Genomic DNA, 56,820 nt, shown 5'->3' with positions numbered 1-56,820 from the left:
GTGCACGCGGCAGGGCGCGGCTGGCAAGTTCGACCTCAAGCAGCGCACGAAGCGCAGCCAACTCTTCGATCCGGTCATTAGTCAGCTCAGGCGTCGAAACCCGGCCCGATGTGGATAGAAACAGCGCTCCCTCGGCTGCCAAGCGGCGCACGGCCTCGCGCGCGGGGGTCATCGAGACGCCAAATTCCTTACCGATCCCGCGCAGGGTCAGCGCCTGCCCCGGCGCCATTTCACCGTGCATGATACGTGCGCGAAGGATGCGATAGACCCGATCATGGGTGGCAGTATGGGATTCAGTGGGACGCGCTGACAACATATCCCCATGTGATCACAAATGAGCCCAGGGTCAACTCGCGGACGCATCAAATCTGTATTGATGCAGTTGCGCCCCGTTGTCGCGCAGCCAACGCCGCTGATCGCGATAGTCGCCGAAAATCTGCTCGACCTGCGCCCAAAAATCGGCCGAATGGTTCATCTCTACCAGATGCGCCACCTCATGCGCGGCGACATAATGCAGGATCTCAGGCGGCGCTAGGATCAACCGCCAGGAAAACATCAGACCGCCAGCGGAACTGCACGACCCCCAACGCGACCGTGTATCGCGCATGGTCAGGCTGGAATAGGACCGTCCCAGCATCGCCGCGTAATCATCGCAGGCGCCGGTCAGGCGATCACGCGCCAATTCCTTGAGAAATCGCGCCAGACGCCGTGCCTCGGCACCCTCGGGCACTGCAACCTCATCGCCCTGTAACAGAACGCGCCGCCCGCTGGCAGGCACGATTCGCCGCTCTGTGCCTTCGATCGGGATGGTTTGCCCGAACTGAACCACCGCAGGGTCAGGACGGTCCAGCAGGTGCTGACGTATCCACTCTTCCTTGGTGCGCGCAAAACTCAAGGCTTCGGCTTCTGGCACGCCTTGTGGATAGGTCAGCGTAACCCGGCCATCCAATTGGGAAATCCGCAAACTGATCCGCCGCGCTCGCGCCGATTTGCGCAACGTCAGTGGCACCGGTGGCGTCCCGGGCAGTGCGTGATCTCCCATATACCTGTTTCTCCTGCGCAAAGGCTTTGACAGTGCCCGCTGCATGTGGCACGTGACCTGAATCGTTGATACGACTCACCTGATATCAAGGGGATTTCACATGCCCAAGGAAGAATGGGGCGTAAAGCGCGTTTGCCCGACAACCGGTAAGCGGTTTTATGACCTGAACAAGGACCCGATCGTCAGCCCCTATACCGGCGAGATCGTGGAGCTTGAGACCGGCAAAAGCCGGATGATCGCCGCAGATGCGGAGGATGCCGCCTCGGCCAAAGCGCGTGAGAACGCGTCGGATGAAGATATCGTTCTGGATGATGACGACAATGTCGACGTCGAACTGGACGACGATCTGCTAGACGATGATGACGACGACAACGATAACGTCTCGTTGGACGATATCACCGACATGTCGTCGGAAGACGAAAACTAAAACCGGTCAGAGGCGGCCCCGCGTCGCCTCATGCCCACCCCGGACGCGGGTCGGAAACTTTTTGGCAAATTCCATTTTTGGTCTTGCGCTCACCGTCGCCGTCTCATAAACGTCCGTCCACTGCTTCGGCAGTACCTTGATGGGGCCTTAGCTCAGTTGGGAGAGCGCTTGCATGGCATGCAAGAGGTCAGGGGTTCGACTCCCCTAGGCTCCACCAAAACCTAACAAATGATCCGCAACGCATAGTTCTTCCTTTTTGGCAGCAGGATTTTCCTTTGGGGCCGAAGCGGAACTCAGAGCCCGAAGCCGCAATCGATCAAGCCGCGCGCATATGCAAGCGCGGCACGCCGCCAACCGCGCAAACCGGACATTTAATAGGAAGGTCCCAAAATCCTTGCTGCGCAAAAAGGCACACGGTCTAAAGCGATGGCCTGCTCTGGGTGCGCCCAACCCAATTCGCGATTACGCCCGCTTCTAGCGCGTGGTCGAACTGAGCCGCCTCATTTAAGTGGTCCAAATTGAAAGTTAGTGCTTGGTTGGCCTTTGATCTATCAGGACGAAGACATCCGGGGCTGGATTTGCACACGACGAAGTTTTTGACAAATAAATGAATCGCAATAACATAATGTGAGTTGTTGGTTCTCTGCCGTTTTCCACTGACAACCTTCGATGAAAATGAGGCGGCCATACTTTTTGCGGGGAAAGCAAGTCTTGTTCGTGGGTTAGGTCGATCAAAAAGGTGGAGTGTTGGTCTGGACTTTCAAACGCCGCAAAAGGTTCCTGAAAACGATCTCCAGGATTACCTAAAAGTTGTCGACGCATCATTGTGATTTTCAGGGTGATGAAACGGTGCCCCTAAAGTCTGAGCTACCCATAAGAATAGGAAGCTATTCGGAATAGCCCAAGGCGCGTTGTGTCCTGCACGGTATATAGACCGTTAAAAGGGCGCAATTTCTTAACTTTGATGCTTTTCCTGAGAAGGAGACTAACATGATCAAACCTCACCAAGTTGCCACGCCTTTGGCTGCTTTCTTTTGTACTTTTGCGAACTCCGCGACGGCTCAGGATTTCGATCCGACATCGCTATCGACATACGGGAGCAAACCCAACATCATTCTGATCGTTTCTGACGATACTGGTTATTGGGACCTTGGTGCCTATCATGGTGGCGCAGCGCGTGGCATGGACACCCCCAACCTTGATCAAATGGCCAAGCAGGGGATGATGTTCACGGATTTCTACGCTCAATCTTCCTGCACACCCGGACGTGCAGCAATGCAGACCGGGCGTTACCCGAACCGTTCAGGCATGACGACGGTTGCTTTTCAGGGTCAAGGTGGTGGACTGCCGGCGGCAGAATGGACGATTGCGTCTGTTTTGAAACAGGCTGACTACAACACTTACTTCATGGGTAAGTGGCATCTCGGTGAAGCGGATTATGCCATGCCAATTGCCCATGGCTATGACAAGATGGAGAATACATTCCTCTATCACCTGAACGCGTATACTTATGCTCTGGACGACTGGAATGTGCAGATGTCCGACGATCAGAGGGCATTTTACAAAGAGAACACCACTGGCGTATTTGAAGGTGTAGCTGGTGAACCTGCCAAAGAAGTGCTGACCATTGAAGACATGACAACCGCAGATCTAGCTGCGTTGGACAAGGTTGGTGCAGAAAAGGCAGTGGCGGAACTGGAGCGTCTTGCTGGTCTGGACAAACCGTTCTTCATGTCGATCAACTGGGCTGCAAACCACCAGCCTAACCTGCCGTCGCCTGATTTCGTGGGTAAGTCAGCGGTAAAGAACAAGTACGGCGACAAGGTGGTCGAGCTTGATTTCCACACTGGTCAAATCCTCGACAAGGTGGAAGATCTTGGAATTGGGGAAAGTACCCTGATCATTTACACTGTTGATAATGGCGCGTGGCAGGATGTTCATCCTGATGCCGGCATGACACCGTTTCGCGGAACTAAGGGAACCGACCGGGAAGGAGCGTACCGCGTACCGTTCTTCGCCAAATGGACAGGTAAAATTGCGCCGGATTCGAAGTCGAGCGACATTACCGGTGGTACTGACTTGATGGCCACCTTTGCGAGCCTTGCAGGAGTGCCGTTGCCGACCGAAGACCGGGAAGGTCAACCGACGATCTTTGACAGCATCGATATGGCTCCAGTCCTGTTTGGAGAGGCTGATCCGCAGCGCAACTCCTGGGCATATTTTACAGAAAATGAACTTTCGCCGGGCGCGGTGCGCGTTAACGAATGGAAAGCTGTCTTCAACATGCGTGGCGACAATGGTGCACGGGCCGGTTCTGAAGCCCCGGCAGCCGAATTGGGTTGGCGCGGTGCTGAAAAGTACGTTGCCACCGTTCCGCAGGTGTTCAACCTGTGGGAAGATCCCATGGAGCGGTATGACATCTTCATGACAACCGGGCGTGAGAACACTTGGACAGTTCCGACGCTGATGGGCGAACTTGAACGTGTGGTAAAAACCTACATTGAGTATCCGCCGCGTCCAGTTCAGAGCGAGTCATATTCTGGTCCGATTACTCTAACCGAGTATCACCGGTTCAAGACTGTGCGAGACCAGCTGGAAAAAGACGGGTTCTCGCTAAGCCTTCCAACCGGGAATTGATGCAAATGGTTGAGGCGTCGTTATGCGGCGCCTCGACACTTCGATGACACAGTCGAGTGGGGCAAGGAGTAGCAAGGTGCAGACCAATCTGAAGGCTTCAGGTACAAATGTAACTTCGACCCGGAATTTCCTTGCCAGGTTCTTCTTTAGCCTTTTCGTCTTTCTGGGAGTATCTACGGCAACAGGCAATCCTGTGGTTGCACAGGAGAGCGACGCGGCCTCAGCAGCAGCTCAGGCGAATAATCCGCTGGCAAATTTCAAAGCGGTCAACGTTCAGAACTATTATATTGGCGATATTTCCGGAACGGACCAAACTGGCAATCAGTTTTGGCTCAGGTATGCGCAACCTTTGAGCTTGGGGAACACAAATTGGGTTCTAAGGGCTTCTTTGCCTTTAAATTCATTCCCGGCACAAAGTGGGAAAACGACGGGCGTTGGTGACCTCAACGTTTTTGCCGCTTACCTTATAGATATTGGAAATCCGGCTGTTAGCTTTGGTCTCGGTCCTCAATTAACCGCGCCAACAGGTTCGACGGATGGGTCTGGATCTAAAAAATGGTCAGCCGGTATCGCGAACGTTTTGTTCAATGCGTCGTCACCGATATTCCAATACGGTTACCTTCTGACTTGGCAAGCCAGTTTTGCCGGAGACAGTGATGCAAAGGATGTAAATATCGGAGCTTTTCAACCTTTTCTGTTCTACCAACTCGGTGGAGGGACATACCTAAGGTCAGCGCCAATAATGACCTACGATTTTGAATCGGACGGCTATAATGTGCCAATCGGCTTGGGTATCGGGCAAGTGTTCAAAAAGAAGGACATCACCTACAACGTTTTTGTCGAACCGCAGTACTCAGTTGCGAGCAAAGGGCCAGGGCAGGCAAAATGGCAGATCTTTGCTGGCTTCAATACTCAATTTTGACGCTGAACTTTGATTGCAAACAACCGTGTAGGTGCGTGAAATGCAATCGCATTGAGACTGATGTTTCAAGTGTCGACTGAACGACAAGAAGTATGACAATAGCAGTTTTCCTTATTTTAGCTCCAGCCTGTCTCTTGGTTCTTTTGGCAGCACCTTTCACGAAAACGGCGCTTTGGCGAGCCACCGTCACACCATTAACAGTATTAGGAGCGCTATGGCGATTGCGGCGGCTCTCCCAAATTCTCTTGCCTACAACGATGCTGAAACTAGAAAACCGCTCCCCATGATCGACGCCAACTCGGCTAAGTCGAGTGCTTTGCAGCGATGGTGTCAAAAATACAAAGCCTGGCTGAGGCGGTTTGACGAACTTTGCATAGCCCGCTTTCTGCGCAATGCGGCCGTTTTTGAGCGACGAAGCATTCGCCACTAAGGGCTCGCTGCCGCCTTCGCTACTTTTTGCATCAATGACCGGTCGCAGCCCAAACCGGACCTTCATTACGAGCTCTACATCCTCCGAGGTGCGGAGCAAACCGCCGTTCGCTTTCATCAGCGCAATGCCTGCATCCGGTAAGCGGTATTCTCTCAGGAAAGGCTCAACTACTTGGGAAACAGCAAGGTGGCTACAAATCTCATGCCCCAACCGTCGGGCCCACTATCGGGGCCGTCGGCCCAGTAGCGTACCCCCCCGCCCACGCTGATAAGTTGATCCCCGAGTTGGGTACTTTGGTGACAACACCGTTGATTGGCACAGACCATTGATCGGTTTCCCAGCTGTAGGTGGACTCAGTGTTTAAAGTGAACGTCCACGCGTTCGAATTTGTGTAGGAAATAAATGGCTGTAAGAACGTCTGGTTGATGTCGGTATCACTATCAATGTCCCAGATGTGATTTGTCAGGCCACCATATGTCCACGGACCCTGCTGTTTGAGTGCCACGCCGGTAACTCCAGCACCCCACTCTCCGAGACCTAAGCTGTTATCTGTCGACGTTGGCAGCAGAAAAACGGGGCCAGCCCCCCAGATCCAACCGCCCGCACTTGGTTTTTTGGGCGAAAGAAATAAGTTTTGAACAGTATCTCCTAGCCCAGTCTCGGATCCAGAACCCGGTAGGCCACCATCTATGGAGGCAATTGGAAGAATTGTTCGGGATATGAGGTTCTAATCATCCGTAAGATCAAAGGGAACAACCGGTTGTACGTTTAATATCCAACGCGAACCATTTCTGTCGGCACCCAAATTCTGATCATAGTTCAGCTGGAATGGTACACTAATGAGAGCGGCCACGGGGTTAGCAAGTTGCTTTGCTAGTTCTTCTTCCTGGGACTCTGCCCACGCAGTACCAGAAAGGGCACCAATCCCAGCAAATATGGAGCAGCGTAGCAACCTGAGGTTCATAGGCGGTCTCCTCTTAGCAGGCCGTTTTTTCATGGGTAGCTTGCACTTGAGATCGCCAGGTTGGCAATGACGTCAATGGCCCACTCACAGTCCGCCGCCGCCGAACTGGATGAAATTATCCAGCACGGTTGACTTATAGCCAAAATACTTGATCGAACATGGCTTTCAGACTGTCTCCATAAGCGTATCCGAAAGCACATCCTCGGAGAGGGCCCCCGGTGCGCCTATTGCGACAAGCCTTGTTTCGGGTTTGCGGTCACCCCAAGCGCCATCACGTGCGATGTCCATACGTTTTCCAACGACCTGAACGAGAATGCGATGATCTGGATCCTCCTCGCTAAAAACAAAGCCCTTGAGGCGATACACATCGCCCGGAAGCTTTCGAATTGCGCTCCGGAGAGAAGATAAGCTTATCGGGCGTTCAGCCTTCATCATGGTTGTTGAGAAGCTGTCTGAGTGATCAGAGGCTTGGCAACCACAATCCGGTCCATGTTCGTGATGATCGGGTATTTCTGTTTGTAGCTGTTCGGCGGCAAAGCGACCGACTGAAAGAAGTATATCCAGTGGGACGTCCGCATTGACAGCTTCGACCAAACGATAGCGACGGAAGCGAGACCCGAGCCAATCGTGCACCCTTTGAACAGCGGCCCTGTCGACAAGATCGACTTTGTTCAAAATAACCATATCTGAGAACGCGATTTGACGGAGCTTCAGTTCCATTTGTTCCGGCGCAGCAAAAAGCTGTTCCGCATCGACCAGACACATAAGGCTGTCCAAGCGGATCATGTCCCGAAACTTCTGATCGGTAAATGTCATCGCGATTGAAGACGGGTCCGACACGCCACTCGCTTCAAGGACGATGTATTCCGGTTTCTCAGGCCGGGCGAGAACGGCTTCCACAGTCTCGATCAGGTCATCTCGTATCGAGCAGCAAACGCATCCATTCGCCAAGCTCATAACGTCATCTTCGAGGCCAACTACCAGGTCGGCGTCTACGTTTATTGATCCAAAGTCATTCACAAGGACTGCCACTCGTAATCCGTGATTGCCGGTGAGGATGCGGTTCAGAAGCGTTGTTTTACCGGCTCCTAGAAAGCCGGTAAGGATCGTTACGGGGATCGCAGAAGTCAAACCAAATTCAATCATTGTTCGATCTCCTCTCAGTCTTCATCACGCGGGCCGATTACATCCGAAACTTTGATGGTAAAGTCCTGCGGCCAGTCTCCGCCGGGTGCTCGGAAAACGTCAGTTGGGTAGTATTCGCGTGGATCGATCTCCATATCACGGTACTTCTGGTCTTGCTGATCTGCTCGGGTGAGCCTCGGATTCGGTAATGTGATTTCATCCGGAAGCTCAATACGCCCGGCCTCGGCTGCCGCAGCCAGTTCACGAAATGGTGGCACAGTACCGGATTTTCCGGGCAGTGCAGCTTTCCTGTACCAGATTGCATCCTTGGTCACGTTCACAACGGCTACATCGAGACCCCATTGGAACAGACCGTCGTAGTGGGCGCGAATACCAGCCAGCATTTCAGCGTCGATGTCTTCGTCCTGGGTATAGTGTGTCACCATTCCCAAACGCGGCCTTGTGTCAGCAAAGAGCTTACCCACGGCATAGTGGGAGGTGTGATGCGTATCGATAGTGTAGTTAAAGAGATCCTGTGGGATACCGTATTTGTAGGTCATCAACTGACCAATATCCTGTCCCGACATTTCGGTTACAAAGACATCAACACCTTCGCCGTATTTCCGTGAAAGCTCATCCGGGCGTCCATCGCCGGTCCATACAAAGCTCAGACCGTTCCAATCGAGCCGATAACCAACTGCGCCGTCCTTGGCATGACTGCGCGGCCAGGACCGAACAGTCACACCGTCTTGGTCATAAACGATGCCACCTTCTTGGCGGAAATCGAACTCGTTGACCTCGATCTCATAGCCGTCACCAATTGGGAACACGTCGAAAGCTTCAAGATGCCATTTGAGCATCTGTTGCATGCCTTTAACCATTCCGGCTGTGCCAAGTTCGGGCGTCCGACCAGAGGGACCATGGATGCGCAATGGTGTATACCCTCCAGACCAGGCCCGGAACGGATAGATATAAGGAATGTCGGCGTAGTGGTCGACATGCAAATGAGAGATGAAGATATCGTTGATCAGTTGCCCCGGCACTTGCATGGCAATGATGTTGCGGACACAACCGGATCCAAAGTCAAAGAAGAACCGTTTTCCATTCCCCAACTCCACCATGATGCAAGTACCCGCCTGATCTTCACGCGGCGGATATGGTGTTGAGCCACAGAATGAGATGCGCATCTCATCTGGCCCCAACTCCTCACTAAGTGGAAAATAGTTCGCATTTGAACCAGTCATGTACTTCGTCGGACGGAAGTACTCCGGCAACGAGATGCCGCCTGCGGGCCGACCACCGTATGGGTTCTTGAGTGTTTCTCCCAAGGGGCCGTCTCCTTGGTGAGCCTCAGCACTCCCTGCCGCTAACCCAGCCGCCCCTGTCGCAGCCGCTCCAGTGGCCAAGCCCTTAAGAACACTCCGTCGCGACGGGTCTTCAATTTGATCTGACGCCTGAACCTGTTTGTCGTCTTGGTCTTTTCTATTGTCTTCCTTGGTCATGGATTGGTCCTCAGTTAGAAGTGTCTTACATATTGCGCTTCAACATGCGGCGAAGTTCATTGATGAGTTCAGATTTGATGTGGGCCCATTCGGCGCGCTCTGAGGCCGTGATCGATGCGTCTTTCGAAAATGCAGATGCTTTCTTCAGGTCTTCGATGACCTCGCCGAGTAGCGCATCCGTTTCCATGCGCCTCAACAGCACATCGGAAAGTTCTGGAATTTCTTCAATCAGGTCCAACGTCACTGGAAAAATCCCGACGCCCACTATCCATTCTCAAATCAAGATGAGTGCGGTTGACCGCAGAGGCCAAGTGAGTCACCGTGAGCTGGGGGTGAGTTGACATTGAACAAATCCAACGATTTGCTAGTAAATCAACATGTTGAACAGCCTTCTCCGGAACTCATCCGGGAAGCTCTGAGTCGAATCGTATCAAGCGACGGGTTTCAAGCTTCACCCCGACTCACGCAATTTCTCACCTATATAGTCGAGGAATCTCTATCTGGTCGAAGCACTCAGATTAGAGGCAAAGCTATCGCTGTTGAGGTCTATGGGCGGCGCATAGATGGTACTGGTGGTCAAAACCTGGTTCGCGTTGAGGCAAGGCGGCTGCGTCGCCTTTTGCATCAGTTCTACGAAGATCACTGGGACGGCAATGGAGTTCGCATTTTTGTTGACCCCGGCGGATACAAGCCGCGGTTTTCATTCGAACCTACAATCGAAGACCGCACATCAAGTGAACTGAAGAGCGACAATCCAGTTGGCCGTTGGCGTTCGCGGCAACTGCTGCATGCTGGACTGGGTGTTCTTGCATTGGTCGCTGTGCTTGGCATCTGGATGAGCCAGGATAACAGGGAGGTTGTGCCAACAACTCGATCCATCGAACAAGCAGAACGTGTGGCGCTTGGTGAACAATCATTGACACGACTCCAGGCGGTCAACCTTGCGGATCAAGCCCGCGGCATGTTTTTCCCCGTTTTTGATGTCAAGCGTCAGCAAATAGCGCTGGGAATGTTCCAGCACGCTAGGGAACTCGACCCGGCTCTGTCCGACGGCTATGCCGGATCAGCGCAGGTCTTGGCGATCCTGGCAGTGTTGTCGCCGGATGAAGCACAAAGGGATGATCTCTTCAATCAAGCCTCGGAAATGTCTGGAAAAGCGCTTGAATTATCCCCCTCTGATGCGTGGGCAAACGGCGCAAATGGTTGGGTGCTGGCTGTCAAAAACCAGCCAAACGAGGCATTGAAATACGCTAGAATGTCCGTCGAACTGGCGCCGAAGGATGGCCATATTCTCGACGTTGCAGGTATGACCGCCATCTTGGCTAACGCCCCGGAACTTGCTGCCGAGGTTAGCAACCCGGAGAGACCCAAATCAGGATCTGGTAGGTTTGGTGCGAGAAACATCTGGGGCGTTTCACAACTTATGCTCGGGAACTACGAAAGTGTTGTTGAAGCCTTTCAGGGAGCGCCAGCTGCCGGAGCGCCAGTCAGTGCGCCTTCGCTCTTATTCCAAGCCGTTGCGTATGATCAGTTGGGAAATTCAGAAGAAGCACGACGGCTCGTCGCTGAAATGCGCAGGACATGGCCTGAGTTTCCGTCCGAGTTTCTCGCCGGCAGGATTTTCCACAACGACGTCAATACACGGAATATGATACTGGAGACGCTGAGTAGATACTGACGAAACGTATCTCGCCTATTGCCTAGAAACGAGCGTCAAAATCTATTCATATAATTTCGCTTTGAAAGCACACGGGGTTGATAAAATCGGCGATGGAGCCGGACCACGCCGTCTGTGGATTGAGCGTGGGCTTTGCAGATTTGCAAAGTCTGCTTATGCGCTATAGCCGCCGCTCGTGAGGTGCAGTGCTGCTGCCGCGGCGAACGGCAGCTTGGTGGCCTTTTGCATGTCCGTCATCGAATGATTTGGAACACGAGCGTTTCATTGGCTTAGGAAGATCATGCTCGCTGTAGTTTCAATCTAGGCCGCGTTCTGATATGGAACTCAGTGAATTCGAACGCCTGTTAAAACTGGCGTAGGTGCAATGTGGCGGCGACATTTACAGGTAAGACAACTGAAGAAAGGCAGCAGTTAAGCCACGGGATGGATCATTTGTCCAAGAATGTTACCACGGTTTCCCTTAAAGCGTCCCAATCGGTGAACTCCCGAGCACCGTCCCTTGGATCGATCTTTTGATCCTTTAAGACAACATGCTGAACGATCTCTTCTTCAAAATACCCATAGTTGTCAGGCTGCACAGCGCCCGCAACCAAAGCCGTTAGGTCAGGTTCAAAATGCGTACGCATCAGCATTTCGGTAAGATAGTCCCAGGCGTCTTCCTGGCCTCTTGCAAAAGCCGCCTTTAGGCCTATCGAAAGCACTAGCGACTTCCGGGACGCAAGCGCGTCTCTATGCGTTTCAACAAACGCTTCGAATAGCTTGGGGTGCCGGCGTTCATGGACAGGAGCCGCAAGAATGACCCTGTCCACACCTGTCAGGGACACGTGTCGTATCTGGTCTCCGGTGTTGATCAGTATTGTATCGTAGCCGGCTTTTCTTGTTACATCGTTGATAAAGCGAGCAATCTTGGCAGTCTGACCTTCAACGGTGCCGTAGGCAATCAGCACTGTCATTTCGATCCTCCCGTAAATCGATCCGAAAAGCGCGCCAACTATGCCGAAACCGTTCGCTTCAGCCCTTGATCTCAATCAAAAGTGACTGTCTTGCCAAGTTTTTTGGACGCGGGTGCGGCGTCGTTTTGTCGGCTCATGCGGTTCTGGAAAGCGCGACAGCTATCGCCAGCCAAAATCCAGTGCGTATGGTCATTGCACCGACGGTTCGCCATTCAAACGGCGTTCCAAACAGTGCCACTAATATCAGAACAGCGAACACAAATAATGTTGATAAGCCTATCACCCAGGCAATTCGAGTTGCCCAGGTTTTTGATTTAAAGAGCGCGATTGCACCAAGCAAATAGACAAATCCAGCCAGAAAATTGAACCAAAGCACGAGTGGAACTGCATCTCCAACTGCTGCTTTAGCGGCGGCACCCCCAAACAGGGCCGTTCCGCCGGAGAATATTGTCAGGAGACCGAAGAATGCCGCGGCTATTGCAGCTGGGCGAGTCCAAGGCGGAGAGGGCTGCATAGTCGTTATCCTCAGGAATTAGATTGAATGTCGTGTCGTAGGAAAGCTGCCAACTTCGCCAAAGGGATTGAAAAGCACGTCCATAATAGCAATTTTTCTCACCATTACTCTTGATCTTTATCATTGGGCCCAAATTGACACCCTTTGAACAAAGCAATGCCTGCGGGAGGCTTTTTGCAGTAAAAATACGCTGTCGCCCCTTTGGCGCGACTAGCTTGCAGCTCCAACGGTCATTAAATTTGTTCGGTTACCGTGAATCTTCTGGAAACGAACGGACGACAACGCTCGAATTTGCAGCGAAAAGTGTTGATTTGAGTCAATGCTAGTTGCTGCAAGTTCACCCATACTGACCCCTCACAAAGGAGGGTGTGCGACATGTTCAAAATAATTGTGGTTGGCTTGGATGGATCAGAGGCGTCAGAAGCAGCTCTACGCGTAGCCTGTGATATCTCAAGCAAATATGGCTCCCAAATTCACCTTGTCCATACACCTCAGCCGCAAACCGTGGCTTTCGCAATGGGCGCTGTTGCTGGCTATCACGCCGTCACGACAATGCCTTCAGACGAAGAGGTTCAGCAGGCAGCAGACAAGATCATTTCCGCGGGCAAAGAGATTGCCAAAGAATACAATCAGACAGTTTCGCAAACACATACCCAACGCGGTGATCCGGTCGACGAGATCATCGCATGCGCCGAGCAATGCAAAGCTGACCTGATTGTGACGGGCCGCCGCGGATTGGGAAGCATTGGTAGCCTGATTCAAGGGAGCACCTCTCAAGGCATCAGTCGGAATGCCACTTGTGCGGTTTTGACCGTTGCCTAAATTTCAAACTTGGTCCCAATCGGCACAAAAACGATGACGATCAATAAGCTCAGCATTGAAATCTCGTGGCAGAATTAAGTTTCGATGGCTACCCCGTGACGCTGAACTCCCTACTGTGAAAATGGAGTCAGATATCCACTGCTTCATGACGGTGGCACGAAAACGGAGGCTGAAACAGAGGTCATTGGGGCCTGTGGCGATGACCGGCAATTAAACTGTGTTAGGCGAAACGACCCGAACTGTGGTGGAACAGATGAACTTCCCGTTTTTTTACGCATTGTTTCAAGGTCAGAAGACAGGCTGTAAACTACCTGCCAACGTAGATCCGTTCTAACTCTGGAGCCCGACATGAACAACCCGTCCCTGTTCGACGCTCATAAACCCTCTGAAATTGCAACATTAGTTGAGACTGCTGGGGTCACAAAGGCAAAGTTGCCAATGGCACCCATGTTCGTTCTTGCGATGCTGGCCGGGGCATTCATAGGGTTTGGCGCAGCAGCCTATACGATGGCGGTTACTGGCGCAGACAGCGCTGCGGGGCCGATCCGCGTTCTGGGTGGCGCGGTGTTTTCCCTGGGCCTTATCCTGGTGATCGCAGGTGGTGCAGAATTATTCACCGGCAATGTTTTGATGGTGATCGCAGCGGTCGACCGCAAGATACCACTGCGACTGCTGTTTCGAAGCTGGGGCATCGTCTACGCCGGAAACTTCGTGGGCGCCCTCGGGCTTGCATTGGCCTTCTCTCTGACCGGCCTGCTCGAGGGGCCGATGGGCAATACCGCCGTGGTGATAGCCGATGCCAAAGCGGGGTTGGAACCGATGGAGGCCTTCGCCCGTGGCGCACTGTGCAACGGGTTGGTATGCCTTGCTGTTTGGCTGTCCTTTGCCGCCCGCAGCGTCGCCGGCAAGGTTCTGGCCGTTTTGTGGCCCGTCACTGCTTTTGTGTTACTGGGGCTCGAGCATTCGATTGCGAACATGTTTTTCTTTCCGCAGGGTTGGGCGGCGGGGGCAACTGTGCCGGTTTTCTCAGTGGCGACCAATCTATTGTGGGTTACTCTGGGCAACATTGTCGGCGGGGCGGGAGGAGTCGCCTTGGCCTACTGGTTTGCTTACCTTGGTGCTACTAAAGGGTAAGACCCACTTCTTCGATCACAGCGCCTGCCAGAGCAAAACGAACGGTTTCAGATGGTTTTGAAGGCGTTGTCTAATTGTGCAGCCCAGATCAAGCTTTTTCTGCACTTAGTAGTCTAGATGCCGGGAGCATGGTTGTCTTCGTGGTCGATATCGGTTGTCGCATGATGGTGCAACACGAGCGGAAGCGGCACAGGCTTGCCTAAGTCCGCTGATTGGGATGCGAGCCGGTTGATCAGTCAGATATGAGAGTTGGATGCGGAGGTAACTCACCGACCACGAGGCAGGAAGATGGCGCGTTGGCTGATGACGGTGCCGGGAATTGGGCCGTTCTTTGCCACTGCACTAGTTGCCCTCTCGTTCCCGAACTGGATTCTTCGCCAACATCTAAATTCATTGATCCTCGTCAAGATTGGAAAAGGCAAGATGTGATACAGTTGATGCCTAAAATGAGGGCTATCATGGAAGAATTAGTCGATATTGGAAGAACATTTGTTCAGGCGATGCGTAATCGCAGGGGCCTTGCAAATGTTGATGAAATGTATGCCGAAAACGCTCAATCCATAGAAGCGGTTGTGCCTCCGGTTCGGCAGTTTCGCATCACCAAAGGCCGTGATGCTATCAAAGGGAAAAGAGAGGATTGGCTGGCAGCTCATGAAATCATCGAATTTGACGTCGATGGCCCCTATGTTCATCCCCCAAACCGCTTCAGTGTGCGATATAAGGCTGACGTAAAGCAGAAGGAAACTGGGCAACGTATCACCTTGAGTGAGATTGCAGTTTATTCAGTAGCAGACGGAAAGATTGTACTGGAAGAGTTCTTCATGTTGCCGAAGTAGCAGCGGCAACCCGCAATACTGACGCAGTGTTGGTTTCATCCGCACGCTGGAAGTGTGACTTGTAAGTGCTTTGACACGATGGATGGACAATTGGGCATTTGTTTCGACCGCGTGGTGCTTGCCCATGCGCAACAATTCCGTCAGTTCGGCGCAACCGAAATCTAAAGTCACGCCGTGAAATCCGCATTGAGCCATTGATGCGGGTTAACAATCAGACTGCTGCGCCGGTTTTCTACCCGAGTTTGGCTTGAACAACCCTCTAAAGGTCTCTGTTTGATCCAAAACAAAGCGTTTTGCGGGGTTTGAGATAACGTCACCTAGTAGCTTTAACCGCGGTACGCCAGATCATGAAAAAGAATGTGCGCGCAATACTGATCGTCGTAATGCTCCTTCTCGCAGGTGCGGCGTTGTACATATTCGTTTCAGAAGACAGCAGTGAATTGCCAGTTGGATTTGTACAGGGCAATGGACGGATAGAGGCTGAACAAGTGGAAATTGCCCCCACCTTCGCAGGGCGGGTTGCACAGGTTTTGGCGGCAGAAGGTAACTTGGTTGTTGTGGGTGAACTGTTGGTCAAGATGGACACCGATGAACTGTCTGCAGCGCTTGATCGCGCCAAAGCCGAAGTAGCATTGGCGCGTCAAGCCAAGGCCGAAGCCGAGGCTGTTGTTGTCCAACGAGTAAGCCAACAGCGTCGCGCGGCGCAGGAACTGGAACGGGCAAAGGCACTGTTGGCCGGTCAAAACATTTCGATGACAGTCTTTGAAGATCGCGAAACCGCATTTCAGGTTGCCGACGCCGTTCTGGGTGCCGCCAAGGCCCGGGTTGCAACCTCGGACAGCCAGATCGCGGCTGCAGAAGCCGAAGTGCGCCGGATCGCCGCCCAGATCGAGGATGCTTCGCTTGTTGCCCCTATGCCAGGGCGCATTCTTTACAAACTGGCTGAGCCCGGTGAAGTTGTTGGCGCGGGTGAGCCGATCCTTACGCTTCTCAGCTTAGAGAACGTCTATATGGACGTGTACCTGCCCGCACGCGAAGCGGGGTTGCTGCCCATCGGGGCTGAGGCGCGCATCGTACTTGATGCCTTGCCGGATTTTGCCGTTCCTGCAACCGTCACTTTTGTATCCCCCGAAGCCCAGTTCACTCCGAAGCAGGTAGAGACATTGACCGAGCGTGAACAGTTGGTCTTTCGCGTTCGGGTTCGCATTCCTGAGGATCTGATCACAGAACGGATCGAACATGTGAAAACCGGCCTTCGCGGTATCGCTGTGATCAGGCTTTCTTCTGACAGTGTATGGCCGGAATATCTGGAAAGGCGGATTCCACCCGAACTGTTCGAATGATTTCCCAGGCGGGCCCATCTGATTTCTGCGTCAGTGGTGTCACGCATAAGTACCGCCAGCGGACAGCACTCGATAACCTGTCGCTTCACCTGCCGGTAGGTCAGCTTGTTGGGCTGATCGGGCCTGACGGGGTTGGCAAATCAACGCTTTTGGGTTTGATCACCGGCGCGAAGAAACTTCAATCCGGCACGATCAAGGTTCTTGGAGGTTCGATCGACGACCGTGCCCATCGTCACAAAATCTGCCCAGCGATCGCATTTATGCCGCAGGGGTTGGGCCGGAACCTCTATGCAGAATTGTCGGTGCGCGAGAACCTTGAGTTCTTTTCGCGTCTCTTCGGACAAGGGCAGCAGGAGCGTGACATCCGGATCGCAGCATTGCTGTCGGCAACCGGGCTTGCGCCTTTCTCTGATCGGCTGATGGGAAAACTCTCGGGCGGCATGAAGCAAAAGCTCGGGCTGTGTTGTGCACTGATCCATGACCCTAAGCTTTTGGTTCTGGATGAGCCGACCACCGGCATCGACCCACTGTCGCGGCGTCAATTCTGGGCGCTGATCGACGCGGTCCGAGAGGCTACTCCCGACCTCTCCATACTGGTTTCGACAGCCTATATGGAAGAAGCCGAACAATTCGACTTTATCGTCGCGATGGATGCCGGGCGCGTGCTTTTCCATGGTTCTCCGGCAGAATTGAAGGGGGAAGCCAGCGATCTTGAAACGTCCTACCGGCGGTTGCAGGCGCACGGAGATCCCCTGATCGCACCAAGGAAAGCGCCCACACATCACAGTGAGGCAGACCCAGTGATCACGGCACGCGGATTGACGCGGCGCTTTGGCGATTTCACGGCAGTCAATAACGTCGAATTCTCGATCAACCGTGGTGAGATTTTCGGCTTCCTCGGGTCGAACGGCTGCGGCAAGTCGACCACCATGAAAATGCTGACAGGTCTTCTGCCCGCAAGTGACGGTGAGGCGCTGTTGTTCGGAAGACCGGTTGATGCACGCGACCTGAGGATGCGTCGCGAGATTGGCTATATGAGTCAGGCATTCTCGCTTTATGGCGAGTTGACCGTTCGGCAGAATCTCCAGCTACATGCCCGCATCTTTGCGATCACGGACCGCGATAGGCGTATCGATGAACTGGCGGAACGCTTTGGCCTGATTGCACATATGGACATGCTGGCCACGGCGTTGCCACTTGGCATCAAGCAACGTCTTTCCCTGGCCGTCGCTGTGATCCACCGACCTCGCGTGCTGATCCTGGATGAGCCAACCTCGGGAGTGGACCCTGAGGCGCGCGACTCGTTTTGGGCGTTGCTGATTGAGCTTTCGAGAGATGAAGAAGTGACGATTTTCGTCTCGACCCATTTCATGGCCGAAGCAGAGCGCTGTGATCGGGTGTCGTTCATGCACGCGGGCCGTGTTCTGGCTGAGGGAACACCGGATGAGTTGATCGCCGGGGCACAGGTAGACAGTCTGGAAGAAGCATTTGTCACGGTATTGAAGGCAGCTGACCCTCCGGCACCGGTGAAAGCTCCTGAGGTATCGGTTCATGCCCTTGATGACAGCGCTGGCGGGGGTATCAGGCGCACACTGGCATACACGAAGCGTGAAACCATCGAGATTTTGCGCGACCGCGTGCGTTTGGCGTTTGCGTTCCTGGGCTCGGTGATCCTGATGCTGGTCTTTTGCTATGGGATTACGCTGGACATCGAAGAACTGGATTTCGCGGTACTGGATTTGTCACAGGGGCCAGAAAGCCGCGCCTACATTGCAGAGATTTCAGGATCGCGCTACTTCAACCCAACACAGCCACTGACGAGTATCAATGAGGGCCATGAACGGCTGGCCCGAGGAGATGCCTCGCTGGTTGTCGAACTCCCACCTGACTTTGGGCGCAAGATCCGCTCTGTTGAAGCAACGGACGTGCTTGCAATTGTGGACGGCGCAATTCCGTTCAAAGGCGAGACTGTAGAAGGCTATGTGGCGGGGCTCCACAATACCTTTTTGGCGGCAATGGCCCGCCAAAACGGTGTGCATCCGGTCGAGATCGCCCGTATCGAGCCACGCTTCAGGTACAATCAGAGTTTCGAGAGTATTGCCGCAATGGCCCCGGCCATGCCTGCGATCCTTTTGATAATGTTACCGGCAGTTCTGATGGCGGTCAGCGTCGCACGTGAAAAAGAGTTGGGAACAATCACCAATTTCTATGCAACGCCAACGACGCGGCTTGAGTTTCTGGTTGGCAAGCAAATCCCTTATATCGCAATCGCGTTCGCCAATTTCCTGCTCTTGGCTGGAATGACGGTCTTGGTTTTTGATGTACCGCTCAAAGGCAACCCGGTTCCCCTGGCGATTGGCGCGTTGCTGTATGTCTGGGCGACCACATCTTATGGGCTGCTCATTGCGACCATGACCTCAAGCCAGGTGGCCGCTACTTTCGCCACCGCGATCGCCTCGGTCGTACCTACGATTCAGTTCTCGGGCCTGCTGCAGCCGGTTTCAACGCTTGAAGGCGGCGCGCAAACAATCGGATCGCTCTGGCCGTCATCCTATTTCCTGCATCTGAATGTCGGTGCCTTCACCAAAGGGCTGGGCTGGGATGCGCTTGCCCCTGATCTTCTGGCCCTGGCCTGTTTCGGACCGGTGCTGACGTTGATCGCTGCCCTTTTACTTCGAGCGCAGGAGAAATAAATGCAACGGTTGTCCTGCATCTTCTGGCTTGGCTTGAAAGAAATGATGAGCCTTCGGCGTGATTGGGTGATGATGGCGCTGCTGGTCTGGTCATTCACGCTGGCACCCGTGATGGAGGCGACGGGGGTTTCGAACTCGGTCAACAATGCCTCCATTGCATTTGCCGATGAGGATGGCTCGCCCCTTTCACGGTCTCTTGCCACGGCATTCTTCCCTCCGGAGTTTCAACCCGTTGTCCAGATCGCACCGGGTACCGGAGCCGAAAAGATGGATGCCGGGTATTTCCTGTTTGTGGTCGCGGTGCCACCAGGGTTCGAGAAAGATGTTCGCGCCGGGCGCACGCCGGAAATTCAGGTTCTGATTGATGCGACGGCGATGGAACAGGCCGGGATTGGCGCAAACTATATCGTCAATATCCTCAGCGCCGAGATCCGTCGCTTTGCCATTGGCGCGGACCTGGCAGAGTCATTGCCCGTCGATATCATCATGCGCAGTGCGTTCAATCCCAACCGTGATACTGTTCGTTTTGCCGGCATCGTGGCGCTCATCGGCCAGATCATGTGGCTGACCACAATCCTCACCGGTGCCGCAATGATCCGCGAGCGTGAACATGGCACAATTGAACACCTGCTTGCGATGCCGCTTACCCCGTTTGACATTGCGATGGCCAAGATTTGGGCAAACGCAGCGGTGGTTCTTGTCGCGGCCGCCTTATCGCTGACCTTTGTTATGCAAGGTTTCCTAGGGATCAGTATCGCGGGGTCGAAGGTGTTGTTTTTAGTTGGCACCGCCCTCTTTCTCTTCACAGCAACCGCACTTGGGGTCTTTCTTGCAACGATTGCGCGCTCAATGGCACAGTTCGCGCTTTTGGTAATGCTGACTGTCCTTCCGATGCTGATGCTGTCAGGAGGAGAGACACCGATCGAGGGGCAGCCCGACTGGCTTCAGGTCGGAACATCGATCCTTCCGTCCCGCCATTACATGTCCGCCAGCCAATCCATCATCTTCAAGGGGGCGAGGTTTGAGACGGTCTGGCCAGAGTTCTTATGGATGGCGTTACTCGGCGCAATCCTTCTGGCGTCAAGCCTGATGCTTTTCAGACGCTCGGTGGCGCAATAGAGTCAGATCAGTTTACCCCTTGGCCTGGACGTATGACCGGTAATGCGCCTTGTTTCATTCGGAATACTGATACGGCCGGGTTGTCCTTTTGGCGCGATACCGAGGACGCTTGCTTGCGCAAGATCAAGGTAATTATACGCGTTTTTTGCAATAATACCGCCTCCCCCCAATCGCACCAAAGGAGGAGGATCAGAAAATGCTTGAAGACAAAAATACCCCGCAACTGTTTGCTGGAACACATCCGCTCTCTGATAATTTTCGACGCGAAATGGAATCCATGATGTCGCGCTTTTTCGGGGGCGCAGCGCCATTCCTGCCGCTGGAAACAGCCGCGCAACGCACGGGCTTCCCGTCGTTGGACATGACAGGTGCGATTTCGCCGGCGATTGACATCCACGAAACGGATACAGCGATCGTTCTCACGGCTGAATTGCCGGGTCTCGAAGAAGACGACGTCGAAGTCGAAATCAAAGACCGTAGATTGACGCTGCGGGGCCAGAAGAATGTTACGCATGATGACACAGGCGATCTGCGCGTTAGCGAGAGAAGCTATGGCAGTTTCACTCGGACAATGACGCTGCCTGATGCAGTCGATATCGAGGAGATTTCCGCTGCGTTCGACAAAGGTGTCCTGCACGTCACGATGCCGAAAACCGAACCTCAGGATCCCAGCCGGAAGATCAAGGTCTCATCGAAATAGGAGCAATAGAGGCGCACGCGCAACCATCATGGTCCGGGCAGCATGCGCGGACCCTTGGTGTTCTTAAAACGAGCACATTATTGCCCACCATAGCGGTTTCACCGCTGCGCATGATAATGTGCCAATAGGGTTAGAGAACTGAGATGGACAATGCGGACGCCGGACAAAAGCGATGTGGAAAGTGAAACGGGCGATGTCCGTGCATTTCTGGAGAGCTTGACGGGGCCGTCCCGCGGAACCGTTACCTGGCTTGTCGGCAACGCTTTGGTTGCTTCGGTGGGTCCTGATCGTATCCTGAAGTTCAGGCGGAAAGAGGATTTGCCCCCGCATGACGAAGACGTGGCAACCATTCAGTGGTCGCAAGGCGGTTACGCGCTAAACGCTTTGCCTGGCCGGGATATCTGGGTCAATGGTCAAAAAACTGCTTCGGCAGTTCTTGGGCATGGCGACATGATTGAGTTCGGTGCAGAGGGGCCCATGTCACGCTACAGGGTGTGTGACCACTCATTCCCTGCACATCACACGGTCGAAGACATAATAAGTGACGCATATGTGTATGCGCGCTCCAGCCGACGACCCTTTGCCAGAAAAATGTCCGGTGCGCTGCGCGAAGGCGGGCGTCGGCTGACATCACAAACCACGGTTTTGTTCAGGGTTACCGTTATCGGTGTGCTTCTTCTGATCTTTGCCTTTGGTTATTTGCTTTTTCAGAACGACCGGAAGCTGGCGGACAGCCTTAAACAGGAGTCTCTCAAGATCGAGGCGGTTGCTGTCATGCTTACGCAAACGCGAGAAGATGCACTGACGGCGGATGATCTGGTCGCGCTCAGAGAAGCGTTTGACAACCAGGTGATTTCCACCGAGCAGCGCCTTGGCACTTTGGAAGAACGCGCTGGTGCGTCAAGGCGAGTTATCACAGCCTCGACGCGATCTATTGCCTTTATCCAGGGTGCTTACGGATTGCGACAGACCGAAAGCGGCAAATTGCTGCGGCATGTGCTTGGCCCGGACGGGGAGAAACTAAAAACTCCATTCGGAAAACCATGGATTGAGCCAGATGCGGAAGGCGCGCCGGCAGAATTTCAGTTCACCGGAACCGGGTTTCTATTGCAGGACACCTCTCTTTTGGTGACCAACCGTCATGTCGCCTTGCCCTGGACGACCGGGGATCGGGCGCAGGCCCTGAAGGCAGCAGGGCTTGAAGCCGAGATACTTAGCCTGCTGGCTTATCTTCCAGAACAATCCAAGCCAATGGAAGCGGTATTGCTTAGGGCAAGCAAAACGGCCGATCTGGCGCTTCTGTCCGTTGATGCGAACCGTGTTCAAGGGCTTGGACTCTCACTGGCACCTCACCCGACGCGAGCAGGTGAAGAAGTTTTCTTGCTTGGATTTCCGACTGGCCTTAAGGCCTTGATTGTGCAGGCTGGGCCGGATTTTCTGAAAACGCTTGAGAGAGACGGCGCTGTCGATTTCTGGACTATTGCAAAACACCTTTCAGAGCAGAACAAGATCAGGCCTCTGGCCAGCCGGGGGATCGTCGCCCAGACCAGTCCCGGTGCAGTCGTTTATGATGCTGAAACCACAACCGGCGGAAGCGGCGGACCTGCCCTTAACCGAAACGGCGAGGTGGTTGCTATCAATGCCGCGATCTTACCCGAATTTGGCGGCTCGAATATTGGCGTTCCGGTGTCACACCTCAAGATACTTCTCGATGAAAGCGATTGATCCGCATATTCAATCGCGCGTCTGATAAGGCGAGTTTTGCACCAGAAAAACCACAGCCAGTGGGATGATGACAGAGATCAAGCCCACGGTAATCAGCAAGTTCCCCAAGTGGCTATAGTCAGCGACGGAGGCAACGGTACCCGTTCTGGGATCGGTAACCGCGCGGGTAACGGTAAAGATCTGATTCAGGTATTTTGTACCGAGACTGCTTGCTGACAATGCCATGTTGGTGAACGAAGCCATGACCGCAAAAAAGGTAGCCTTCAGATGTGTTGGGGCGTTGCGCGCGATCCAAGCCAACATTGGGACCATCGCGATCTGACCCAGCGGTGACTCAACGGCTGTGTCAAGAATGGCGATAAACCTTGCATCCACGACCCCACCTGTGCGCGCGGCCGTCCATTCATGCACCCCGTAGTACAAGGCAAGGTTTGGCAGGGACAGCACTCCGGCTGCAATCGTGAGTAACACTACAACCTGCGCAATCGAACGACTTGCCATAAACGGCCTGAGGATAATCAGGCCAAGCAAAGCAAGTAGTGAGGTCAGAAGCGCTAGAATGGCCAGGAACTGTTCGTCAAACCCAAGCTCGTCGATCTCGAACCAGGTCAGGCCCGGTCCTGGCAAGGGAACTGCTCGAAAAACGAAAATGATAGTTGCTGTCCCGATCAGAACTTTGGCCTGTTTCGACTCTAGCTCTCTCAGCAAACGCGACATGAGGTAGAGAATGACCGTGAGCGACACCGCAAAAACGGTCTCTTGCGCGAAGGCAAAATTTGCGGTTCCCAACACTATGCTGAGAACAACAAACGCAAGTCCGCCCAGCAGGATCGGCCACCTGACTTCGGTGGTTTGATCTGGTCTGTGCAGAAGGTGTCCTCGACGAACGAGGCGACGCTGTATCAGAGCGTGAAGAACCACTCCACTGACAGACAATAGTGGGATAGCCAGGGCAATGAGATAGACCCGACCGTAGAGAACCAAACGATCGGCTTGTTCCAGATTTTCCGCCCCCGAAAAAATCCAGATGTTAACCGCGGCGACCCCTGCAAACCCGGATATGATCGCAATCCTGCCGAGGGTCTGCATGGTGGTGTGCCGGGCACGAACTTCGTCCTGAATAAACGCGCGTCCGTCTCGGTCCGATTGCGGCACTGCTTCGACTGTCATGGCGTCAGCAACGACATCCTGAATGGCATAACCTGAAGGAGCCAACATCAAGGCAACGACGTACCAATCCTCAAGTGGCATAATGCCGGCCATTTGGTCAGGCGCAGCCACAAGCCTGTACATGATGAGCAATGACGCCGTGATAAAGGATGCGCCAACGGCAATCAGTAGGGATTTCCAGCGCCAGAACAGGTCAACCAGATGACCCAGCGGCATTTTTAGAATCCATGGCAACCCGGCCCAGAATGCCAATCCCGCAACAAAAGCTGCGGATAAATTCAGATAGTCCTTAAGAAAAAACGCGCCGACGACGGATGTTAGCCCCGAAACCCCAGCCGCAAAGTAAACCATCAATGGTGGCAGGTAAGACCATTGCAATTGCGCGATCAGATCGACGAAAGTCCGGTGCCACCAGCCTGAAATCCGCCTTCCAAATGTTGATCGGTCAGTGTTCATGCGTCAGTCGGACCCCGTTCTGGTGACCCTGTGCTGTCGGTTTTCCTCTCAGAGAAATCCGGCACCAAAAAGCAGAGCGCTGGTCAGCACCCCAAGGATTGGTACAACAAGAGGTACGCGGAAATGTTCCCGAGTTGTCCCTGGCCGGGACTTCAGCAATATCAGCGAGATGTTGACCAAAACAAACACTCCCAAAACGATCTGGGATGTGCGTTCCGCTAGTATGCCGATTGGCAAAGTTTGCGTCAGCAGAAGAATTATCGCAACTACCAACAGGGTTGCGACGACCGGTGTTTGGGTAACCTGCGGGACAGTCGCCAGTATTTTCGGAAGATGATCCCGGTCGGCAAGACCATAGATCACCCGCGACGCCATAATCATCTGGATCAAGACGCCATTGACTGTTGCAACGACCGCGACTGCGGCGAACCCTTGTTTGATTACTTCGGGTGCGTCGAAGAAAACCAGCGTGAGTGGGGCGGCCGAGGTCGACAAGGTATCGATAGGAACAACGAGCAGGACCGTGATCGAGGTCGCTAGATACAAACCCGTAGCCAGAACGAGCGTCAAAAGGATAGCCTTTGGAATTGTGTGGGTTGGGTCTTTTACCTCTTCCGCGACGTTTGCCATGTCCTCAAAGCCGACAAAGGCAAAAAAAGCCAGCAGAGATGCCGCCATAATACCGCGCCAGGTACTGAGCTCGAGCCCCGGAATCATCTCACTAATTTCATGGCCTTGCGGTTCCTGCACAGACATGCCCCAGCCAATTACAAAAAGAAGCCCCGCGATCTCGATGACCGTGATCACGGCTGCCACAAATACCGATTGTGTAATGCCCCAGATTGCAATCAGCCCCATGACCGACACAACGCCGATCGTAAGCAATGCGGTGCCAAGCCCCGTCAGGGTGTGAAGGTATGAGGCCGCCCCAATCGCAACAGCGGAGGCTGAAATAATCCCAGACGCAGCAACGGCAAGACCGATTAGAACCGCCATCCAGCCCCTTTGAAATCCCGCTTCAACGTATGCCGCTTCACCCGCGCTTACGGGATAGCGTGTCGCGAGTTCGGCGTACGACAAAGCCGTCAGCGAAACGACGAGCGCTGCAACAAGAAACGAAACTGCAGCATAAGGGCCCGCGGCCTCGGCGGTTGCGCCGACGAGCACATAAATTCCCGCACCGACGGTAACACCGAGCCCATATAATGTAAGCAACGGGGTGGTGAGAGAACGTCGGAGTTTAGGGGACGGTGGATCAACTGTATGCATTCACCTCACTCCTTGATGGGCAATTGCCGGGTTACCGAAGCTGTGCCGCAAACAAGCACCCCGATGATAAACCAAGGGCTCATCGCCGCTCATACCGAGCTTCTTCTGAAACATTCATACTTTGATATGTAATTCTTTATTTGGCATTGATCTATATCATCAGGCGCTAAGACTGATCAGAGAGGCAGATCCGAATGCTGCGACCGTCGTTTCGTGATGGTTTTTCCCAGCTGGTACTCAAAGGTTGAATATGAGCGAGATCAATGAAGCATTCATTCGATATCGCGTATTTTCAACTCGAAATGCTGATCTCGGAGGAGGAACAGATGCTAGTTTGTCGCGGACTTCTTTTGTCAATATTTGCTGCAAGTGCTGCACTGGCGCAGGATATTGACCTTCAAAATGGGCACGATCTCTACAGAACTTATTGTTGGCAATGCCATGGATTCGAGGCCACAGGAGATGGTCCAATGGCGGAGATGCTGGCGATAAGGACACCTGATCTGACGAGGCTCGCGGCCCAAAACGACGGTGTTTTTCCGATTGAGGCGGTGGCGCGTCAAATTGATGGTCGCGCACCATTGCTCGCGCATGGTGGAGAAATGCCCATTTTTGGACCAGCTTTGGATTCGGATCAAAAAGTTGCGCTGACGATGCCTGACGGCCAACCGATGTTCGCAGGTGTGCCGTTGGCGAATGTGATTGCGTATCTTGAGGCTATACAGACCGAATAGGTTGGCACAAAGTCCACCCTTGGATTGCAGGACACCACTACCACGTTTGCCGGCGGTGGTTGATTTACATTAAGGCAAGTTTCCACGATCTCAGTTAATATTCAGCATTTAGAGATGAGGAGGAATCTCCGATGCCTGAAGAGAAGCCAAAATCAAGTTACTCCAACGCACTTGTAGATATTTTCAAGCAGATGCAGCCGACTACTACAGCCAATCCGTTTCTGGGCGCTCAGCTTGAGCAATTTTGGGACACGCAGGAGAAGTCACTGAAAGAGGCAGAGGCCTTTGCTCAACATTGGTTTGAGAGGCGTCACGAGGCTGTGCGAACCGCGCTGGAAGCTGCGCGCTCGGCGTCTGCTGCAGACCCGACTGATCCGGCGAAAGCGCTGCAATCCATAGCAGAGTGGCAGAAGCATTCAGCCGAACGCCTTGTGGCTGACGCTCAGGAATGGTTCGAAACAGTTGCCCGATGTGCAGCATATGCAGCGGAAACCGAAGTCGAAGCTGTGGAAAAGACAATGGATGATGTTGCAAGCACAGCTAAGAAGGCGGGTAAATCTCCGAAATCCGATCCGGTATAGAGAGCCGTATCACCGCAGAGGTCGGAACGATCGCAGCTGGAGCAATGGAAGGTAGCTCATATGTATAAAAACATTCTGGTACCAGTCGCACTGGACAAAGATCACGATACACAGGCCTCATTTGAAGCTGCTCGTTTGCTGGCGAATGCCGATGCGGAATTCACAGTGCTTCATGTGCAGGAACCGATCCCTGCATATGTGGCATCTCAGATACCCGAGGAAGTTCTGGCAAATACGCGAAAAGAACTTCAGGAAAGCTTACATCGGAATGCTGCGGAGCTATCGGGTGCGAAACCGCACCTTGTCTCGGGGAGTGCTGGCCGCGCGATCGTTGACTTCGCAAATGAAAATGACATCGATTGCATAGTGCTGGCCTCACACAAGCCGGGGATCGAGAACATTTTTATTGGGTCAACTGCAAACCGGGTCGTTCACCACGCCAATTGTTCTGTCCACGTGATCCGCTGAACCGGTTTCTGGTAAGTGCCGCACGTCGATTAAGCGTTGTGGATGAGTCGATTTTCCAGACCCGAGTTGTTTTACGATCGTCACACGCTGCATGACCATATGGAAATGGATGGCGTCGACCGGCTCAATGAGCGGGTCCGACCGAATGGACTGCGAAAGTTGAATTCGGGGGAATGGCAAAGCCATGTGCAAACACTTACTATTTCAGCGGGTAGATCCAAACGCCGATCTTTGCGCGTCGTCCCCTCAAATCTTGCACTCCGGCGGATACCAACCTCTTAACTAAGGATTGCCCAGCCTTGTCCGTCGGACTTATTGCCTCGATCAACAAATCGCTAACCACCAAAGAAGATTTTAGGTTCCGCGACAACTACTCCAGCCTGCTTGCAACGTTCACGGTATCGCCGATGACACTGTATTCAAGACGGCGCCGGTTTCCGATGTCACCAGAAATTACAGGACCGAAGTGGATGCCAATTCCGATGCGTACCGGAGGAAGCCCTTCAGCATTCCTGTCACGATTCCAGATGCTCAATACCTCAAGCATGTCAAAGGCGCATTGAAGTGCGTTACTGGCGTCGTTCTCACTGGGCTCTGGTGTCCCGAAGGTCCCCATCAACCCGTCGCCCAGATATTTGTCCAGTGTGCCTTCGTTCTCGAAAACTGCCTTGCCCAACCTGTCATGATACCCGCGCAAGAAATCAACGACATCGCCGGGGGCGTCGCTCTCGCACATGGTGGTAAACCCAGTTTCACCAAGTCGCATCCGCGAAGCTTGCTATCAATCGCCACGTTGAACAATGTAAGATCGCGCAGGTTGCCCGCCAATTCGAGCCGCGCTCGGATCGCCCAGACCTGTTTCGGCAACAGCGGTCGTTTCTGGCCAATGAACCGGCCCTTGTTCCAGGCTCTTCGTTTAGGGGTGACAGCGGGAAGTTGAATTCTTGGCATGTTGGGCCCTCCAATCCTCCCGCCAGGCCCAGACATCAGCACTGCGCTGACACCTGAACTTTACAGTTGGTTTGAATGGCCGTTGTCCGATTGCTTGTTCTTCGGGAAACACTGCGGGTGCATTGAGCTGGTCTGAGCCCCAGTCTTCCAGATGCTGCTTAACGCTTGAAGAGGCGCTAAACGCAGAGTTCGTACATTTTCCTACAAAGGCTAATTCAAGTGGGTCAGTCTTTGCGGTTTTCGTTGCTTCAACAGCGCAATATTGATCCCGACGGTTTAACTCAGCAAATCGTTTGGTTCGGCAAGAAATCTCATGCTGTAATCATTGAAGACCCGACAACATCATGTCGAAGATGTTGCCGGGTCGCTTTTGACCCTCTGCGGATATTTATTGAAGCTTGATGTTCAAAATCACGCTCGTCGCCTTACAACAGGAACCCTCCACCTGCTTGTACAGACTGGCCTGTGATCCACCCGGCACGGTTATCGGCAAGCAAAAGAACCGCGTTTGCGATGTCTTCAGGTTCACCGATGCGACCCATCGGTGTTTGAGCGATAATCATTCCTAGCATTTGTTCATTTGACTTTACGTCTGCCGTTATTTCCGTGTCTGTAAGTCCGGGTGCGACCGCATTGACCCGGATGCCCATTGGACCGAGTTCCGCAGCAATGAGTCTGGTTGCGTGGTCCACAGCTGCCTTTGACGATGCGTAAACCGCAGCACCAGGCATCATTCCGCGCGCGACTACCGAAGAAATATTGATGATTGCCCCCTTACTGATGGCAAGATGGGGGGTTGCCTCGCGGGCAAAAGCCAGCGGTCCAAACACGTTGGTTCGGTAAATGCTTTCGATATCCTGGTCACTGGTTTCAGACAGTGGACCCATCTTTCCTGTTCCAGCATTGTTGACCAAAACATCCAGCCGGCCAAATTTGCGGATGGTCTCCTCGATAATTCGGGCCGGTTCGCCATTTTTGCTGACATCCCCAACAATGGCGTAGGCTTGCGGCCCAAGTTTCTGAGTTGCTGCTTCAAGAACGGATTGTCTGCGACCGGTAATAACCACCTTCGCCCCATTGGCAATAAAGGCAGATGCCGTGGCTTTCCCAATTCCCGTACCACCACCGGTGATAAGGACCACTTTGTTTTCGAGGTTTTCCATTTGCTTCTCCTGATTTTTAGCGAGGGGTATGTGCCTATCCAGCCAACTTGGCTTCGGGCTGTTGTCCCGTCAGATGCGCAATCAACGCCGGAACGCTTGCTCCGATCCTGATCTGGTCCTGGCTCATCGCACTGTGGAGTACGAATGGCGGCAGATAGGTCATGCCAGTTATAAGTGCCGTCTGTCGAAACGGAGTCAGAAACTCGGACATGGAAAAATTGTTGAATGCACCAGTCCGGTAGCTTTCGACCGGTCCACCAGTGGAAACGGCAAGCACGAGCTCTTTTCCGTTTAGTTGGTTGCCACCGGGGCCATAGGCAAACCCGGCAAGCAACACCTGATCAAGCCACGCCTTGAGTACGGGCGGGGAGGAGTACCAGTAGAACGGAAACTGCAACACGACACGGTCAGCATTCCGAAGCAGGGCCTGTTCGACCTCCGGATCAAATTTCATCTCCCGCCCGCCGACGGCCATCAGGTCACGGGTTGTGATGCCTGCCACATCTGACAGGGCGTCAAACCACACTCGGTTGACCAATGAGGCTTTGAGGTTTGGATGAGCGGTCAAAACGAGAATGTTCATTGGTGATTTGTCTCTGCCGTCCGGGGAGTTGCGTTTACTTGTTGGCCAAATCTATATACTCCATCACAGACAACAATATGCCTGTTAACCATCTCTATGGTGTAGGAGATGCACCAATGCGCCTGCCTCTTTCCACTCTCGAAGTGTTCAATGCGATTGCTCAACACGGCAGCCTGAGTGCTGCTGCACAAAAGCTGGGGCTCAAACGGTCCACAGTAAGTCATCAGCTAAAGAACCTAGAAGACAGACTTGGAACTGCACTGTTCATCCGGACGACGCGGTCAATCAATCTGACAGAAGCCGGGCGTGCTCTGGCGAGAAGCTCAGGCCCGGCATTTGATCAACTTGCCGACGGGCTTGAAAGCGCACTTACAGCAGGCCATTCAGCCCGCGGTACGTTGAAGCTCGCGATTTCCGAGATCGCCTACCATCTGGTCGTTCGCGAAGCGCTGGTCTCATTCCAGGAGCTATACCCCGAGATCGAGGTTGAGCTGCTGCTAACCGATGCTTTGTCGGATGTGCTTGGCGAGGGCTTCCATGCTGGTTTTCGTATGGGTGGCATGATTGCGCAGGATATGATTGCCATCTGCTTAACAAGTCCATTGCAAACAGCTGTGGTGGCAAGCCCGAAGTATCTTGCGGAGAATGGCACCCCAGAAAACCCAAGGGATTTGTTGGAACATAATTGTCTGCGCTACCGCTTCCAAAGCTCCGGCCAATTCGCCCCCTGGACATTCACCGGCCCTGAAGGTGACTACGCCGTCGAAGTGGGCGGTAGCCTGATTGCAAACTCTTCGCCGGTCACGGTTGAAATGGCGGCCCGCGGGCTGGGAATAGCTTATACGTTTCGCGACACGTGTCTGGAATCACTGGCATCCGGTTTAGTCGAAGAAGTCTTAGTCCAAAACAGGGTTTCCATCCCCGGCATCAATATCTTTTTCCCGCGGGAATACCGTTCGATGACACCACTGCGCCTCTTTATTCAACACCTGAAAAAGAACCGCGTTGGTGCTTAATCAAAAGGGCGCTATTGAGCTCACTCCAATGTCGTCTGAATTAGCACTAAGTCCGCGACCTGTGAGTTGGCGCATCCATTGTCGCCGCGCTGCGCAGGAACGACCGGTTCTTCAGACGCGTTGCTGTGCACAAGATGATGCGCACGCGGCAAAGTCTGTGCTGCGAGCGTACGCAGCGAGAAAACCAAATTCACAGGATGGGCTCAGTGCAGTCGTTCTCCGCGCCTTAAATGAAGGACTGCTTTTTATTTGTTTGGTTAGAAAATCTCGGATTCTGGAGTCTCAAAAATTGAAAACTCTAAGTAGCTGATTTTGTTGGAACCGCAGTCTCACCACTAAGGTGATCCGACAAGAATTGTCGGAGTACGTAAATAATGGGACTGAATTAATGAGACTCGCCTGCCATTGAATTCAACACCTTATGATTTCTGCGCTTTTAGAGTGTTTCGACGGTTCAAGCGCTTCAAGTCGACGTGAAACAGTAAGCCAATGTGCCTCTTCGCAACCTGGAAACCGGCGCAGTGTGTGTTACTTGGGCGTGATTGATCAGCAGAATACCCTGCCTCAGCGTTCGGCCCAGAGCCGACCTCCAGCCGCCAACCGAGATGCTGCGGTCGCAGCTCGCTTTGCCGCCATTCGCTGCACTAGCGAGAAAGGAGGCTTGTCGAACTCTCGAACTGCGGGCACTGCTGCCACTGGTATTATCTGATGAACATTCATTTAGGTAAGGATGGGCCGCGCAGCGAATTGGCGATAACTATAACTGTTACTCGGCAAGAAGATACAACTTCAATTGCAGGCGCCCCCAGGACGTCACAAAATCACTAAGGACCTTAGGCATCTCATCGGGAAGATTGTTGGCCTCCCCAGGTTCGGTTTCGATCTCAAATAAAGGTCGTATTTGAATGAAATGTTAAATTACGCTCCTTCGCGCCAAATTCTCTGTTTTTGTCGCTCTGAAAGGTTTGTTCTCACACAAAAAAGTGCATCCATCGAAATGAGAAAGTAGCAAGTAAGGGCGACTTGCAACAATAGGTTTGCCATGAAGCTCTAGAACCATCACCTTAATCAGCCAATTATGCCTGGTACCAACTTGACAGCTATCCGACATGTCGCTCTGATGAAGAGGGAGAGTATTGGGGTAGAGCTCAACATGCGTGAATTTTATAGCGGTTTTCCGCGCGAATGCGGGATGTTAGTTCTTAGTCGCTCGGAGAAGTTTTCGCTCTACGCTGGCTCACATGACAAATCACATTATGTAAAGGCGGCTTCGTGACAGGTGTGATGAAGGCCTATGTCAGATTTGTGGACCGTGCCAACAGGACGATTGGGCGGGTCATCATGTATGGCATTTTTCTTATGATGGCGATCCTGCTGTATTCCTCTGTGTCCAAGACCTTCTTTGTCCCCTCGCTCTGGACCCTTGAAATGGCACAGTTTGCCATGGTCGCTTACTACATTCTTGGCGGTCCTTATGCGATGCAGATGGGTGCGAATGTCCGGATGGACCTGCTGTATGGAGAATGGACAGACCGCCGAAAAAGCCAGGTTGACGTGCTGACGGTGCTTTTTCTGATCGTGTATCTGGCCTTTTTATTGTGGGGAGGTTGGGACAGTTTGATGTATTCGTTCCAATATGGCGGCGAGAGGTCCTCGTCCGCGTGGCGCCCCTATATCTGGCCCATCAAAACGATCATGGTGGTTGGCATTCTGCTGATGCTGTTGCAGTCAATCTCGGAACTGTTCAAAGACATCTTGCGGTTGCGAGGACATGATATGGGTCCGAAAGATGATGAGCCGGTGCATATGGCCCCCGAAGACCTTGAAGGGGGACACCGCGGGTGAGCTATGAATTGATAGCCGCGCTCATGTTCTCGACCATGATGCTGATGCTGTTAACCGGGCAGCGTGTATTCGGGGCTATCGGGTTCGTAGCAGTGATTGCCGCCTTTTTCCTGTGGGGCGACAGGGGGGGCTATGATCTGGGGTTTGCGGCAGCGATCAAGGTCATGCGCTGGTACCCCCTGCTTACGCTGCCGATGTTCATTTTCATGGGATACGTTTTGTCGGAATCCCGGATCGCGGATGACCTGTATCGTATGTTCCATGTCTGGATGGGCGGTCTTTCCGGCGGGCTGGCTATAGGCACAATCGGTCTGATGGTTCTGATCTCAGCCATGAACGGATTGTCCGTTGCAGGTATGGCGATTGGAGCGACAATTGCTTTGCCCGAATTGCTGCGCCGGAACTATGACAAGCGTATGGTGACGGGGGTCATACAGGCTGGTTCATCCTTGGGAATTCTCGTGCCGCCTTCCGTTGTGTTGGTCCTTTACGCCATGATTGCCCGTCAACCGGTCGGGCAGCTTTGGCTGGCAGGCGTTATTCCCGGTTTGATGATGGCCACGCTGTTCATCATCTACATCGCCATCCGCTGTCGCCTGAACCCATCGCTCGGCCCTGTGATGAGCGCCGAAGAACGCGCGCAGGTCACCTGGAGCGAAAAACTCCGCCTGCTGGGGGCTGGTCTGCTGCCCATAGGCATCTTTGCGGTGATGATGGTGCCCTTCGTGAATGGCTGGACCTCACTGGTCGAAAGCTCGGCCTTGGGGGCAATCGCGGCCTTGATGGCGGCGGTTCTGAAACGCCGCATGACGTGGCAGGTTTTTGAGACCTCGATCAAACAGACGCTTGGAATAACCTGCATGTTTATGTGGATCATCCTTGCGGCCCTGGCCTTCGGCGCGGTTTTTGACGGGCTGGGCGCGGTCAAGGCGATCGAAAACCTGTTTACGGTGCAGCTGGGCCTGAACCCGTGGATCATCCTGATCCTGATGCAGCTCAGCTTTCTGGTTATGGGTACGTTTCTGGATGACACCGCCATGCTGGTCATCGTAGCTCCGTTATACGTGCCGCTGGTCGGTGCGCTGGGGTTTGATCTGATATGGTACGGTGTCCTCTACACGATCACATGTCAGATCGCCTATATGACTCCGCCTTTTGGGTACAACCTGTTTTTGATGCGGGCCATGGCCCCACCAGAGGTGACGATTGGAGATATTTACAGGTCCATCATACCGTTTGTGGCAGTGATGGCATTGGCTTTGGGATTGGTGATGGCCTTCCCAGACATCGCATTGTGGCTTCCGGGCATCGTCTACGGAAACTGAGCACGTAAAGAACGAGAAACCGGGTTAACCGGATCAAGTTCAATGAAAAGCACAGGAGAGGAAGACCATGACTACAAGACGTAGATTTTTGCGGACCGCCGCTTTGGCCGCGCCCGCGACGCTTGCTGCACCGGCTATTGTAAAGGCGCAGGCCCCCATCAAATGGCGGTTCCAGACCTATGCCGGAGGCGCGTTGGGCGAGCATGTGACCAAGCCTGCAATTGACTACATCAACGCCAATGCCAACGGTGAGCTGGAAATCGAGCTGTTCTTCGCAGATCAGATTGTGCCCACGGGCGAGCTGTTCCAAGCGCTTCAGCGCGGAACAATCGACGGGGTTCATTCGGACGATGACTCGATGGCGTCACCGACACCGCTTCGCGTCTTTGGCGGGTACTTCCCCTTCGCGACAAAGCACATTCTCGACGTGCCGGTTTTGTTCAATCAATACGGGTTGGCGGACATTTGGCGCGACGAGTATGCCAAAGTTGGCGTTCAGTGGTTGTCTGCTGCCGGGCAGGACCCGTGCAACTTCAACACAAAGAAGGAAATTACATCGGTTGCTGATCTGGATGGGCTAAAACTATACACCTTCCCAACGGCTGGTCGGTTCCTCGCCAAGTTTGGCGTCGTGCCGGTGAACATTCCCTACGAAGACGCGGAAGTCGCCGTACAGACCGGAGAGCTTGACGGCATGGCGTGGTCGGGCATTACCGAGGATTACACGGTTGGTTGGGCTGATGTGACGGACTATTTCCTGACCAACAACATCTCGGGTGCGTGGATCGGATCTTGGTTTGCAAACCAAGAGCGTTGGGCTGAATTACCAGATCACCTGAAATCCGTCGTGATGGCAGGTATCGAAGCAGGTCACACCTATCGCAATCAATGGTATTGGGGCGGAGAAGCGGCACTGCGCGCAAATGGCGATAAGCTGGAATTGCGATCAGTGCCTGCGTCCGAATGGGCCGAGGTCGAGAATGCAGCCAAAGAGTTCTGGGAAGAAATTGCCCAGGAAGGCGAAGTGCATGAGAAAATCGTTGGAATTTTCCGAGAATACAACAGTGTGATCAACCAAGCCGGTGCGCCGTACAACTTTGAGTGATACGTTAGAAGTGGCCTCTGACAGGGGCCACTTCTAATTCCCTTTTTTAGTATTGTGGCAGCCAGATTAAATCTCGGAGCATTTTCTAACTGAAGGCGTTGCCATGCAAGTTGCAATCAGTGTCAGTCGGGCCAGTAGAATTGTCTAAAATGCCGCGCCGAGTTTTCACCACTCGGCGAGAGTGCGGTAGTTAGTGCCTGACCATCGGTCAATGGTGATGCGACTGTGAGGCACCCGTTTCCCAAAAGACCTGTTCAGAAAACCTTAGTATAGCGAGCCGTTTTCCAAGTACGGTGATCTGATTGGTCGCCCCGTTGGCATTTCGGCGAGACAAAACCGCGCCGTTGTTTGCAATTGGTTATTTGTGAGGAGTTCAGCATGACGGACATTTCAGTAATAGGTCTTGGGTCCATGGGTACAGCGCTTGCCCGAGCTCAAATGAAAGCAGGCCGATCTGTAACTGTTTGGAATAGGACACCCGAGAAAGCTAGCGCTCTTGGTTCCGAAGGAGCAACTGTGGCGGCCACTGTTTCTGAGGCGATATCTGCCAGTCCTGTAACGATTACCTGCGTAAAATCACACCCGCAGACAATAGAACTCTTGTCCAATGCGGCTAATTCGCTGCCCAACAAGACCATAATCGAACTCTCAACTGGAGGCGCAGAGGATGCTGAAGACTTAGCGCAACTCGTGGAAAACGCTGGCGCCTCGTGGATGGTTGGCATCATCAATGCTTATCCGCATATGATCGGAGATAAGGATACCGTCCTGTCGGTCGTTGGAACCGAAGAACAGTGGAAGATCCACGGTCCAATCATTAGAAATTTGGGCGGAAGCTCTGTCCATGTGGGTGGCCAAGCTGGAATGCTGGCTGCACTCTTTGCGGGACTTTTTACGGTTCGCCAAGGTTTCATGTGGGGAATGATTTACGGAGCGCTGGCAGCGAAGAAAGCAGGTATCCCCATGCAAACCTTCTCAGATCTTGTGCCCATATCTATGGGAATGATGAAACCTTATTACGACTACTTTGCCGCGACAGCGCCTCAAGCCACCTATGACAACCCACCAGCCTCGATGAGTACTTACGCCGCAGCTTTGGAAGATGTTCTCGCTAGTTTTGAGGCTCTTGGCGCCCGGGATGAATTGCCCCGACTGTTTGTTGAGATGGCGCAATTGGGTATGGATCAAGGGCTTGAAGACAAGGCTCTCACTGCGATAATAGACGTCCTTGCGCAAAAGCATTAATTATCACAACGATAGAGCAAACCGCGATTTCTGCTTTGGGCTCCAAGCCGATCTTGGAGGCGGTGCAGCATCCTGTTATCGTCCCTCGTCATCGTCGGGTTGTCGTTGTGGGCGTGTATAGCGGAGCGGAGGATCAGTTATGGAAACCCAGACTTACCTGCCATTCGCGCTCTTTGCCCGGCCTGGAACAACGGCCGGATCGTCGGCCAGAAGCGACAATTGAAACCAAAGCACGTCTGGGTAAACCGCACTGCGGACAAAGCGGCCTTTGGTTCTCCAAACTAATCGGACATTTTTGGTTTTAGACTAGGCGGTTGTGTAGAGTGACAGGACTACTTGTCTTCTCTTCCGTAAGCACAATATCTCAATTGGCACCCTCATTGGATGCTGAGGAGGCCGCTACCAATCGAATTTCTATCATATCTTTAGGTCCAGGCGCGGCTTCCAAAAAGGGCGGAAGAGTTCAATCTTGGGGCATCGGTTCATCACGACTTTAAGGCCCGCCGCTTCAGCGAGTTGCGCTGCTTGGTCGTCGTACACACCGATTTGACCCCAAAGAACTTTTGCCCCGATAGCGATAGCCTTCTCGGCAAAGCCATACAACTCTTCCTTTGGGCGGAAGACATCAACCATATCAACATGTTTGTCGATCTCTTCTAGCGAGTGGTAGACCTTGAGTCCTCTAATTTCCGAAACATTCGGGTTAGGATTCACCGGTACAATATCATAGCCGATTTCACTGAGCTGTCGCAGAACGCCATAACTGAATTTTGTTTTGTCCGCACTAGCCCCCACCATTGCAATGGTTTTGACCGACTGCAGGATGTCGGCTAGGTACTTGGGGTCGTAATCGTAGATGCGATCAATATCTGCTTCGGGCATCGGTTAACCTTCCTTCGGCGTCGCAATGTCAGCCTTGAGTTCGTGGGGTTTGAGTGGGTCGAGAAACGGATTGCGGTACAGCTTGTCATGGCTCTCGACCCCTATCTCAAGCGTGATGTCGGATGTTGGACGTGCCACGCAAAGGATCACATATCCGTTCGCGATTTGCCGATTATTCAGCGCAACCTGTCGGCGTTGATCGATCGCGCCAGTCTTTAGTTTTGCCGCGCAGGTAATGCAGCCGCCATACTTGCACCCAAAAGGCAAGTCGACGCCCTGTTCTCTCAGCGTTTCCAGAAGTGGACGCCGCGCATCCACACAGTATTGCGCGCCATCTCTGTTCGCGATCGTCACGGTATACATAGTCATAGCCAGATGTCGCTTGTGCAATCACCGCCCGGATACCGGCTCTCGTGACAGCGCGATGGACCATTCGGTTCTTTGCCAAAGTCCACAATGAAATCCTCGTTGATCTTCATGCCACCGTTTTCAGGGTCGCAATCGATCATCACCATAACCCCGCCCTTTTCGCGGATCTCGGGATAGAACTGGTTATCCCAAGTCGAAAACAGCGAGGTCGTGACATAAAGCCTTCGTCCGTCGAGAGAGAGCTGGAACATTTGCGGACCACCCGCGACCTCGACCCCGTTAACGATCGGAGCTTTACCCAAAAGACCCCCCATAAACACTTGGCCGGTCAGCTTGGGATTATGCGGGTCGGTGATGTCATACTGGCGCATATCTCCATGCAGCCAATTGTTCAGGTACAAGTATTTGTCGTCCATCGAGATCAGGATCGCCGACATAACCCCCGGCAACGGGATCGGCCATTCGGGGTGCATTTCGTTTTCCACGTCGATGATCTTTTCCCACCGCCACTTTTTAGCATCGTCTTGCCACCAATGGATCACATTGGTCGAAAGAGCTGCGCCACAGAACCCATGCGTGCTGTCGGGGTCATGGTGGAACTTGACTTCCAGTGGCAACAGCCCGTCTTCACCCAAGTAGAAGCTTTCGACCGGTTCGCGCTTTTCGAAATCCCAAAAATGCAGCTCCCGCCCATATTTCAGATGGCCCACTTCTTCCAGATCGAAGCCCGGCATGAAGGTATTGGGCGCAGCCCATTCGGAACTGACCATCACGTTGTGGCGCGGTTGGTACCAGAAATCGTAGCCAAACTTGATATCGCCCATCGAGGTTTCCCAGCGACCGACGATGTTGAACTCTTTGTCGAGATGCAGATAGCCTCCAGGAGCTTCACCCTTGGCATTTCCAAGGAAGGAAATGATGATTTCCGAGCCCAAACAATGCACCGTATGTGGGCCCGATAAATCTGCCTTGGCCTTGATCTCGGCCCCGTCGATGACCTTATGCAACCGCGGCGCACGCGGGTCAGTGGCTGTATCAACGATGTGAAGGTTGTTAGAGCGTACGCCTGGCAGGATCAGGTATTTGCGGGACATCGAGCCGTCGTCATGACAGGACGAACAGGCGTTCCACCCCATGTGGTGAAGCTCGTCCCCAATCCCCGGCATTTCCAGCCTATTGATTACCTGAGAATAGGTCGGGCTGTCAGGGTCGACATCCACAGTAGCAAGGTAATCAGGTTTCTGGATCCCTGTCCCGGTGTAGATGGCGATCGTGTAGAGTAGCTTTTCTCGGGGGGCTTTGATGGCTTCTTGCGGACTCTTGAAGCCCGGTCCACAGCATTGTCCATCCATCGTGTGCTCCTCCCTTGATTCCCTAAATTGTATCGTATATCGAAAACTTAGTTATCATAAAGTGAGAAAAATGTATCTCAAACGATTAGCGCTGATTTTGGAAATCGTGGGTCAAAAAGGACGTGCGTCCGTAGCGGATATCTGTGCCCAGTCCGATATACCTAAACCGACGGCCTACAGGCTGGTTCAAGACCTTGTTTTGTCCGGCCTACTTGAATCACCAACCCGCGGTGAGTTCGCGATTGGGATTAGGCTAAAGCGTATCACGTTGAGCGATCACTCTGATCCCGCTCTTTTGCAGGTGATTGCGCCTGTCCTCTCTGGCGCCGCGAATGACTATGGCGCTGCGTTCTTCTTGTCTCGGCTACGGGGCCATTGGGTTGAGATTATTCATGTGGAGACACCGCAGACGGGCGTGTCTTTTCTTCATCCAGGTATGGGCAAACGACCAATGCACGCGTGCTCTTGCGCCAAGGCAATCGCCGCCGTGTCGCCTGAGCTGCTGTCTCAAGACCGATTGGATGGGCAGCTTAAGCGGTACACAGATCGCACGATTACAGACCCTAAGGATCTGGCCGCGGAACTCGATGTCATTCGAGCCAAAGGGTATGCCGTATGTGTTGAAGAGCTCGAGCGCGGGATCAGTTCTGTCGCAACAACGCTGACCAAAACAGGTGTTGGTGCGACGCTTTCAATCGGCGCCACCGCGTCTCTTCGGGTGTTTACACCTTCGAAGCGAGAAAAGATTGGCCATACACTTACCACAATGTCACACGAACTTGCACGCGCGCTAGGATGGGGTGAAGCAGATAAAGAAAGGATACCCGCTTAGGTTCATGGGTATCGCAGTGCTGTAGGTTAACGCCATCCAGCAGGACTGGTGTGTTTTGCGACCTTCGCCGCTTTTAGGTCAATGAAGGAGACAAATATGGACGATGCAATGTTTGGTGGGTTCTTCGTGATCAACGTAAAACCTGAGTATCGGCAGCCCTTTTTGGACGCCAGCATCTTCCAAGCGCAAAATGTTGTCAGTGAAGAACCCGAAGTTTTCCAGTTTCATATTATGGTGGATGAAACAAACCCAAATCGTTTCTATTTCTACGAAGTGTTCAGGAACGAAGCCGCGGTCCAAGATCATTGGGAATCTGAAACCTTCAACAACTGGTTGAACACTGTCCGAAAGATGCTGGATGGTGAGATCGAACTTGTTGCCAGGATGCGCTCGCTTTTTCCGACGCCAAAAGGTTTCGAGGCGCAAAAAGCAAGCCTGCTACTATGGTAAAATTGACCGACGTTTGAGATTTTCATCCGTGCGACAACACTACGGGTTTTGGTGCTGGTCCGCTTTGGACTCGATGCGATCATGCGATGATATTTCGAGAGCGTCTTCGATGCGCTCGAAGCTGACACCCGACAGATTTGACTGAACAGCTGCCAGCCTATTTCAGAGAAAAAGGGAATTTCGTATGAACAGATGGATTTATTTTGGGTTCGCGTTGCTGGTTTCAGCGTGCAGCCCACCTACACAGGCTCCATTGGTCACTGACGCGAACGGTCAGACTGCCATCCAAATCAACACAAGCGGGCTGACATGCTACGGGTCGACCTGTCTGGAGATTACAAGAGGCAGCGTTCGCGCGATCGGACACAAGAGAGCTCGGATCCCAAAAGGTATCGATGTCAGCAGCGGAACCGTCACTCCAGACGAGTTCAAGCGGATGCGCCAATCAGCGATGCTGGCGGGGGGACCCGGTTCTGGCAATCGGTAAAGGAAGGAGAGGTCACGATATGTTCAACGATGACGTCCAGGCACGATGCCCGGAATGCGGATCGCTGGATACGGTGGTTACGGGTGAGAAGGCTGCCTGCAATGCATGTGGGTACGAGGAGCCTTTTCTGTTCGATGAGGCGGTGCGCGACGGATCGCATGAGGTTGTGGCCAACGCGCAGAAAATGGCACGGGCGAGAGACGTTCTGCAGCGATGGGATTTTGCAGGGTAAATGGGTGGCTGAGGGGGCCAGAAATCCAGAAAAGTGAAAACGCGCTGTGCGGGCCTCTCAGGGACGAAACGAGGGCCGCGCCTGTCACGAGATGAAAAAATCCGTTAACCCCTCTTTGAATGGGCGTAGAAGGGGTTACTCTGCTGCGACTTGCTCGGTAGGGCTCAAACGCTTCATTCTGCGCGGGCTGCGCTGTAATCCTCGTCTGAGACATGCTCCATCCAATCCGCAGTCTTGCCCTCAACAGAGGTCTGCACAGCCAGATGGGTCATCGCACAGTCAGGCGACGCGCCGTGCCAATGCCGCTCTCCTGGCGCGAACCACACCGTATCGCCAGGGCGCAACACCTGCACTGGCTGCCCCTCAGACCCAGCCAGGCCCAAGCCCGACAAAACATGCAGCGTTTGACCGGCAGGGTGCGTGTGCCAAGCTGTCCGTGCGCCGGGCTCAAAAGTCACCGTAAGGATCTTGACCGGCGAGGGATCATTCCCCGTTACAACGGGATCAAAGCGGACCGTACCGGTGAAATACTCATTGCCGGGAAATTGAGAGGGCCGGTCCCCGGCGCGGTGAATCTCCATGATGTGCTCCTTCGATGCGCTGCTCTTGGCGACTTAGCAGAGTTCCGATTTCAAACCCAGAGGCGCGCCGGGTCGACGCGGCCATCAGAGCGCCATTGTCGAATGCCCAGAATGCGACTGGAACCGGTCATCGGTTTGAACAGGACCTACGGCCAAGTTGCAGACAAAGCCGTCTCAGGCTGGCGCTGCAGATTTCGCTTTTCCACCGACAACCCACAAACACAACACCGCAAGCAAAACCTCTATCGCAAATGCGGCAAGAATGTTTTCGGATGGCCAACCATCGAGGACGAAACTGATTGTCCTGCCCACGGCGAAAGCTGAGAAAACCGTAGCCCCAAGCAAGGCTGAGGCCTGGACCAACTTTTGGTAAAAGGCTCCGCACAAAATGATCAGGCCAAGTACCGCGAGATTGGCAGCAGGTGCACGCAACTCGCTCATCAGGTTTGGCTGCGGCGAGAGTACGATGCCGTAGTTGGCGTAGAAAGACTGTGGGTCCAGAGTGATGGCCAGACCGATGGCGAATGCAGTTAATCCGGACATGCCCAAGATAAGCCTGCCTCTAAGTTCAAGTTTCATGTTTGTCTCCAATTTCCTTTGGCCTGCCTCAAGCGGCTTTGGTCCACGCGCCAGACATTTCAGCTTTGTTTGCGAAGTCGGCGAAGTCGCGTGGCGCGCGTCCTAGCGCACGCTGGACCCCGTCCGCGAGGTTCGCATTGCGCCCGTCCAGCGTTTCACGCGCGATGTCCGTAATCACATCAGCAATCATCTCGCCATTCGCATGCGCGATTTCCGCGTGGAAGTCTTCGAATGAAATTGGCAGGTATTGCACAGTCCTGCCCATGGCGCGCGAAAGCTCTGCGGCCATGTCGGCAAACGTCATGAGACGTGGTCCCGTGACCTCGTACAGTTCGCCGTCGTGTCCTTCTTCTGTCAAAGCAGCTACGGCAACATCGGCGATGTCGTCCACGTCGATGATCGGTTCGCGTACTTCGCCGGCGGGCATCGGCAAGACACCTGCCATGACCGGACCAAGCAATGCCCCTTCAGAGAAGTTTTGTGCAAACCATGCTGCACGAACGATAGTGAACGGAACTCCGGAATTGCGTACGACTGCTTCCGCTCGTTCCGCATGAAACTCGCCACGCCCGGTCAGCAGAACAAGACGCTGTAATCCCTTTTCACGAGCCAATGCTGTGAAGGCTTCGACTTGCTCAACCGCGCCAGGAAAAGCGATGTCAGGAAAGTAAGAAATATAGGCAGCCGAAACGCCTTCCAGGATTGCGGGCCAGGTCTGCGGTTGTTCCCAGTCAAATGGCGTTTCACTGTTCCGCGATCCGCGCCGGACTGTCTGCCCTTTTTCTTCCAGACGTGTCGCGATCCGCGATCCGGTTTTACCTGTTGCGCCAAGTACAAGAATGGTTTGCTGTGTCATTGGTCATCTCCTTGAGTTCAGTTGATGGCCCGAAATTAAGCAATCATAAGAGATGTTCTATTCTTCAAAATCCCGCATTCTTATCCAATCGTCCAAACCGAATAGACGAACAAGTGAATTTCGTCCAATCTCATGACATGAACCAGTTTGACCCTCATGTCCCCGACCCCGATGCGCTGGCGCAGCCGATTGGCGATCCGCTGGGGGAAATCCTTCATCTTCTGAAGCTCACCGGCACATTCTACTGCCAGTCGCGCATGTCCGCTCCTTGGGGCGTGTCCATACCAGGCTTTCCCGACATACTGAGCTTTGCGGTCATTACGCACGGGCGTTGCTTCATGAAGGTCGGACAAGATGACCCCTTTGAGGTCGAAAAAGGCGACCTGGTCTTGATGACCAACGGTGCGCCCATCGGTTTTTTCAGCTCGGAAGACACGCCGCTTTTGACGCTGGAAGAGTTGCCCATTCGCAAGGTGACCGAGCTCTATGAAACACTGGAATACGGTGGTGGTGGAGCGGAGACGGGCATCATGTACGGCCTCGTCCGGATCGATCACGCCGCCAGTGGTATGTTGATGGGCTTGCTTCCGGATGTGCTCAAAATCGACCCGTGGGAAGAGGATGCCGGAAGCTGGCTACAGGCGACTTTGCAATTCATCGCAAAAGAGGCGCGGGAATTGAGACCGGGTGGCGAAACCGTGATTACGCGCCTGGCAGATGTCGTTGTCATCGAGGCCATTCGTCGTTGGCTGAACAGCGCACCAGACGCAAACCGCGGCTGGTTGAAAGCGGCGCGAGACCCGCAGATCGGGCGCACGATAATCGCCATTCACCGTACGCCTGCTGCGGCTTGGACAGTCGAGTCTCTCGCGGAGGTTGCTGGTATGTCCAGATCCGCGTTCGCGGCGCGGTTTACTGGGTTGGTAGGCGTTCCAGCAATCCAGTATCTTGCAACGTGGCGTATGCACCTGGCCAACGAAAGGTTGGTGTCCACCGATCAACCAATCTCGCAGATCGCCGCTGACATCGGATACTTGTCAGAGCCTGCCTTCAACAAAGCCTTCAAACGGGTATTTGGCGCACCACCGGGAAAAATCAGGAAGAACGGAGTTCACTCCGTATCCAGGCGAAACTTGAGAAACTGAGCATCTTCGTATTCGATCTCGCCGATGTGTTTGGCACCGAGTTTCCGGAGTGCACCCAGATTATTTCTACTTGGTGGCAGCAGAAACGTGACAAAGGGGATACGTTTGTCAGCGATCGCAAAGTCGATTGCCATTTTGGAAATCCGTTTCCCAAGTCCAAAGGCGTCGGGCCGCAAAACCAACCCAAAATCCCATTCGTCACCTTCTTTTTGAAAGCCCCCCCAACCAACATACCGACCGCCTGACAAAAACGCCCAATGTCCAAGACCGTCCCGTGCCCAGTAGTCTTCCTTTTTGGCGATAAACTCTCTTGCGACCTCAACATTCCAATTGAACGTCAAAAGCGGCATATGCTCTGCTACCCGGGGGGCGGACATATGAACCGCAATGTCATTCGGATCGATTTCCGAAAGGCGTGCAAATGAAATCCCATCTTTCATCATTGTACTCACTTGATGGCCCGAGCTGTCCCTTGCATGCAAAGTAATTATGGCGCGAATACTGTTTCACAGCTTTCTCGCGACAATGTACCGGCTCGGCAATAACCCGGCTTGATCCGCTGTCTCAACGATATCGAAGCCCGCACGTTCAATAGCGTGCTGGAGTTCAGCTACGGATACAAAATTTACGAACGGAGCTTTCCCGAGCACCTGCATAATCGGGATCGCTATTCGGCTGATTATGCCATATTTGAACCCTCCACTCTCTGGAGCGCAGACGGTCTTGGAAATGAATACTCCACCGGGTTTTGTAAGGGTCGCAATGTGTTCGAGTGCATGGCCCATATCAGGTACAAGGTGCAGTAGATTATGTGCGAGGACAGCGTCGTAAGAACCGTCGTCAGGATCGTGCTGCAGAACCTCGGCCACTTTGAACGTTACATTCTCCAGCTCTTCTTCAGCGAGTTTCTCATTGGCGATTTCGATCATCCCCGGTGCGAGATCGGAGGCAGTGACTTGAGCCACATGCGGTGCCAGTAGTAACGCAGTTGACCCCGTCCCACACCCGATTTCCAACACACTGTCTTCGGCTTGCAGGTAGGACTTTGTACGTTCGAGCGTGTTCAGATACCCTTCCATGTTCCGGATAGGATCAGCCGCATATTTGCGCGAAATCTTGCTCCAGAACGCGGCATCTTTGGACAATGCAGCCATATCGTTTCTCTTTTCCTTTGGTGTCACCGCAGCCAATATCTTAAAACGCCGATTTATTAAATTGCCAGATATTGCAGAACTGTTATGCATTAATGCATGAATTGGAAGGCTATCAATTTCGATTGGAACCAGGCTCGGTCCTTTCTTGCAACGGCAGAAGAAGGATCGTTTTCCGCCGCGGCGCGCGTGCTTGAGCAGACCCAGCCAACCGTCGGTCGTCAGGTCGCCGCGCTGGAACAGGCGCTTGGCGTCACCTTGTTTGAAAGGGTTGGCAAGTCGCTTAATCTGACAACAGCCGGTACTGAGCTTTTGGTGCATGTCAGTGAAATGGCAAATGTCGCAAACAAAATTTCTCTGACCGCAAGAAGCCAGTCACAAGCAGTTGAAGGGCAAGTCAGGATCACTGCTTCCGACGTGATGTCAGCCTATCAGCTACCGCCTATTCTCAAACAAATCAGGCTCGCGGCACCGCGGCTTGAGATCGACGTTGTCGCAGCAAATGACATACGAGACATACAGCGGCGCGAGGCAGATATCGCAATTCGGCATGTGCGCCCGACACAGCCGGACCTGATTGCAAAGCTCGTGGCAGAAGCGACGGCACATTTTTACGCTGCCCCTTCATACCTCGAACAGGTTGGGCGACCACGAAATGAAGACGAACTTGCTAAGTTGGATTTCGTCGGCTTTGGCGATGTTGACACGATGATTGGATTTCTCAATCCGGCTGGCATCGAAGTAACCCGCGAGAATTTTCGGATTGGATCGCAGAGCGGGATAGTGTCATGGGAGCTTGTGCGCCAAGGCTTCGGCATTAGTGTTATGTCAGACGATGTGGCGGCCCTGACATCCGGTGTGGAGCGTGTTCTGCCCGAACGCGAGCCGTTCAAGTTTCCTATCTGGTTGGCCACACACTCTGAGTTACAAACAGCGCGAAGGATCAGGTTGGTTTTTGATCAGCTTGCAGACCATCTCGGCTCGCGGACAAATTATTGAACGTGAGTTGGTCTGGTGTGTGAACTGGAACCTGCTTCGGGCTCAAGGCAGTCATCTGAGTCTTTCTGTCAGATGACGGCTTAGGAACGGATAGCGGTCATTGTTGGTGGTCATTCCGAGGAATTTCGCCTGAAGGTCTGCATTGAACGCGCAGCGGACGTTCGCTGAAATCTGCTGAACGGCAGAAATGCGGGACGAAGCCGCCGCTGCGAGATGCTGGGTGAAGGTCCGCTTTGTTTAACTCTGGAAGTTGAAGCACAATGTAGAGGACGGCCAGATGAGGTCCACACAACATTGCCAAATTATTCAATGCAGGATGACTGCCTAAACGCGGCTATGGGGATCAAAGTTTGCGAAAGGTCTGCCGAGAATCCGCCACTGTTTTCATCGATCAACCCAGCCATTTGGAATAGTCGCTGACCAACAGATGTGTCGGAGCGACATCCTCCTGAATCTCGGCAAATCGGCCAATTGGGTCACGAAAAATATTGTCGGTCTCGTCGTCATTGACGGTCGAGACCTCGCCTATCAGCACATCCCCGCCTTCGCCCCAGAACGCGTGCCAATCACCAGGACGCAGGGTAACGTTTTCACCCGGTGCCAGGCGCGGCTTCTCGCCCGGTTGATAATGATGTCGGAAGCCGTCCAGCCATACCACACCGCCGCGATCCTCTGCAAAACCACCCGCGTTGCCTGAGCCGAAAAGCTCAATAATCAGAGTTGCGCCACCGCGGTTGATGATATCCTCAGCTTTCAGAACATGCGTGTGCATGGGCGACAGCTGGTCCTGCCTTGAAATCAACAGCTTCTCGGCGTAGCACATGCCGCCGCCCTTGGCCAAATCACTCTGTAACCGTTGCGTAGGGTAAAGAGGAACAGGCCCATCTTGTCAAAATCACCGTCACCATAATCGGTGATGTCCCAACCGCACCTTGCATCAATCACGTGACGGGCATCACTTTCACGGGCCTTAAACTCCTTGGGTGTCCAAAAGGCAAAGGGCGGCAACGTGAACCCGTGAGTGCGGATCATCTCATCTGCTTGGGCCATGATTTCATTGATGCGCGAACGCTTCATGCCGGCACTCTTTTGGTTTTGAGGATTTCGATTACCATGGCTGCGGTCCACGTAAAGCTGCCGCCGCCACAAGGTTCACCACTCATCGGGTCATAATATTCTGCAAAGCCGCTTTTCTGAATAAGCTTTAGGCTGTCGGCGAGGATGCGTTGTGCCATTTCCCCCTGCCCGGACTGACCTAGACCTTCAGCAATCAAATAATTTACGATTAACCATGTCGGCCCGCGCCAGTAGCGCAGGCTGTCAAAAGCGCCATCTGCCGGATCGTGACTGGGCACCAGATAGCCGCATCGCTGGCCCAACAAGGCGATCCTGCGTACCAACTCCTCAGCGCGGCCATGAGGGACATCGGCAATTGCTGCGAGTAGCCCTGCTACCGTGGGCGTGCTCTGCAGATGACCAGCAGCGCGGTTGTAACACGTGTATTGTCCAAGTGTCCGATTCCAAAGGCTTTCCAATGCCGCACGACCCTTCACGGCCATTGTTCGTGCCTCCGAAGCCATTGAGGTATCGCCCAGGACTTCGGCCAAATCCGCTACATCGTCGCAGGACCGTATCAGGATACCGTTGAAGCCCGGATCAACCAGCCGGAAGGGTGAGGCATCGTGGAGCTTCGCATTGTCCCAACCAAGCCCTCGGAAATGTTCAAGCAGCCAGATGTAACACTTGTATTGCTCGTCCGACGGGCGGTGATCAGGATTGGCGTGTGTCGTATCGCGCCGCGTAAATGGCGCGACGCCCTCGATCGGCATGGCTTCCAGCGCTTCATCCCAATCCACCGAGTTGTCTCGGCCAGACTCCCAAGGGTGAATGATTGCGACCAACCCCGTACCGTCGGGATCGCGGTCGCGATAGAACCATTGGTGCCACGCATGAACCTTTGGTAGGAGCTCAGCCAACCGTTCGCGCGCAACAGCCTTGTCGTTGGACCGATCGTAGAGCTTCCGCACAGCAAAGCCCGCGACCGCTGGCTGGGTGATGCCAGTCGTGGGTATAACTTGACCGGTTTTCCAGACTTCAGGGCCTGGGAAATATCCGTCATCGGGTTCATGAAAGATGATATGGGGCACCATACCATCGTCCCATTGATGAGCCATAAGAGTCTCGACCTCGACCCATGCCCGATTCATGTCAAAATGTGAGAAGCCAAGCGCGGACAATGCGCTGTCCCAATTCCACTGAAAGGGATAGAGGCCATGGGTGGGAACTGTATAGCTACCCCGGTCATTTCCTTCCATTACTTCACGAGCCTGATCAATCAGCGCTTGGCTCATATATCTTCTCCTTTACGCGACAGCCAAAGTGGTTTCGGGGTCAAACCAGCGACCCCGGCCTTCTTGCGGCGCCAGCGTAAGTACGTCACCAGGTTTCACGCTGAGCTCACTGTCCAGGACGGCGCGGAACTGGTGTCCGTCCACTTCACAAGTCACGAGCAAATGTGCGCCCAGAGGCTCCACTACTTTGGCTCGCGCTCCAAAACCCTGATCCGCAATGCGCAGATCTTCTGGACGGATGGCCCATTTAAGATCTTTTCCATTTGCCGGCCCGTCAAAGCTCTGTCCCGCCACTGTCCAGCGACCAGAGCCCGCAGCTTCAGCGGGGAGGAAATTCATCGGAGGGTTGCCGATGAAACTGGCCACAAACTCGGCCGCTGGATCCCTGTACACTTCGATGGGTGAGGCTGCCTGAACAATTTTGCCCTGATGCATAACGCTGATCCGGTCAGCCATGGACATAGCTTCGACCTGATCGTGTGTCACATAGATGGCGGTGGTTTTGCTTTCGGCCAGAACGCCTTTCAACTCGGCACGCATCTCCATGCGTAGGAGCGCGTCAAGGTTCGACAGCGGCTCATCCATCAGGATCACGTCCGGCTCCATTGCCAACGCACGGGCAACAGCGACCCGTTGACGTTGGCCGCCGGACAATTCTCCCGAATAGCGCTTTAGAAGCTGTTCGATATGCATCAGCCCAGCAGTTCTCTCGACCCGGCGTTTGACTTCATCATCGGGCAGCTTTTGCATCCGAAGACCAAAGCCAATGTTCTCGAACACAGTCAGGTGTGGGAACACCGCATAGTTCTGGAACACCATCGAGATGCCGCGATCTTTGGGCGACAGGTGATCTACCCGGCGGCCACCGATCCAGATTTCACCGGTCGTAGCCGTTTCCAACCCTGCGATAATGCGTAAAAGCGTAGATTTACCACAGCCCGAGGCGCCCAAAAGGACCATAAATTCCTGGTCTGCGATGGTCAGGTTGATGTCGTGAAGAGCCTGGTAAGATCCAAAGTTCTTGGCGACGTTCTTGATCTGTATTTCAGCCATAACAGTTTCCTTTCAGCCACCGCTCAGCGGTTGGCGATGCCCCACATCGCAAAGAGATATTTGCGCACGGCGAAGATGAAGATCAGCGCAGGCACCACGAGGATAAAGCCGCCTGCAAATTTCAGGTGCAAAGGGGCCTCGCCCAGGGTCTGCAACAGGAACGCGGGAAGCGTCCGGTTCTCGATGGTCAGAACGGCGGCCGCGAACACTTCGTTCCACGAGATCACAAAGGCGAAAATCGCCGAAGCTGTGATCCCTGGTAGCACCAAAGGCAGGATCACCTTGGTGAATGCGGTCAGCCGTGTGCAGCCCAATGTCCAGGCCGCTTCTTCGAGCTCCAGCGGGATACCCGAGAAGAGCGAAAAGGTGATGAGCACCGCGAAGGGGATCGCCAACGTTGTATGAACCAGCGCCAGACCAAAAGCCGTATCATCCAAGCCCGTACGGATGAAGAGAACTGCCAAGGGTAGTGCCAAAAGCGGAAGCGGGAAGGCCCGTGTCAGCAGGATCAGCAGTCGGAACAGTTCTTTCCCTCGGAAGTCGAACCGCGATAGCGCGTAGCCCGCGGGGGCGCCTATGGCGATGGACATCACCATCGTCATCAAAGCCACCACAACCGAGTTCCAAAGCGCCCTCAGCATCCCCTGGAACCCCATAAAGAACTCTAGAGATCCCATATTGAACTCCGGAATGAAGCTCTTGGGAAAACTGTTCACCGTATCCGGTGAAGACATCGTGTTCACGAACAGTAGGTAGAGCGGAATAATCACCCAAGCGCACAGCAGGATAACCCCAGCCCGATAGAGCCCCCTTCCCGCTTTGCGGGCGTCAGGGGCCACAACGTCTGCAACTGCCGTCATATCGTGGCTCCTTTCGGGACGCGCAGAGCGCGCATGATGATCAGAGTGAAGACGATCGAGATGATCAGAACGATGATCGCCAGCGCTGCTGCTGCTCCGCCATTCTGCAAGTCAAACTGATAGGCGTAGATTTCGCCCATAAGCACCGGGAATATCGTTCCCCCAAGGGCTGCGACCACAGCAAAGACTTCAAAGGCCAGAATGACACGCAGGACCAGGGCAGTTTGCAGCGATGGGCGCAGAAGCGGCAAAGTGATCCTGGTGAACTGTTTCCAGCGCGAGGCGCCAAACACATCCGCAGCCTCGTAGTATTCCTTGGGTATCAGACCGATGCCCGCCACAAGGATCACAAGCATAATCGCGGTCGCGCGCCAAATCTCGGCAAGCATAATCGCCAGGAACACAACCCAGGGTGTTTGATAACTCAGCAAACTTACAGGTTGGTCAGTGACACCAAGCCCGACCATCATCGAGTTCAGAAAGCCCGACTGCTCGAAGATCGCCAGCCAGATGATACCGGCTGCAAGGTCAGATATTCCCAAAGGAATTGTCCAAATATACAGAACCAGATCGCGGCCCTTTTGCATCTTCGTGACCATCGTGGCCATCAGAAGTGACAGCGCCAGTTGAATTGGCACCACGGCTGCGGCCAGAAGGAAAGTGTTCTTCATCGAAATCGGGAACTTCCAGTAGCTCACAACCTCGCGAAAATTATCCAGTGAGAAGCCGTTCTCAGTTCCAAACGCCTGCTGCGCCACCAACGCAAACGGGTATAGGAAAAACAGGCAGAGAAACAGGGTCACCGGGAGGATCAGAAAGTAAGGCAATAGCCGCGCTTCCATCGGACCGCTCCTTTAAGTTGGGAATTTGCTGGGGAGCCGGGCCACAGCTTCCGCGGCCCGGCAGTCATGGAAGGTCTTATTCGACCGGGCAGGCACCTTCCGAAGGCGCATCTGGTGCCCAGCAAGGCGCGCCGGTCTCGGTCATGATCTTTTCCAGCTGTTTCTTTTGATCTTCCAGAACCTGCTCAATGGGTTGACCAGCCAGAACAATGCGTTCGAACGCATCCACGTATACACGGTTGAAGTCGCCGCCCATGCTACCCAGACCAGCGGGTAATAGGCCGGGATTAGCATCCGCCGAGCTGCTCATCTTGGCAACCGCTTCGCCGGCAGCTTTGACCGAAGGAGGTAGGCCGTCTGGTAGCTCAACATCAACCACAGGGAAGAAGTTAGTGGCTTTAAGGGTTGCGATCTGTGTCTCGGGCTGCATCAGATAAGTCACCAAAGCTTTGGCACCTTCGACATCCGGCGCGGTGCGTGGGATGGCAACACCTGCTAAAACAGGCATGAAGCCACGACCGGTCGGACCAGCAGGCGCCGGGAAGGCGACGAAGTCGTCGGGGCGCTCATTAAACGCCTGCGCCAAACGCGAGGTGTGGTCAAAGACAATCCAGGCATCGCCGTTCAACAGCTGCTCCTGCATGAATGAGAAGTTGGTTGATGCGGGGTTCGTATGGCTCCAAAGTTCTTTGAACTTTTCCCATGCCGTCACAGCCTCGGGCGAAGCAAAGGTCCGCACAACACCGTTGGTGTAGGACGGGTAAAGATAACCTTGGAAAAAGCGGTGTTTCAGACCCTTGGGTCCCGCTGGAAAGCCGAACTTCTTCTGACCCGTCGCTTCTTCAACGTTCGCCGCCCACGCGATCAACTGGTCATAGGTCAGTGCATTGATGTCCGCACCTTCAGGCAGGTATTGTAGCGCTTCCGTATTGGCGGCCATGATATAGCTCGCTTGCATCCACGGCATATATTGCAGACTGTCGGTTCCCAGCTTAGCCAGATCATTGAAAGTGTCTGAGGCCGACATGACGCCAAGATCGCTAAGGTCCATCAGGTCATCAGGCTTCATCGCCGAGAAGTTGCCATGCAAGGAACCCAGCAAGTCAATGCTGCCTGAGTCGGCTTGCAGCTCGGCTTGCAAGCGAGTGAGCCAGGGGCCATCTTCGTTCGGTTGGTAGTCAACCCCGCCCTCGAAGCCACCAAGAACCTCAGTCCGCATAGCCTGCGCTTCTTCGGCGGGCCGGGCCTGGGTCGACCAGAACAGAGTTTCAGCTTGCACGGCAGCTGCGCCAACAAGCATCGCAACACCGGACACGGCACCCGACAGTTTCAGATGAATCGACATGATTTCCTCCCTATGTCTGAGGCTGACCGAAACCCGACAACCTCTCTCCCTCGCCGACACCTTTGGGTCAGTCTGCGGGCGAATGCAGTTAATATGATATATCGTTGTATCTTGAGTCAAGCCTGTTGCCGCCAAGCTTTCGCCATAATTTGCTTGCCAATTGCATACCCACTTGCGACTTTAGGCAAACGATATATCTAAACTGTGACCCATGAAGAAAAAACCCACCCTATCCAGCGTTGCAAAAGAAGCGGGCGTATCGGTTCCAACCGTTAGCCAAGTTATGCGTGACACCGGCCGAATTTCAGAGAAGACACGTCAGAAAGTCCTGAGCGCAGCCAAGCGTCTGCGCTACGTCCCAAATCAAGCGGCGGCCACAATGCGATCAGGGGACAATCGCGAGATCGGCTTTATCCTAAACAAATTGGCAAACCCGTTTAACGCAGAGGTTGTGAGTGGCGCCGTCGACTTGCTCGAAACCGAAGGGTTCATGGTGTCGATCCTCGATGCGCAAGGCGATCTTCAACGTCAAGACCGCCTTCTGGAAGCCTGCATCAGATTTGGCCGACGTGGTTTGATCTGGGTTCCGGCGCTCGACACAAGCGAAGTATCTATAGAGCTTCTGAATGCTCACGGTGTTCCCGCTGTGACATTCATGCGAAAGGTGTCGCAGTCTTTCGACCATGTCGGCATTCTAAATACCGAAGCCCTCGCACAAGCCACGCAGCACTTGATAGACTTAGGGCACAAGCACATCGCTTATTTTGGCGGCACCGAGCAATCGTCCGTGCGTGAAGAACGCATTGCCGGTTACCTTGGCACTTTAAAGCAGATGGATGACGTGCAGCCAATTGTCTGGCCATGCGATGAGAATAAGAGTGCTGGCGTTGACGCTATTGCCGCACTCCGTCACCAACACCCCGAGGTGACGAGTATTGTTTGCAACGGAGACGTTGTGGCGCTTGGCGCTTGCTTCGGCTTGATCCAGTCCGGATTGAAACCAGGGTATGACTTTTCGGTAGTAGGCTTCGATGACATCGAGGATGCGGCCGTCTCGACGCCCGGCCTCACGACCATGGCGATCGACCCGAAGAAGTTAGGCAAGCGGTTGGCCGAGGTCCTTCTGGACCGAATGCGAACACCCGATCTGCCAGTCCGTCATTTCGAGTATTCTGCGACTCTGACAATTCGAGGAACATCGGGAACAGCCCCTGACCACTAAAGTGTATATCTCAGTTGCTGTCGCAGGCGTTCATTGCGGTACCATGCGATGTTTGACACTTTGGGCTCGCTACGGACCTTCTCTGCACCAAGTCCGAATTGGCAGTGAGAGCCCTTAGCAGAAACTACGGCCCACATTACCGCCTGCCCGCCTACGACCCCAGCAAATTGCGCACACACGGCTAGGATGCGCGAACGTCCCAACCGACGGCGAAGCGGAAATCCGGTTCGCCCAAGGCACTCCTGTGGCGGGGCAGTTGGGCAATAAACGGAAGAAACCGCATAGTATTTCGCCGACGCGATCTACTCTGAGATCATAAATGTTCTTGCAAGCCAGCGTATCGCTGGCTTCTTCTTTGCCATTGGAAGGAAGAACTTTGCTGCAAAAAAGGAATGTTGGGGGCAGCAATCGAGTTACCACGCATTGATTTCATTGTGCTTTTTTGGGCGAAAAAGGAAAACCTTTGAGGGTCGAGCCAAATAAAACTGTATGCATTTGAGCGGTGTAAGACAGCTGCTGCATAAAATTACCGTGGAAGCATATCTCTAACAATCGAGATATGGCATGCACGGCTGTTGTTGCCCCATGACAAGTACCTTATGCTACGCCACTAAAGGGAAGTGTCCGGTTTCGTGCTATGAGCGTAGCACGGGGCCCGTTACGGCCACGGACGAACCAAGATATTAGTCATAAAGGCAGCAAAAACGTCAGAGCCGCCCTGCCCCCAGTGACCGTCATGGGGAAGCCAGAGCTGCTTTAGCTGGCTACGAGGAACGCCCGTAAAGGCCGCGCCCCCATCGACGAACTCTGCGCCAATATGTTCGGCAAATGCACGCGCGTTTTCCCTCCGACACAGATCGGCGTTGACGGCGCCATTGATCAACCCCTCACGGCTCCAGATGTAGACAACAAGGATAGGGAGGTCACGGTCCTGTGCATAGCTCTTAATGGAATCGAAAAGTGCAATCCTGTCTGGGTCGCTTTCCTCCACACAAGCTGTCCGTTCCGCCCAGTCCTCGTCATTCCGTCCCCGGCGAAACTGATGGACGACCGGTGTAAGCAACGATTTGACTCGATCGAAAACCACGAAGCGCCAGACTGGGTGAGACATTTGTTTTCCGCGAAGAACTGCATCAAACTCTTCGGAAGAAACGATCCATGAATTCTCAGGACCCGCACCATCCAGTGTTTCCATTGCCTCTGCAAGGTCTTTTGGGTGGTCGTCCCGGCTCCAACCTGACACCTGCATGGCAGCGCGGCGATTCTGATCTCGGTAGTCAGCATATCTGAACCGGCGCCCGAGATCCCATTTCCAGACCGCAAAAATCAACCCATCGAGCTCATATGGATCCTGTTGAAGAATGCCATCAATGATACTGGCCCAGTTTCCAAGCCCCCAACCGTCACCTGAAAGGTTCAATAAGGCGACATCCTCGCCCTTCATTTTCAGCAAATCTTCGGCCCTGTCAGGCCAATTGTGCGAAAGATAATTTCCCGCAGTGAATGAATCGCCTAGAACAGCTAATACGCGCTGATCCGGCGACTTTTTTTCGGTTGGAAAATCGTCCCTGTCAGGAAATCCCTGCGCGTTTCCCTCTATCGTGCCCAAAGAGCTTAGCACACCGTAACTAATCTTAAGGTATCGCGACGGGGTTTCCGTAAGTTTATATCCCATTACAGGATCAAACTGGACAGTTTTGCCTGCCTCTTCCGCAACCCAGATTGATTGCCCGCTTGAGAAGTACACATATGTAGAGACGGTAATTTCACATATGCCATAGAGCCCCACCGCAACCAGAAAATTGATCAATAAAATTCTCAACACTGACATTATAAAAACGCCCCTAAATCTCCAGTGATCGCTGACACTAGTCTGAAAATTATAGCCAATGTACCGCCTAGGAATGCTGTTTTCCGACCACATCACATTAGCTCATGTGCGATTTCTTACAATTTAATTTCTGCACACGGGACGTGGGACCAAAACTTGGCGATAAATTTCAAGTTCCATTCAAACTGAGCCTTTCTTGGGCGGAGCATTCAGGGAGGTTATCCCCTCAAGCATTGCGACCTAAAGTCTTAGCTGTTGTCGTAGGCAAATATTTCTGTGAACCATGTTCCCGCGCGTCACGTTCGACCCAATTACAGAAACTAATTTCGCCAGGCAATTTGACAGATCACAAAACCGATGCTTACCTGAGCGCGACGCAACACAGATAATCTAAATTTCCAAGCATTATCAGCGTTCTGAAGCACCATTCGTGGCGCCGTTAAAGCCAGACTTGAACCCTGGAGAATTTAAGATGGAATTGATCACTGAACAGCTCCGCGCCTTTCCGATCATGGCGCTTTTTCTCTGTCTTGGCCTGGGATACGGCGTCGGCAAGTTCCGGGTCGGCAAGTTCGAACTGGGTGGCATCGCCGGAACCTTGCTGGTGGCCGTTTTCGTGGGTCAGATCGGCGGTATCAACCTGAGTACGGATGTTCAAAACGTCTTTTTCTCGCTGTTCATTTTCATGGTCGGCTACAATGGCGGCCCGCAGTTTTTTGCGGCTCTGAACCGAACCGCCCTGACCAAGCTGCTGGCCGCGTTCATGATGACGCTATGGGGGTTGTTCTTCGTCATCGTCGTGGCTCGATTGGCGGGGTTGGACAAAGGGCTGGCCGCCGGGTTGGCCGCCGGAGGGTTGACGCAGTCAGCGATCATCGGCACCGCCGGCAATGCCATCGACTTGCTGGGGCTGGCAGCGGATGA

At 53.6% G+C, this 56,820-nt stretch carries 55 protein-coding genes, 1 tRNA gene and 3 pseudogenes (2 of these 59 running past the window's edge); 30 read left to right on the top strand and 29 right to left on the bottom strand.

Annotation, left to right across the window (positions count from 1 at the left end; all coding sequences use genetic code 11):
• Together GOX21_RS11690 and GOX21_RS11685 are read right to left on the bottom strand one after the other, a co-directional pair.
• Positions 1-316: the start of a GntR family transcriptional regulator gene (locus GOX21_RS11690; RefSeq protein WP_170377391.1), read on the bottom strand. The gene continues 332 nt to the left of window position 1, outside the view; the window shows 316 of its 648 coding nt (coding positions 1-316); it begins with the start codon at positions 314-316; its stop codon lies beyond the left edge, outside the window.
• Positions 317-346: 30 nt separating this feature from the next.
• A complete protein-coding gene (locus GOX21_RS11685; protein WP_170377389.1) occupies positions 347-1,042 on the bottom strand; it encodes a M48 family metallopeptidase in 696 nt (231 codons plus the stop codon).
• A 100-nt stretch (positions 1,043-1,142) separates the two neighbouring features.
• Here GOX21_RS11685 and GOX21_RS11680 point away from each other — a divergent pair, with 100 nt between their 5' ends.
• The 4 genes from GOX21_RS11680 to GOX21_RS11665 all read left to right on the top strand — a co-directional run bounded on the left by GOX21_RS11680 (position 1,143) and on the right by GOX21_RS11665 (position 5,028).
• Positions 1,143-1,469 carry a TIGR02300 family protein gene (locus GOX21_RS11680; protein ID WP_170350278.1) on the top strand — a complete coding sequence of 109 codons (327 nt, stop codon included), beginning with the start codon at positions 1,143-1,145 and terminating at the stop codon, positions 1,467-1,469.
• Positions 1,470-1,610: 141 nt separating this feature from the next.
• A tRNA-Ala gene (locus tag GOX21_RS11675) sits at positions 1,611-1,686 on the top strand.
• A 773-nt stretch (positions 1,687-2,459) separates the two neighbouring features.
• Entirely contained in the window at positions 2,460-4,106 is a 1,647-nt protein-coding gene (locus GOX21_RS11670) for an arylsulfatase (protein ID WP_170377387.1), read from the top strand.
• 76 nt (positions 4,107-4,182) lie between these two features.
• A complete protein-coding gene (locus tag GOX21_RS11665; RefSeq protein ID WP_217353040.1) occupies positions 4,183-5,028 on the top strand; it encodes a hypothetical protein in 846 nt (281 codons plus the stop codon).
• On the opposite strand, the gene GOX21_RS11660 is transcribed toward GOX21_RS11665, so the two are convergent.
• The 4 genes from GOX21_RS11660 to GOX21_RS11645 all read right to left on the bottom strand — a co-directional run bounded on the left by GOX21_RS11660 (position 5,012) and on the right by GOX21_RS11645 (position 9,293).
• Entirely contained in the window at positions 5,012-5,575 is a 564-nt protein-coding gene (locus GOX21_RS11660) for a hypothetical protein (protein ID WP_170377385.1), read from the bottom strand. The genes GOX21_RS11665 and GOX21_RS11660 overlap by 17 nt on opposite strands.
• A gap of 1,012 nt (positions 5,576-6,587) precedes the next feature.
• A complete protein-coding gene (locus GOX21_RS11655; protein ID WP_170377383.1) occupies positions 6,588-7,568 on the bottom strand; it encodes a CobW family GTP-binding protein in 981 nt (326 codons plus the stop codon).
• Positions 7,569-7,582: 14 nt separating this feature from the next.
• Complete coding sequence (gene gntH, locus GOX21_RS11650) at positions 7,583-9,049, bottom strand: guanitoxin biosynthesis MBL fold metallo-hydrolase GntH (RefSeq protein WP_217353039.1); 1,467 nt, start codon at positions 9,047-9,049, stop codon at positions 7,583-7,585.
• A gap of 25 nt (positions 9,050-9,074) precedes the next feature.
• Entirely contained in the window at positions 9,075-9,293 is a 219-nt protein-coding gene (locus tag GOX21_RS11645; RefSeq protein WP_170377381.1) for a hypothetical protein, read from the bottom strand.
• Between the two features lie 99 nt (positions 9,294-9,392).
• Here GOX21_RS11645 and GOX21_RS11640 point away from each other — a divergent pair, with 99 nt between their 5' ends.
• Positions 9,393-10,727, top strand: coding sequence for a tetratricopeptide repeat protein (locus GOX21_RS11640; protein WP_170377379.1), 1,335 nt, complete (start codon positions 9,393-9,395; stop codon positions 10,725-10,727).
• A gap of 428 nt (positions 10,728-11,155) precedes the next feature.
• Here GOX21_RS11640 and GOX21_RS11635 read toward each other — a convergent pair whose 3' ends face one another.
• Together GOX21_RS11635 and GOX21_RS11630 are read right to left on the bottom strand one after the other, a co-directional pair.
• Positions 11,156-11,680, bottom strand: coding sequence for a flavodoxin domain-containing protein (locus tag GOX21_RS11635; protein WP_170377377.1), 525 nt, complete (start codon positions 11,678-11,680; stop codon positions 11,156-11,158).
• Between the two features lie 133 nt (positions 11,681-11,813).
• Positions 11,814-12,194, bottom strand: coding sequence for a hypothetical protein (locus tag GOX21_RS11630; RefSeq protein WP_170377375.1), 381 nt, complete (start codon positions 12,192-12,194; stop codon positions 11,814-11,816).
• Positions 12,195-12,569: 375 nt separating this feature from the next.
• Between GOX21_RS11630 and GOX21_RS11625 the strand changes: the two genes are divergently transcribed.
• From GOX21_RS11625 to GOX21_RS11585, 9 genes are all read left to right on the top strand, one after another.
• The gene (locus GOX21_RS11625; RefSeq protein ID WP_058283451.1) at positions 12,570-13,016 is read left to right on the top strand and encodes a universal stress protein; all 447 of its coding nucleotides are present in this window, start codon (positions 12,570-12,572) and stop codon (positions 13,014-13,016) included.
• Between the two features lie 348 nt (positions 13,017-13,364).
• A complete protein-coding gene (locus GOX21_RS11620; protein WP_170377373.1) occupies positions 13,365-14,150 on the top strand; it encodes a formate/nitrite transporter family protein in 786 nt (261 codons plus the stop codon).
• A 288-nt stretch (positions 14,151-14,438) separates the two neighbouring features.
• Positions 14,439-14,579: a hypothetical protein gene (locus tag GOX21_RS11615; RefSeq protein ID WP_170377371.1), complete on the top strand. Its 141-nt coding sequence runs from the start codon at positions 14,439-14,441 to the stop codon at positions 14,577-14,579.
• Between the two features lie 29 nt (positions 14,580-14,608).
• A complete protein-coding gene (locus GOX21_RS11610; RefSeq protein ID WP_170377369.1) occupies positions 14,609-14,986 on the top strand; it encodes a nuclear transport factor 2 family protein in 378 nt (125 codons plus the stop codon).
• Positions 14,987-15,333: 347 nt separating this feature from the next.
• Positions 15,334-16,329: an HlyD family secretion protein gene (locus GOX21_RS11605; protein ID WP_170377367.1), complete on the top strand. Its 996-nt coding sequence runs from the start codon at positions 15,334-15,336 to the stop codon at positions 16,327-16,329.
• Positions 16,326-19,022 carry a ribosome-associated ATPase/putative transporter RbbA gene (gene rbbA / locus GOX21_RS11600; protein WP_170377365.1) on the top strand — a complete coding sequence of 899 codons (2,697 nt, stop codon included), beginning with the start codon at positions 16,326-16,328 and terminating at the stop codon, positions 19,020-19,022. Before GOX21_RS11605 ends, rbbA begins: the two co-directional genes overlap by 4 nt.
• A complete protein-coding gene (locus GOX21_RS11595) occupies positions 19,023-20,141 on the top strand; it encodes an ABC transporter permease (protein ID WP_170377363.1) in 1,119 nt (372 codons plus the stop codon).
• A 196-nt stretch (positions 20,142-20,337) separates the two neighbouring features.
• Positions 20,338-20,841 carry an Hsp20/alpha crystallin family protein gene (locus GOX21_RS11590; RefSeq protein ID WP_170359678.1) on the top strand — a complete coding sequence of 168 codons (504 nt, stop codon included), beginning with the start codon at positions 20,338-20,340 and terminating at the stop codon, positions 20,839-20,841.
• Positions 20,842-20,991: 150 nt separating this feature from the next.
• Positions 20,992-22,566: a trypsin-like peptidase domain-containing protein gene (locus GOX21_RS11585; RefSeq protein WP_170377361.1), complete on the top strand. Its 1,575-nt coding sequence runs from the start codon at positions 20,992-20,994 to the stop codon at positions 22,564-22,566.
• Positions 22,567-22,575: 9 nt separating this feature from the next.
• Here the strand turns inward: GOX21_RS11585 and GOX21_RS11580 are convergent, their stop codons facing one another.
• On the bottom strand, positions 22,576-24,192 hold the full coding sequence (locus tag GOX21_RS11580) for a hypothetical protein (RefSeq protein WP_170377359.1): 1,617 nt from the start codon (positions 24,190-24,192) through the stop codon (positions 22,576-22,578).
• Between the two features lie 48 nt (positions 24,193-24,240).
• Positions 24,241-25,461, bottom strand: coding sequence for an APC family permease (locus GOX21_RS11575; protein ID WP_170377357.1), 1,221 nt, complete (start codon positions 25,459-25,461; stop codon positions 24,241-24,243).
• 263 nt (positions 25,462-25,724) lie between these two features.
• Between GOX21_RS11575 and GOX21_RS11570 the strand changes: the two genes are divergently transcribed.
• The 3 genes from GOX21_RS11570 to GOX21_RS11560 all read left to right on the top strand — a co-directional run bounded on the left by GOX21_RS11570 (position 25,725) and on the right by GOX21_RS11560 (position 27,244).
• The gene (locus GOX21_RS11570; RefSeq protein ID WP_082643718.1) at positions 25,725-26,195 is read left to right on the top strand and encodes a c-type cytochrome; all 471 of its coding nucleotides are present in this window, start codon (positions 25,725-25,727) and stop codon (positions 26,193-26,195) included.
• Between the two features lie 131 nt (positions 26,196-26,326).
• A complete protein-coding gene (locus GOX21_RS11565) occupies positions 26,327-26,776 on the top strand; it encodes a phasin family protein (RefSeq protein WP_170377355.1) in 450 nt (149 codons plus the stop codon).
• Positions 26,777-26,836: 60 nt separating this feature from the next.
• Positions 26,837-27,244, top strand: coding sequence for a universal stress protein (locus tag GOX21_RS11560; RefSeq protein ID WP_170377353.1), 408 nt, complete (start codon positions 26,837-26,839; stop codon positions 27,242-27,244).
• A gap of 370 nt (positions 27,245-27,614) precedes the next feature.
• Here GOX21_RS11560 and GOX21_RS11555 read toward each other — a convergent pair whose 3' ends face one another.
• The 4 genes and pseudogenes from GOX21_RS11555 to GOX21_RS11545 all read right to left on the bottom strand — a co-directional run bounded on the left by GOX21_RS11555 (position 27,615) and on the right by GOX21_RS11545 (position 29,941).
• Positions 27,615-27,980, bottom strand: a complete 366-nt coding sequence (locus GOX21_RS11555) for an adenylate/guanylate cyclase domain-containing protein (RefSeq protein WP_254428534.1) — start codon at positions 27,978-27,980, stop codon at positions 27,615-27,617.
• 11 nt (positions 27,981-27,991) lie between these two features.
• A pseudogene (locus GOX21_RS21515) lies at positions 27,992-28,195 on the bottom strand (integrase); the annotation flags it as partial.
• 425 nt (positions 28,196-28,620) lie between these two features.
• Complete coding sequence (locus tag GOX21_RS11550) at positions 28,621-29,358, bottom strand: SDR family NAD(P)-dependent oxidoreductase (RefSeq protein ID WP_170377350.1); 738 nt, start codon at positions 29,356-29,358, stop codon at positions 28,621-28,623.
• A 34-nt stretch (positions 29,359-29,392) separates the two neighbouring features.
• Positions 29,393-29,941: an NAD(P)H-dependent oxidoreductase gene (locus tag GOX21_RS11545; RefSeq protein WP_170377348.1), complete on the bottom strand. Its 549-nt coding sequence runs from the start codon at positions 29,939-29,941 to the stop codon at positions 29,393-29,395.
• 116 nt (positions 29,942-30,057) lie between these two features.
• Between GOX21_RS11545 and GOX21_RS11540 the strand changes: the two genes are divergently transcribed.
• From GOX21_RS11540 to GOX21_RS11520, 5 genes are all read left to right on the top strand, one after another.
• On the top strand, positions 30,058-30,957 hold the full coding sequence (locus tag GOX21_RS11540; RefSeq protein WP_170377346.1) for a LysR family transcriptional regulator: 900 nt from the start codon (positions 30,058-30,060) through the stop codon (positions 30,955-30,957).
• A gap of 1,272 nt (positions 30,958-32,229) precedes the next feature.
• Positions 32,230-32,802: a TRAP transporter small permease subunit gene (locus GOX21_RS11535; RefSeq protein ID WP_425082651.1), complete on the top strand. Its 573-nt coding sequence runs from the start codon at positions 32,230-32,232 to the stop codon at positions 32,800-32,802.
• Entirely contained in the window at positions 32,799-34,127 is a 1,329-nt protein-coding gene (locus GOX21_RS11530) for a TRAP transporter large permease (protein ID WP_170350254.1), read from the top strand. The genes GOX21_RS11535 and GOX21_RS11530 overlap by 4 nt, the downstream gene beginning before the upstream one ends.
• Positions 34,128-34,194: 67 nt before the next feature.
• Positions 34,195-35,232, top strand: coding sequence for a TRAP transporter substrate-binding protein (locus tag GOX21_RS11525; protein WP_170377344.1), 1,038 nt, complete (start codon positions 34,195-34,197; stop codon positions 35,230-35,232).
• A gap of 348 nt (positions 35,233-35,580) precedes the next feature.
• Complete coding sequence (locus GOX21_RS11520; RefSeq protein WP_368040013.1) at positions 35,581-36,477, top strand: NAD(P)-dependent oxidoreductase; 897 nt, start codon at positions 35,581-35,583, stop codon at positions 36,475-36,477.
• Between the two features lie 417 nt (positions 36,478-36,894).
• On the opposite strand, the gene GOX21_RS11515 is transcribed toward GOX21_RS11520, so the two are convergent.
• The 3 genes from GOX21_RS11515 to GOX21_RS11505 are packed head-to-tail and all read right to left on the bottom strand — an operon-like array spanning position 36,895 to position 39,080.
• Positions 36,895-37,359, bottom strand: a complete 465-nt coding sequence (locus GOX21_RS11515; RefSeq protein ID WP_170350251.1) for a CoA-binding protein — start codon at positions 37,357-37,359, stop codon at positions 36,895-36,897.
• A 3-nt stretch (positions 37,360-37,362) separates the two neighbouring features.
• Positions 37,363-37,728, bottom strand: coding sequence for a 2Fe-2S iron-sulfur cluster-binding protein (locus GOX21_RS11510; RefSeq protein WP_170377340.1), 366 nt, complete (start codon positions 37,726-37,728; stop codon positions 37,363-37,365).
• Positions 37,725-39,080, bottom strand: coding sequence for a selenium-binding family protein (locus tag GOX21_RS11505; protein ID WP_170377337.1), 1,356 nt, complete (start codon positions 39,078-39,080; stop codon positions 37,725-37,727). Before GOX21_RS11505 ends, GOX21_RS11510 begins: the two co-directional genes overlap by 4 nt.
• A 70-nt stretch (positions 39,081-39,150) precedes the next feature.
• Between GOX21_RS11505 and GOX21_RS11500 the strand changes: the two genes are divergently transcribed.
• From GOX21_RS11500 to GOX21_RS11490, 3 genes are all read left to right on the top strand, one after another.
• On the top strand, positions 39,151-39,912 hold the full coding sequence (locus GOX21_RS11500; RefSeq protein WP_170377336.1) for an IclR family transcriptional regulator: 762 nt from the start codon (positions 39,151-39,153) through the stop codon (positions 39,910-39,912).
• Between the two features lie 96 nt (positions 39,913-40,008).
• Entirely contained in the window at positions 40,009-40,362 is a 354-nt protein-coding gene (locus tag GOX21_RS11495; protein ID WP_010437910.1) for a putative quinol monooxygenase, read from the top strand.
• 506 nt (positions 40,363-40,868) lie between these two features.
• The gene (locus GOX21_RS11490) at positions 40,869-41,081 is read left to right on the top strand and encodes a hypothetical protein (protein ID WP_170377334.1); all 213 of its coding nucleotides are present in this window, start codon (positions 40,869-40,871) and stop codon (positions 41,079-41,081) included.
• Between the two features lie 173 nt (positions 41,082-41,254).
• Here GOX21_RS11490 and GOX21_RS11485 read toward each other — a convergent pair whose 3' ends face one another.
• From GOX21_RS11485 to GOX21_RS11475, 3 genes are all read right to left on the bottom strand, one after another.
• The gene (locus GOX21_RS11485) at positions 41,255-41,662 is read right to left on the bottom strand and encodes a (R)-mandelonitrile lyase (protein ID WP_170350246.1); all 408 of its coding nucleotides are present in this window, start codon (positions 41,660-41,662) and stop codon (positions 41,255-41,257) included.
• A 174-nt stretch (positions 41,663-41,836) separates the two neighbouring features.
• Positions 41,837-42,241, bottom strand: coding sequence for a DUF4345 domain-containing protein (locus GOX21_RS11480; RefSeq protein WP_170350245.1), 405 nt, complete (start codon positions 42,239-42,241; stop codon positions 41,837-41,839).
• Positions 42,242-42,269: 28 nt separating this feature from the next.
• Positions 42,270-43,097: an NmrA family NAD(P)-binding protein gene (locus tag GOX21_RS11475; RefSeq protein WP_170377331.1), complete on the bottom strand. Its 828-nt coding sequence runs from the start codon at positions 43,095-43,097 to the stop codon at positions 42,270-42,272.
• Positions 43,098-43,108: 11 nt separating this feature from the next.
• On the opposite strand from GOX21_RS11475, the gene GOX21_RS11470 reads away from it, so the two are divergent.
• Entirely contained in the window at positions 43,109-44,242 is a 1,134-nt protein-coding gene (locus tag GOX21_RS11470; RefSeq protein WP_217353038.1) for an AraC family transcriptional regulator, read from the top strand.
• On the opposite strand, the gene GOX21_RS11465 is transcribed toward GOX21_RS11470, so the two are convergent.
• Entirely contained in the window at positions 44,209-44,682 is a 474-nt protein-coding gene (locus GOX21_RS11465; protein ID WP_170377543.1) for a GNAT family N-acetyltransferase, read from the bottom strand. The genes GOX21_RS11470 and GOX21_RS11465 overlap by 34 nt on opposite strands.
• A 66-nt stretch (positions 44,683-44,748) precedes the next feature.
• Complete coding sequence (locus GOX21_RS11460; protein ID WP_170377329.1) at positions 44,749-45,396, bottom strand: class I SAM-dependent methyltransferase; 648 nt, start codon at positions 45,394-45,396, stop codon at positions 44,749-44,751.
• A 96-nt stretch (positions 45,397-45,492) separates the two neighbouring features.
• Here GOX21_RS11460 and GOX21_RS21735 point away from each other — a divergent pair.
• Together GOX21_RS21735 and GOX21_RS11455 are read left to right on the top strand one after the other, a co-directional pair.
• Positions 45,493-45,636 (top strand): annotated as a pseudogene (locus GOX21_RS21735) (LysR family transcriptional regulator); the annotation flags it as partial.
• A gap of 87 nt (positions 45,637-45,723) precedes the next feature.
• Positions 45,724-46,392, top strand: a complete 669-nt coding sequence (locus GOX21_RS11455; RefSeq protein ID WP_368040017.1) for a LysR substrate-binding domain-containing protein — start codon at positions 45,724-45,726, stop codon at positions 46,390-46,392.
• A 391-nt stretch (positions 46,393-46,783) separates the two neighbouring features.
• Here the strand turns inward: GOX21_RS11455 and GOX21_RS11450 are convergent.
• The 6 genes and pseudogenes from GOX21_RS11450 to GOX21_RS11425 form a co-directional block, all read right to left on the bottom strand.
• Positions 46,784-47,469: pseudogene (locus tag GOX21_RS11450) on the bottom strand (D-lyxose/D-mannose family sugar isomerase).
• Positions 47,466-48,743, bottom strand: coding sequence for an MGH1-like glycoside hydrolase domain-containing protein (locus tag GOX21_RS11445; protein ID WP_170350240.1), 1,278 nt, complete (start codon positions 48,741-48,743; stop codon positions 47,466-47,468). Before GOX21_RS11445 ends, GOX21_RS11450 begins: the two are co-directional and overlap by 4 nt.
• A 12-nt stretch (positions 48,744-48,755) precedes the next feature.
• Positions 48,756-49,796, bottom strand: coding sequence for an ABC transporter ATP-binding protein (locus GOX21_RS11440; RefSeq protein ID WP_170350239.1), 1,041 nt, complete (start codon positions 49,794-49,796; stop codon positions 48,756-48,758).
• Between the two features lie 23 nt (positions 49,797-49,819).
• Positions 49,820-50,656 (bottom strand): carbohydrate ABC transporter permease, encoded by an 837-nt coding sequence (locus tag GOX21_RS11435; protein ID WP_117871523.1) that lies wholly within the window; start codon positions 50,654-50,656, stop codon positions 49,820-49,822.
• A complete protein-coding gene (locus GOX21_RS11430) occupies positions 50,653-51,498 on the bottom strand; it encodes a carbohydrate ABC transporter permease (protein ID WP_170350238.1) in 846 nt (281 codons plus the stop codon). The genes GOX21_RS11435 and GOX21_RS11430 overlap by 4 nt, the downstream gene beginning before the upstream one ends.
• Positions 51,499-51,574: 76 nt before the next feature.
• On the bottom strand, positions 51,575-52,843 hold the full coding sequence (locus GOX21_RS11425) for an ABC transporter substrate-binding protein (protein ID WP_170377326.1): 1,269 nt from the start codon (positions 52,841-52,843) through the stop codon (positions 51,575-51,577).
• A gap of 211 nt (positions 52,844-53,054) precedes the next feature.
• Between GOX21_RS11425 and GOX21_RS11420 the strand changes: the two genes are divergently transcribed.
• Complete coding sequence (locus GOX21_RS11420) at positions 53,055-54,065, top strand: LacI family DNA-binding transcriptional regulator (protein WP_170377324.1); 1,011 nt, start codon at positions 53,055-53,057, stop codon at positions 54,063-54,065.
• 658 nt (positions 54,066-54,723) lie between these two features.
• On the opposite strand, the gene GOX21_RS11415 is transcribed toward GOX21_RS11420, so the two are convergent.
• Positions 54,724-55,875 (bottom strand): SGNH/GDSL hydrolase family protein, encoded by a 1,152-nt coding sequence (locus GOX21_RS11415; RefSeq protein WP_170377322.1) that lies wholly within the window; start codon positions 55,873-55,875, stop codon positions 54,724-54,726.
• 493 nt (positions 55,876-56,368) lie between these two features.
• Between GOX21_RS11415 and aspT the strand changes: the two genes are divergently transcribed.
• Positions 56,369-56,820, top strand: the 5' portion of a protein-coding gene (gene aspT, locus GOX21_RS11410; RefSeq protein WP_170377320.1) for an aspartate-alanine antiporter. 1,249 nt of this gene lie beyond the right edge of the window; the window shows 452 of its 1,701 coding nt (coding positions 1-452); it begins with the start codon at positions 56,369-56,371; the stop codon falls past the right edge of the window.

The organism is Ruegeria atlantica, from assembly GCF_013032005.1.
GTDB classification, from domain to species: Bacteria; Pseudomonadota; Alphaproteobacteria; order Rhodobacterales; family Rhodobacteraceae; genus Ruegeria; species Ruegeria atlantica_A.
The sequence above is the reverse complement of the archived record's forward strand: the minus strand, read 5'-3'. Positions and strand labels throughout refer to the sequence as shown.

What these genes read in the sequence shown, in the direction of transcription:
- GOX21_RS11685 (WP_170377389.1), bottom strand. Translation starts at nt 1,042, where the DNA reads ATGGGAGATCACGCACTGCCCGGGACGCCACCGGTGCCACTGACGTTG.
- GOX21_RS11680 (WP_170350278.1), top strand. Translation starts at nt 1,143, where the DNA reads ATGCCCAAGGAAGAATGGGGCGTAAAGCGCGTTTGCCCGACAACCGGT.
- GOX21_RS11670 (WP_170377387.1), top strand. Translation starts at nt 2,460, where the DNA reads ATGATCAAACCTCACCAAGTTGCCACGCCTTTGGCTGCTTTCTTTTGT.
- GOX21_RS11660 (WP_170377385.1), bottom strand. Translation starts at nt 5,575, where the DNA reads ATGAAAGCGAACGGCGGTTTGCTCCGCACCTCGGAGGATGTAGAGCTC.
- GOX21_RS11655 (WP_170377383.1), bottom strand. Translation starts at nt 7,568, where the DNA reads ATGATTGAATTTGGTTTGACTTCTGCGATCCCCGTAACGATCCTTACC.
- gntH (WP_217353039.1), bottom strand. Translation starts at nt 9,049, where the DNA reads ATGACCAAGGAAGACAATAGAAAAGACCAAGACGACAAACAGGTTCAG.
- GOX21_RS11635 (WP_170377377.1), bottom strand. Translation starts at nt 11,680, where the DNA reads ATGACAGTGCTGATTGCCTACGGCACCGTTGAAGGTCAGACTGCCAAG.
- GOX21_RS11630 (WP_170377375.1), bottom strand. Translation starts at nt 12,194, where the DNA reads ATGCAGCCCTCTCCGCCTTGGACTCGCCCAGCTGCAATAGCCGCGGCA.
- GOX21_RS11625 (WP_058283451.1), top strand. Translation starts at nt 12,570, where the DNA reads ATGTTCAAAATAATTGTGGTTGGCTTGGATGGATCAGAGGCGTCAGAA.
- GOX21_RS11620 (WP_170377373.1), top strand. Translation starts at nt 13,365, where the DNA reads ATGAACAACCCGTCCCTGTTCGACGCTCATAAACCCTCTGAAATTGCA.
- GOX21_RS11615 (WP_170377371.1), top strand. Translation starts at nt 14,439, where the DNA reads ATGGCGCGTTGGCTGATGACGGTGCCGGGAATTGGGCCGTTCTTTGCC.
- GOX21_RS11610 (WP_170377369.1), top strand. Translation starts at nt 14,609, where the DNA reads ATGGAAGAATTAGTCGATATTGGAAGAACATTTGTTCAGGCGATGCGT.
- GOX21_RS11605 (WP_170377367.1), top strand. Translation starts at nt 15,334, where the DNA reads ATGAAAAAGAATGTGCGCGCAATACTGATCGTCGTAATGCTCCTTCTC.
- rbbA (WP_170377365.1), top strand. Translation starts at nt 16,326, where the DNA reads ATGATTTCCCAGGCGGGCCCATCTGATTTCTGCGTCAGTGGTGTCACG.
- GOX21_RS11595 (WP_170377363.1), top strand. Translation starts at nt 19,023, where the DNA reads ATGCAACGGTTGTCCTGCATCTTCTGGCTTGGCTTGAAAGAAATGATG.
- GOX21_RS11590 (WP_170359678.1), top strand. Translation starts at nt 20,338, where the DNA reads ATGCTTGAAGACAAAAATACCCCGCAACTGTTTGCTGGAACACATCCG.
- GOX21_RS11585 (WP_170377361.1), top strand. Translation starts at nt 20,992, where the DNA reads ATGCGGACGCCGGACAAAAGCGATGTGGAAAGTGAAACGGGCGATGTC.
- GOX21_RS11580 (WP_170377359.1), bottom strand. Translation starts at nt 24,192, where the DNA reads ATGAACACTGACCGATCAACATTTGGAAGGCGGATTTCAGGCTGGTGG.
- GOX21_RS11575 (WP_170377357.1), bottom strand. Translation starts at nt 25,461, where the DNA reads ATGCATACAGTTGATCCACCGTCCCCTAAACTCCGACGTTCTCTCACC.
- GOX21_RS11570 (WP_082643718.1), top strand. Translation starts at nt 25,725, where the DNA reads ATGAAGCATTCATTCGATATCGCGTATTTTCAACTCGAAATGCTGATC.
- GOX21_RS11565 (WP_170377355.1), top strand. Translation starts at nt 26,327, where the DNA reads ATGCCTGAAGAGAAGCCAAAATCAAGTTACTCCAACGCACTTGTAGAT.
- GOX21_RS11560 (WP_170377353.1), top strand. Translation starts at nt 26,837, where the DNA reads ATGTATAAAAACATTCTGGTACCAGTCGCACTGGACAAAGATCACGAT.
- GOX21_RS11555 (WP_254428534.1), bottom strand. Translation starts at nt 27,980, where the DNA reads ATGTGCGAGAGCGACGCCCCCGGCGATGTCGTTGATTTCTTGCGCGGG.
- GOX21_RS11550 (WP_170377350.1), bottom strand. Translation starts at nt 29,358, where the DNA reads ATGGAAAACCTCGAAAACAAAGTGGTCCTTATCACCGGTGGTGGTACG.
- GOX21_RS11545 (WP_170377348.1), bottom strand. Translation starts at nt 29,941, where the DNA reads ATGAACATTCTCGTTTTGACCGCTCATCCAAACCTCAAAGCCTCATTG.
- GOX21_RS11540 (WP_170377346.1), top strand. Translation starts at nt 30,058, where the DNA reads ATGCGCCTGCCTCTTTCCACTCTCGAAGTGTTCAATGCGATTGCTCAA.
- GOX21_RS11525 (WP_170377344.1), top strand. Translation starts at nt 34,195, where the DNA reads ATGACTACAAGACGTAGATTTTTGCGGACCGCCGCTTTGGCCGCGCCC.
- GOX21_RS11515 (WP_170350251.1), bottom strand. Translation starts at nt 37,359, where the DNA reads ATGCCCGAAGCAGATATTGATCGCATCTACGATTACGACCCCAAGTAC.
- GOX21_RS11510 (WP_170377340.1), bottom strand. Translation starts at nt 37,728, where the DNA reads ATGACTATGTATACCGTGACGATCGCGAACAGAGATGGCGCGCAATAC.
- GOX21_RS11505 (WP_170377337.1), bottom strand. Translation starts at nt 39,080, where the DNA reads ATGGATGGACAATGCTGTGGACCGGGCTTCAAGAGTCCGCAAGAAGCC.
- GOX21_RS11500 (WP_170377336.1), top strand. Translation starts at nt 39,151, where the DNA reads ATGTATCTCAAACGATTAGCGCTGATTTTGGAAATCGTGGGTCAAAAA.
- GOX21_RS11495 (WP_010437910.1), top strand. Translation starts at nt 40,009, where the DNA reads ATGGACGATGCAATGTTTGGTGGGTTCTTCGTGATCAACGTAAAACCT.
- GOX21_RS11490 (WP_170377334.1), top strand. Translation starts at nt 40,869, where the DNA reads ATGTTCAACGATGACGTCCAGGCACGATGCCCGGAATGCGGATCGCTG.
- GOX21_RS11485 (WP_170350246.1), bottom strand. Translation starts at nt 41,662, where the DNA reads ATGGAGATTCACCGCGCCGGGGACCGGCCCTCTCAATTTCCCGGCAAT.
- GOX21_RS11480 (WP_170350245.1), bottom strand. Translation starts at nt 42,241, where the DNA reads ATGAAACTTGAACTTAGAGGCAGGCTTATCTTGGGCATGTCCGGATTA.
- GOX21_RS11475 (WP_170377331.1), bottom strand. Translation starts at nt 43,097, where the DNA reads ATGACACAGCAAACCATTCTTGTACTTGGCGCAACAGGTAAAACCGGA.
- GOX21_RS11465 (WP_170377543.1), bottom strand. Translation starts at nt 44,682, where the DNA reads ATGAAAGATGGGATTTCATTTGCACGCCTTTCGGAAATCGATCCGAAT.
- GOX21_RS11460 (WP_170377329.1), bottom strand. Translation starts at nt 45,396, where the DNA reads ATGGCTGCATTGTCCAAAGATGCCGCGTTCTGGAGCAAGATTTCGCGC.
- GOX21_RS11455 (WP_368040017.1), top strand. Translation starts at nt 45,724, where the DNA reads ATGGCAAATGTCGCAAACAAAATTTCTCTGACCGCAAGAAGCCAGTCA.
- GOX21_RS11445 (WP_170350240.1), bottom strand. Translation starts at nt 48,743, where the DNA reads ATGAGCCAAGCGCTGATTGATCAGGCTCGTGAAGTAATGGAAGGAAAT.
- GOX21_RS11440 (WP_170350239.1), bottom strand. Translation starts at nt 49,796, where the DNA reads ATGGCTGAAATACAGATCAAGAACGTCGCCAAGAACTTTGGATCTTAC.
- GOX21_RS11435 (WP_117871523.1), bottom strand. Translation starts at nt 50,656, where the DNA reads ATGACGGCAGTTGCAGACGTTGTGGCCCCTGACGCCCGCAAAGCGGGA.
- GOX21_RS11430 (WP_170350238.1), bottom strand. Translation starts at nt 51,498, where the DNA reads ATGGAAGCGCGGCTATTGCCTTACTTTCTGATCCTCCCGGTGACCCTG.
- GOX21_RS11425 (WP_170377326.1), bottom strand. Translation starts at nt 52,843, where the DNA reads ATGTCGATTCATCTGAAACTGTCGGGTGCCGTGTCCGGTGTTGCGATG.
- GOX21_RS11420 (WP_170377324.1), top strand. Translation starts at nt 53,055, where the DNA reads ATGAAGAAAAAACCCACCCTATCCAGCGTTGCAAAAGAAGCGGGCGTA.